Genomic DNA, 57,671 nt, shown 5'->3' on the forward strand with positions numbered 1-57,671 from the left:
TCGGCACCATAGCAAATTGTTCGAAAAAGCACATAGAGGCGCGTATTTGACGGTCGAAATGAGAACCGGATGGTCGTCGCGGAGTCTACCGACCGATATACTCGCAATCCTGCTCCGGTTTGTAGGGGGTTGCTGTGCGAAAACGTTGCTGGCCGCCTTATCGCGTTGAACCAGTCGGTTTCGCAGAGTTTCCCCTTTAGTTGCCTTATGGAAAACGTGACGAACGTAGTATGTTCGGTGCTGAATCGTTTTTCCTGAAGACGGCTACCACCAGCAATACCCAACGAAGAGTCACGGGTCAGAGGCACCCCCGGCATGATAGAGCTCGAACAAGAAGATCCGATCCCGCAAGGCGACCTGGCCCTGCAAATCACCGCGCTTCCTCGCGAAACCAACGGCTTCGGCGATATTTTCGGCGGCTGGCTGGTAGCGCAGATGGACCTGGCCGGCACTGCAATGGCCAGCCGCGTCGCCGGTGGCCGTGTCGCGACCGTCGCCATCGATCGCATGGCGTTCCTGGTGCCGGTGGCGGTCGGCGCGCAATTGTCCTTTTATACCCAGACCCTGGAAATCGGCCGCAGCTCGATCCAGATGATGGTCGAGGTGTGGAGCGACGATCCGCTGTCCAGCGAGTGGCGTAAAGTGACCGAAGCGGTGTTCGTGTTCGTGGCCATCGATGGCAGCGGTCGCACCCGTTCGGTTCCGCCGCGCGCACGTTAAACCTCGCGGCCGTTTCAAGGTCGATAGTCGTCCCAAGTTGCTGATTCGAGAGTTGTCCCATGAACACGCCCAACGTTGAAGCCGTGAAACTGGATGAACTGAACTGCTGGCGCATCCGCCACGGTCAGGCCGAAGTGCTGGTGGCCCAGCAAGGCGCGCACATCCTCAGTTATCAGGTGGACGGCCAGCCGCCGCTGATCTGGCTGAACGACAAGGCCGTGTTCAAGACTGGCAAGAGCATCCGCGCCGGCGTGCCGGTGTGCTGGCCCTGGTTCGGCGTCTTCGCCCGCAACCCGCAGAGCGTGCAGGCGATGCGCGTCAGCGAAGAGCCGGCGGCTGCTCACGGGTTTGTCCGGGCGATGGATTGGGAGCTGGGTGGTATTGAAACCGAGGGTGAAAGCCTGAAGGTCGAGTTTACTCTGCCCTACCCTGAAGGCGGCTTTGCGGGCTGGCCGCATCAGGTCGACCTGACCCTGACCCTGCGCCTCGACGATCAGCTGCACATCAGCCTGACCAGCCACAACCGTGGCACCGACACCGTCAGCATCAGCCAGGCGCTGCACAGCTATTTCGCCGTCAGCGATGTGCGCAACGTACGCGTCGAAGGCGTGGATGGTCTGGACTACATCGAGACTCTGGATGACTGGAAGACGCACACCCAGCAAGGCGACCTGCGTTTTGCCGGGGAAACCGACCGCATCTACCTCGACGCTCCGCCGCAACTGAGCATCGTCGATCCGGCGTGGGAGCGGCGCATCGTGCTGACTGCGACCGGTTCACGCACGGCAGTCATCTGGAACCCGTGGGTCGACCGCGCCGCCGCGTTCAGCGACATGGACAACGACGGCTGGCAGCGGATGCTGTGCATCGAAACGGCGAATGTGATGGATGACATCGTGACCCTCGCGCCGGATGCCAGTCACACCATGGGTGTCAGCGTCGGCGGCAAGCCGCTCTGAAAACAAAAATCGCAGCCCTTGGGCTGCGATTTTTTTGCTGCTCGGGATTACAGATCCTTTTCCTGCACCACCCGCACCTTGTCCGCTTCCAGCGCATAGGCCGCATCGGCCAGGTCATTGCTGACCTTTTCGATCTTCAGCGTGCCGGTCACCCACAGCGGCGTGTAGATGTCGTCCAGCTTCAAACCCTTGGGGTAGCGCACCAGCACCAGTTGATTCGGTGGCGGTGGCGGCACGTGGATGCAGGCGCCCGGGTACGGCACGAGGAAAAACAGCGTGCTGCGGCCCTTGGCGTCCGACTCCAGCGGCACCGGATAACCACCGATGCGGATGTGCTTGTCGTTCATCGACGCCACGGTCTTGGTCGAATACATCACCGCCGGCAAACCCTTGGCCTGCTTCATCCCGCCTTTCTGGGTGAAGGTGCCGGTGGCTTCCGGAGAGTTGTGGTCGATTTCAGGCATGGCCTCGAGGGCTTTCTGATCCGACTTGGGCATCAGTTCCAGCCAGTCGGTTTCCGGCAGTTCGCCGGCGTGGGCCAGACCGCTGCCCAGCAAAAGGAGAGTCAACAGAAGACGGCGCATGTAGATGCTCGTAGGAAAAAGGAAACAGTAAATCGCCGAGCATTCTAGCCCTCTCCACCGGTTTGGCAGAGAGGGCTTTGTCGCTTTGGATCAGTTCTTTTTGATCAGGCCGTAGATCACCAGCAGGATGATCGCGCCCACCAGCGCACCGAAGAAGCCGGCGCCCTGACCCGCGTGATAAATGCCCAGAGCCTGGCCGCCGTAGGTGGCTGCCAGCGAACCGCCGATGCCCAGCAGGATGGTCATGATCCAGCCCATGCTGTCATCGCCCGGCTTGAGGAACCGTGCCAGCAGGCCGACGATCAGGCCGATAAAGATGGTTCCGATAATTCCCATGGCATTTCCCTCTGAATTGGTCGATATGCGAAAGCCTAGTCAGACTTTGGCATCCTGCCATCAGAGAACGGCGGCCCTTAATGGTTCCGCCGCTGCCAGATGAAACTCTCGTTACTCGGCGATCAGCGCCTCAACCTTGAGGATCTGCTGCTCGAGGGTCGCCTTGTCCTTGCAACGCAGGTTGGCGTGACCGACCTTGCGCCCGGCCTTGAAGGCCTTGCCATAGTGATGCAGATGGCAATCGTCGATGGCGATGACCTTCTCGACCGGCGGAACCACACCGATGAAGTTGAGCATCGCGCTCTCGCCGACCTTGGCCGTCGAACCCAGCGGCAGACCGGCAACGGCCCGCAGGTGGTTTTCAAACTGGCTGCACTCGGCGCCTTCGGTGGTCCAGTGCCCGGAGTTGTGCACGCGCGGGGCGATTTCGTTGGCCTTGAGGCCACCGTCGACTTCAAAGAACTCGAACGCCATCACGCCGACATAGTCCAGCTGCTTGAGGACGCGGCTGGAGTAGTCTTCAGCCAGGGCCTGCAACGGGTGATCGGAACTGGCGACCGACAGCTTGAGGATGCCGCTGTCGTGGGTGTTGTGCACCAGCGGATAGAACTTCGTTTCGCCATCGCGGGCACGCACGGCGATCAGCGACACTTCGCCGGTGAACGGCACGAAGCCTTCCAGCAGGCACGGCACACTGCCCAGTTCAGCGAAGGTATCGACCACGTCTTCCGGCTTGCGCAGGACTTTCTGACCCTTGCCGTCGTAACCCAGGGTGCGGGTTTTCAGCACGGCCGGCAGGCCGATCGAGGCGACAGCGGCGTCCAGATCGGCTTGCGACTGGATGTCGGCGAACGCCGGGGTCGGAATCCCCAGGTCCTTGAACATGCTTTTCTCGAACCAGCGGTCGCGAGCGATGCGCAGGGCTTCGGCGCTCGGATAGACCGGCACGAACTGCGAAAGGAACGCCACGGTTTCAGCCGGGACGCTTTCGAACTCGAAGGTCACCAGATCGACCTCATCGGCCAGCTGACGCAGGTGATCCTGATCGCCGTAATCGGCCCGCAGGTGTTCGCCCAGCGCAGCGGCGCAAGCGTCCGGCGCAGGGTCGAGGAAAGCGAAGTTCATGCCCAGCGGGGTACCCGCCAGGGCCAACATGCGACCCAACTGGCCGCCACCGATTACACCGATCTTCATCTCAACAACCTCAGGCAATACGTGGGTCTGGATTGTCCAGGACGCTGTCCGTCTGCTCGGCACGGAAGGTCTTCAGTACCGCGTGGAATTGTGGATGCTTGGCGCCCAGGATGCTCGCCGACAGCAGCGCGGCGTTGATCGCACCGGCCTTGCCGATGGCCAGGGTGGCAACCGGAATGCCGGCCGGCATCTGCACGATCGACAGCAGCGAGTCGACGCCCGAAAGCATGGCCGACTGCACCGGAACGCCCAGCACCGGCAGGTGGGTCTTGGCCGCACACATGCCTGGCAGGTGGGCCGCACCACCGGCACCGGCGATGATCACCTCGATGCCGCGGCCTTCGGCCTCTTCAGCGTACTGGAACAGCAGATCCGGGGTGCGGTGGGCAGAAACCACCTTGACCTCGTACGGGATGCCGAGCTTTTCCAGCATATCGGCGGTGTGGCTAAGGGTGGACCAATCGGACTTGGAGCCCATGATCACGCCAACCAGTGCACTCATCGTCGCGCCTCTTCTCTCTGGGCGCCCGCAGGCGCGTCAAAAACAACAAGCCACGCAGATTGCGTGGCTTGTTGTAGGAAAAATGGCCGGACGAACCGGCCGAAGGCCGCGCAGTATACCGCAAAGAAAGCAATAAACAGCCCCCGTTGCGACCATCTGTCAAATGAGCCAAAGCCCCGGTTTTATTGACTCAAAGGTCAGCGCCAGCGCATTCAGGAAGATTGTGCGGCACCGCCTTCAAGCTTGCGCCACAACAACCGCACGTTGGCCTTGCGCACCAGCGCGCAGCGGTACAGGCGAATCTCCAGCGGTACATGCCATTGCGGGCCGCCGCAGACAACCAGTTCGCCCCGGGCCAGCTCGGCCCGCACGCTCAATTGCGGAACCCAAGCGATACCCAACCCTTCCAGCGCCATGCTTTTAAGGCTGTCGGCCATGGCTGTTTCGTAGATGGTGGTGAAGCGCAGCTGTCGTTGGCGCAGCAAGCCATTCACCGAACGGCCGAGAAATGCCCCGGCGCTATAGGCCAGCAGCGGCACGCTGGCCTCGCCTTCGAGATCGAACAACGGTTTGCCATTGGTATCCGCCGCACACACCGGAAGCATTTCGGTCTGGCCCAGGTGCAGTGACGGGAAGATTTCCGGGTCCATCTGCATCGCTGCGTCCGGGTCGTAGAACGCCAGCATCAGATCGCAGCCACCTTCACGCAGCGCGTGCACCGCGTCGCCGACGTTAGTCGCCACCAGCCGCGTGGCGATGTTCAGGCCTTCGTTGCGCAGTTGCGCGATCCAGCGCGGGAAGAAACCCAGCGCCAGCGAGTGCGCCGCCGCCACTTGAATCACTTCGCCCTGCCCGCCTTCCAGATGATGGAGGTGGCGCAGCACTTCGCCGAGCTGTTCGACCACGGTGCGCGCGGTCACCAGAAACAGTTGCCCCGCTGCCGTCAGCTCGACCGGCGTACGCGAGCGGTTGACCAGCGTCAGCCCGAGCGCCGCTTCCAGGCTGCGGATCCGCCGACTGAAAGCCGGCTGGGTCACGAAGCGCCGTTCGGCTGCCTGCGAGAAGCTGCGGGTGGCGGCCAGGGCACTGAAGTCCTCGAGCCATTTGCTTTCCAGATTCATCACGTCCTCCCGGACACGCACCAAAACAGGTCACACGTCTGCCGCGCACGCGGCGTCACACGGGCATTATGCCGAATGTGCATAGGGCAGTGTTTAACAGCATTGGCCCAAAAATTCCCACAAGCCTAGCATTCGCAGCGTTCCGGCACAGACCGGGTCCATATCGAGATGATTTCTATCATGTCCTCCGCTGCATCATTCCGCACAGAAAACGACCTGCTTGGCTCCCTGGAAGTCCCTGCTCAAGCGTATTACGGCATCCAGACCCTGCGAGCGGTGAACAACTTCCGCCTCTCGGGCGTTCCGATTTCGCACTACCCGAAGCTGGTTGTCGGTCTGGCGATGGTCAAACAGGCCGCCGCTGACGCCAACCGTGAGCTGGGCCACCTGAGCGAAGCCAAGCACGCTGCCATCAGCGAAGCCTGTGCACGTCTGATACGCGGTGATTTCCACGAAGAGTTCGTGGTCGACATGATTCAAGGTGGCGCCGGTACCTCCACCAACATGAACGCCAACGAAGTGATCGCCAACATCGCGCTGGAAGCGATGGGTCACCAGAAAGGCGAGTACCAGTACCTGCACCCGAACGACGACGTGAACATGGCGCAGTCGACCAACGACGCCTACCCGACCGCGATCCGCCTGGGTCTGCTGCTGGGTCACGATGCGTTGCTGGCCAGCCTCGACAGCCTGATTCAGGCGTTCGCGGCCAAGGGTGAAGAATTCAACCACGTCCTGAAGATGGGTCGTACCCAGCTGCAAGACGCCGTGCCGATGACCCTGGGTCAAGAGTTCCGCGCTTTCGCCACCACCATGGGCGAAGACCTGGCCCGCCTGAAGACGCTGGCCCCGGAAGTCCTGACTGAAGTGAACCTGGGCGGCACCGCGATCGGTACCGGCATCAACGCCGACCCGCGCTACCAGGCCCTGGCCGTACAGCGTCTGGCCCTGATCAGCGGTCAACCGCTGGTTCCAGCCGCCGACCTGATCGAAGCCACCTCCGACATGGGCGCCTTCGTGCTGTTCTCCGGCATGCTCAAGCGCACCGCGGTCAAGCTGTCGAAGATCTGCAACGACCTGCGCCTGCTGTCCAGCGGCCCGCGCACCGGCATCAACGAAATCAACCTGCCGGCACGTCAGCCAGGCAGCTCGATCATGCCAGGCAAGGTCAACCCGGTAATCCCGGAAGCCGTGAACCAGGTGGCATTCCAGGTCATCGGTAACGATCTGGCGCTGACCATGGCAGCCGAAGGCGGCCAACTGCAATTGAACGTGATGGAGCCGCTGATCGCTTTCAAGATCCTCGACTCGATCCGCCTGCTGCAACGCGCCATGGACATGCTGCGCGAGCACTGCATCGTCGGCATCACCGCCAACGAAGCGCGCTGCCGCGAACTGGTCGAACACTCGATCGGCCTGGTCACCGCACTGAACCCGTACATCGGCTACAAAAACGCCACCCGCATCGCCCGTATCGCCCTTGAAAGCGGCCGCGGCGTGCTGGAACTGGTGCGCGAAGAAGGTCTGCTCGACGACGCCATGCTCGCCGACATCCTGCGCCCGGAAAACATGATTGCTCCGCGTCTGGTGCCTCTGAAGGCCTGATCCGACGCGTAACTTGTAGCACCGCTCACCAGGTCGAGGGACTAGACACCTCTCACCTTTTGAGGGCTTGGGGATCATTCTCCAAGCCCTTTTTTTTAACTATTTGAAAGGACAATCGTCTTCTGTGGGAGCCATCCCGCAAAAGCCCCGACGCCGGTAACGTCGGGTGTTTCAAAGCTTCGTTTCGTCGCTTGCACCACAACCGTGCAGACGGGCGCCGCACTGATCGGTATAGTGCCGCCCCTCTTCGCGTGAGCGGTCGTCGGTAACGAGGCCATAACCCATGCGAAACCCGAACTAATAACAAACCCGCGATATGGATCCGGGACGAAACCCTCGCCTCGCCCGTTGTGCCGCGCGCACACCGGTGTAACGCGATGTTTCCGACCATCCAGCATTTGCTTACACAATAAACAGCGAGGAAAAATCCATGCTCGAAGTCATCAACGACTTCCTCTCAGGGAAAGTACTGATCGTGCTCATTGTCGGGCTCGGTAGCTACTTCACGATTCGCTCGCGTTTCGTTCAATTGCGCCACTTCTTCCACATGTTCGCGGTGTTCCGCGACAGCCTCAAAGGCAGCGCCGGTCAACTCAGCTCGTTCCAGGCCCTGATGCTCAGCCTTGCCGGCCGCGTCGGTGCAGGCAACATCGCCGGTGTCGGTATCGCCGTGACCCTGGGTGGTCCGGGAGCGGTGTTCTGGATGTGGGTGACCGCACTGGTCGGCATGTCCAGCAGCTTCTTCGAATGTACCCTGGCCCAGGTCTACAAGCGTGCCGATGGCGATGGCCTGTACCGTGGCGGTCCGGCCTATTACATCCAGCACGGCCTGAAGCTCAAGGGCATGGCGGTGGTGTTCTCGATCCTGCTGCTGGTCACCTACGGCTTCGCCTTCATCGGCCTGCAGTCCTACACCGTGACCCACTCGCTGCAGAACGCCTTTGCCTTTGACCCGCAACACACCGGCATCGTCCTGGCGGTGCTGCTGGCCATCACCTTCATCGGTGGCATCAAGCGCATCGCCTCGGTCTCCGACCTGCTGGTTCCGGTCAAGACCCTGGCCTATATCGCCGTGACCCTGTACGTGATCGGCACCCAGATCGAACACGTACCGGCCATGCTGGTCACCATCTTCAAGAGCGCCTTCGGTCTCGACCCGGCCTTCGGTGGCCTGCTCGGCAGCGCGATTGTCATGGGCGTGAAGCGTGGCGTGTTCGCCAACGAAGCGGGCCTGGGCAGTGCGCCGAACGTCGCCGCCGTGGCGGCCGTGAAGCACCCGGGCGCTCAGGGCGTGGTTCAGGCGTTCAGCGTGTTCCTCGACACCTTCGTGATCTGCACCTGCACCGCGCTGCTGATCCTGCTGTCGGGCTTCTACACCCCGGGCTTCGAAGGTGACGGCATCGTCCTGACCCAGAACTCGCTGGCCGCCGTGGTCGGTGACTGGGGCCGCATGTTCGTCAGCGTCGCGCTGTCGCTGTTCGTCTTCACTTGCATCCTCTACAACTACTACCTGGGCGAAAACAGCCTGCAGTTCCTCACCCGCAACCGCGTTGCGCTGATGACGTTCCGCGGTCTGGTGCTGGCGCTGGTGGTCTGGGGTTCGATGCAGGACCTGTCGACCGTGTTCGCCTTCGCTGACATCACCATGACCTGCCTGGCCTTCGTCAACCTGGTGGCCCTGGCCCTGCTGTTCAAGGTCGGCATGCGTGTGATGCGCGACTACGACGAACAGCGCCGCGCCGGTGTCGATCAGCCAGTGTTCGACTCCAGCAAATTTGCCGATCTGGACCTGGACCTGAAGGCCTGGCCAACCAGCCCGTCGGCTGCTGCCAAGGCTGACGCTCAGGCGCAAGGCATCCCTGCAGCGCAACGCTGATGGGTGAATGACGGGCGCATCCCCTGCGCCCGTCAGTTAAAGTGCAATGCATTACCTGTGGGAGCGGGCTTGCTCGCGAAGACGGTGAATCAGTCGAAACATCCTTTAGCTGACACACCGCATTCGCGAGCAAGCCCGCTCCCACATGTCATCTTTTGTGGAGACCTTCAGATGATTGCCAATTCCTACCCTGCCGCCCAGCACGTCATGGTGCTGTACACCGGTGGCACCATCGGCATGCAGGCCAGCGCCAACGGTCTGGCCCCGGCCTCCGGTTTCGAAGCGCGGATGCGCGACTACCTGCACAGCCAGCCTGAACTGGTCGTACCGCAGTGGCGCTTTCGCGAGATGTCGCCACTGATCGACAGCGCCAACATGACCCCGGCCTACTGGCAGCAACTGCGCGAAGCCGTCGTCGACGCCGTCGATGTGCAAGGCTGCGACAGCGTGCTGATCCTGCACGGCACCGACACCCTGGCCTACAGCGCCGCCGCCATGAGCTTCCAGTTGCTCGGCCTGCATGCCCGCGTGTGCTTCACCGGCTCGATGCTGCCGGCCGGCGTCACCGACAGCGACGCCTGGGAAAACCTCAGCGGCGCACTGGTCGCCCTCGGCCACGGCCTGGCGCCGGGTGTGCATCTGTATTTCCACGGCGAGCTGCTCGCCCCGACCCGTTGCGCGAAAGTGCGCAGCTTCGGCCGTCACCCGTTCAAACGCCTGGAGCGTCAGGGCGGCGGCGTGAAAGCCACTTCCCTGCCGGCAGCGCTGAACTACAGCCAGCCCAAGCAACTGGCCAGGGTGGCGGTGTTACCGCTGTTCCCGGGCATCGGCGCCGAGATCATCGACGGCCTGCTCGTCAGCGGCATTCAGGGTCTGGTGCTGGAGTGCTACGGCAGCGGCACCGGGCCGAGCGACAATCCGGAGTTCCTCGCCAGCCTCGGCCGGGCGCAGGACAGCGGCGTGGTCGTGGTTGCAGTCACGCAGTGCCATGAAGGCGGTGTGGAACTGGATATCTACGAGGCGGGCAGCCGCTTGCGTGGCGTCGGCGTGTTGTCCGGTGGCGGCATGACCCGTGAGGCGGCGTTCGGCAAGTTGAATGCTTTGCTGGGTGCAGGCCTTGAGACGGCTGAAGTACGGCGTCTGGTCGAACTCGACCTGTGCGGCGAGCTCAGCTGATCGCAACCGGCCGTGGGAGCTGCTCTGCTCCCACGGCCCGGCATGCAACTTGCTGCCGTTTCCAGCATCCCAAGGCTGGAAGATCCTATGCTCCACTCCCACCTCACCACGCTCAATGCGGTCTCGTTGATCCTCAACACGTTCAAGACCGAAGGTCTTTCCAGCGAAGCACTGCTGGCCGGCAGCGGCATCAGCGCGGCAGATCTGAGCCGGGCCGACACCCGCATCACCACCAATCAGGAGATGCAGGTTTGCGCCAACGCAGTCGCGCTCAAGCATGACATCGGTCTGGAACTGGGCCGGCGCATGCACGTTTCCTGCTACGGCATCCTCGGTTACGCGCTGCTGACCTGTGCCACCTTCGGTGACGCTTTGCGGCTGGCGATCCGTTATCCGGCGCTGCTGGGAACACTTTTCGAGCTGAGCCTGGAAGACGACGGCGAACGTGTCTGGTTCGTCGCCGCCGATTACCGCGAGAGTCCGTCGATGGCAGTGTTCAATGCCGAGTTCTGCCTGGTGTCGCTGAAAGTCATCTGCGACGACCTGCTCGGTCATCCGCTTCCTCTGCTGGCCGCCCGCTTCGAACACACTGCGCCAGACTATCGCGACAGCTACGCCGAACACTTCAAGGCGCCTCTGCATTTCGGCGCCAAGGACAACGCCTTCGCCTTCGACCGGCGCTGGCTCGACCAGCCGCTGCCGCTGGCCGACATCATTACCCACCAGGCCATGGCCGAGCGCTGCCGCAAGCAGAACACCGAGTTCACCGGCCGCCAGGCGTGGCTGGGGCGCATCCGTCAGTTGCTCACGGCGCAACTCAACTCCGCACCGGGGCTGGAAGGTCTGGCGCAGCAGATGAACTGCTCCCCGCGCACGCTGCGTCGGCATCTGAAGGACATGGGCTGCAGCTATCAGGAACTGCTCGACGAACTGCGTTTCGAGCGGGCCAAGCAGATGCTTTGCGAAGATCAACTGCCGATCTACCGCATCGCCGAAACCCTCGGTTTCAGCGAGACCGCGAGCTTCCGCCATGCCTTCGTGCGCTGGAGCGGCGTGGCGCCGAGTCAGTTCCGTCCACACGGTTAAACCGTCGAGGGGCGATATCAGGTCAGTATTTTTGGCCACATCGATCCCCTTTTGGCCTCTCTGGCCGTTCTCCGATTCGCCCCGCGCCGCAACACTGGAGCCAACCGAATCAGCCCCTGCGGAGAACAACAAATGCTGACGATCTACTCTGATGATCACCACCTGCACCACGGCCGCTGCGAATTGATCGACGGGCAACTCAAGCCTTGCTTCGAGATGCCGTCCCGCGCCGACCACGTGCTGCAACGGGTAAAAAATCAAAACCTCGGCCCGGTCGAGGCGCCGAAGGATTTCGGCCTCGGGCCGATCGAGCGCATCCACAGCCGCGACTACCTCGACTTCTTCAAAGGCGCCTGGGCGCGCTGGACCGAATTCAACACCGACGGCGACTTGCTGCCCTACACCTGGCCCGCGCGCACCCTGCGTCAGGTCAAACCCACCAGCCTGCACGGCCAGCTTGGCTATTACAGCTTCGACGGCGGCGCACCGATCACTGCCGGCACTTGGCAAGCGGCGTACAGCGCGGCGCAAGTGGCGTTGACCGCCCAAGCGGAAATCCAGCGCGGCGCCCGTGGCGCTTTCGCCCTGTGCCGTCCACCGGGACACCACGCTGCCGGTGATTTGATGGGCGGTTATTGCTACCTCAACAACGCCGCCATCGCCGCTCAGGCATTTCTCGATCAGGGCCACAAGAAGGTCGCGATCCTCGACGTCGACTACCACCACGGCAACGGCACCCAATCGATTTTCTATGAGCGCAGCGATGTGCTGTTCACCTCGATCCACGGCCACCCGGAAGCGGAATTCCCGTTCTTCCTCGGCTACGAAGACGAGCGCGGCGAAGGGGCCGGCGAAGGCTTCAACTTCAACTATCCGCTGCCGGCCGGTTCCGGCTGGGATATCTGGAGCGCGGCGCTGGATCAGGCCTGCGCGGAGATCGACAACTACGGCGCCGACATCATCGTCGTGTCGCTGGGCGTCGACACCTTCAAGGACGATCCGATCTCGCAGTTCAAGCTCGACAGCCCGGACTACCTGGCCATGGGCAAACGCATCGCCGCCCTCGGCAAGCCGACCCTGTTCGTCATGGAAGGTGGCTACGCGGTGGAAGAAATCGGCATCAACGCGGTGAATGTGCTGGAAGGTTTCGAGTCATGAAAAGTCTCAAGCATTTCATCGCCCCCGCGCTCTGTGCGGCACTGCTGAGCGGCGCCGCACACGCCGAAGAACGCACCTTGCGCGTCTACAACTGGTTCGACTACATCACCCCCAAGGCACTGGAAGATTTCAAGGCGCAGAACAGCCAGACCAAACTGGTCTACGACATCTTCGACACCAACGAAGCGCTGGAAGCCAAGTTGCTGACCGGCAACTCCGGCTACGACGTGGTGGTGCCGTCCAACGTGTTCCTCGCCAAGCAGATCGAGGCCGGGGTGTTCCAGCCGCTGGATCGCAGCCAGTTGCCGAACTGGAACCATCTCGATCCGAAACTGATGAAGCTGATCGAAGCCAACGACCCGGGCAACAAGTTCGCCGTGCCGTACATGTACGGCACCATCCTGATCGGCTTCAACCCGGCCAAGGTCAAGGCGGCATTGGGTGACAACGCGCCGGTGGACAGCTGGGACCTGATCTTCAAGGAAGAGAACATCAGCAAGCTCAAGCAGTGCGGCGTCGCCCTGCTCGACTCGCCGTCGGAGATCCTGCCGCTGGCCCTGCAACACCTCGGCCTGGATCCGAACAGCAAGAACCCGGCGGACTACGCCAGGGCTGAAGCGCTGTTGATGAAGATTCGTCCGTACGTGACCTACTTCCATTCGTCCAAATACATGGCCGATATCGCCAACGGTGACATCTGCGTCGCGGTCGGTTATTCGGGCAGCTTCTCGCAAGCCGCCAACCGCGCCAAAGAGGCGAAGAACGGCGTGGTGGTCGACATGCGCCTGCCGAAGGAAGGTGCGCCGATCTGGTTCGACATGCTCGCCATTCCGAAAGGCGCGAAGAACCCGCAGGACGCCTACACCTTCATCAACTACCTGCTGCAACCGCAGGTGATCGCGCCGGTCAGCGACTTTGTCGGTTACCCGAACCCGAACAAGGACGCCACCGAACATGTTGATCCGGCGATCCGCAACAACCCCAACCTGTACCCGACCGATGCGGCGATGAATACGCTCTACACCCTGCAACCGTTGCCGCGCGATGCGGAGCGGGCACGCACCCGGGCGTGGACCAAGATCAAGTCCGGCACCTGACGTCAGCCACCTGAAAAGACCCGCCTTCGCGGGTCTTTTTTTTGCGGTATCCATGTACCGCACCGTGTCCCCGACAAGCCTTTAACGTGTCCCGATCCCGGCGTTGCAGGAGAGCGCCGCTACCGACAAACAAGGACACGGACATGCCTGAAACTCCCCGCCCCGACATCGCCGATCTGCAAACCCGGCTGCTGTCCGGACCGTCACTCAGGGACGCAGCATCGAATGCCTTACGCCCGGCGCTGAAGGTCCTGTACCCGGATCTCGACATCGACCCGCAACTGGCAATCGTGGTGACCCCCACCTGGAGCATCGAAGAAGATTACGTCGTCGCCGGACTCGAGCAGTTTGAATCACTCACCGACGTCCTGGTGCGTCTGGGCGTCCATGGCACCACAGTGACCTGGCTTGATGGCGAGCACTTTCTGACGCGCCAACCAGGGAGCGAACCGATCATTCATCTACCGGTGAAGATCGAAGCAGTGGGTCGTCTGGTCAACGAACTCGCCACGCTCCTGTTCGTGGCGTACCAGGAGCAGCAACTCGCCTACTGGAACACCGCCACCGCAACGGATGAGCCACGCTGGTATCAGTTGTCGGATGCCTTGCGGGAGCAGTGGAACGTCATCGATTCACAGGGATGGGACGCCGAACGACTGGCCATGGCCAGAACCGTGTACCGGTTTCCCGACAAGCGACAGCGGCTGCACAACGACCCTTACAAGACACGTGCGTGTCTGATCGATATCGACCGGAATGACAACACGGAAGACCGTCACCTGACTGTATTGCCGATCGCTGTTCTGACGGGCACTTCGGGTCAGCGCACGATCATCACCAGCTGTTCCGTCACCCAAGGGTTTCGCCATTTCGACTCATTCGAAGCCCTTGGCGATGCACTGACTGCGCTGCTGACTCCGTTGACCCGCGCGAGCCGCCTGAAGTGGCGACTGTTCGAACCCGATGGCAACTTCTTCGATCATCAGGCCTGCACGCTGCTGGCACTGGATGCGGACGTCATCGGCTCATTCGGCCAGTCACTGCACGCAAGCGATACCTCAGCCCTCCCCGTCGGCGAAAGCCTGACAGCAAACAAACGCACAGCGTCTGACTACGAACAACTGCGGCCGCTGTTGCCAGACTGGCTGGACAGCGCCTCCACTGCCGACCAGACCTGTTTCAGCCGGCACCTGCTGGATCTGGCGATCCTGCAAAACCGCACCCGCGGCAAATCCTTTCAACACGAGATTCCCACGCTCCACGCCTACACCGTGGAGCAGTTGACTGAGCAGATTCGCAAGGATCACCCGGCGGCATCCGACATCCGGGTCGAGAACATCGAGCTCACCATCACCAGCCTGGTCGTGTGGGGTACTTTTGTCGTACCGGGACAGACAGAAACCCTGACGCTGACGCTCATCGAACTGGCGCTGCAGAACCTCGCCGGTTTGCCGATGGGCATCAAAACCGTTCGCCATGTGGACGGCTCGCCGACGCCGGACTGGATGACCCCGCAGTACCTGGAAACCCTGGTGACCACGGTGGACATCGGCAGTGTCTACCCCGCCATGCTCAAGAGCCGGTTGATCGAAGATCCGGTCGAGGCACCTGCCCTGCGCAAGCTGTACACCGATCAGTTACCGATCGAGCTGGCGCTGCTGGCGCTGCAATGCAAGATCCGTGGCGAGAGAGGCCTGGATGAGCAAGGTTATCGCTATGTCGTCGCAGCCCTCGCCACCGCCCACGGCGACCGACTGGTGAACGGACAAAGGATCGTGGTCCGCCCGTTGGCGTTTCGGGCCCATCGCACAAACGGCAGCACCGACACCGTGGCCAACATGTTCATCATCGGTCCGCAGGAAGCCGGCAAGGGTCCGTGCCTGCTTTATCGACCGCTGCTCGACCCGCCGCTGATCCAGTATCCGGGCCAGACCAATTTGTTGTATGCGATCCAGCACTCGCGGACGCTCCGGCAATCGGTACTGGCGTGGCTGCCCGACAACGTACGCTTCAATTATTCCCAGTACGTGTTCCCGGGTGCGCTGATGTCGGTGTGGACCCTCCCGCAATTGCTGGTCGACCCCACCGTCGCACTGGACATGACCGGGCCGGTCTCACTGGCACACGACAATGCCATCGAAGTGGATGTAGCGATGGCGCTGTTCAATACCAATGCTCAGGCCATGATCACCCAGGCCGACCGTCAGTCCGTTTCCAACGCCGAAGCACGCTGGGCAACGCTCAAGCACGGTGGCTGGATGTTGTTCAACGCAGCCTTGCCCTTCCTGGGTCGCAGCATTGGCACTGCCGCATGGATCTGGCAGATCACGGATGACCTGCAAGCCTTGATCAATGCGCAAAACGAAACACCGGGAACCATCGAGTGGTCGGCCCTGACCGATGTGTTGCTCACGCTGGGCATGATCCTCGCCCACCGGGCGGCGTCCAACCGACAGGCACAACATCGAACGGGCACCGTGCCAGAGGAAATGCCCGTGCCGCTCAAGCCCGAGGTCACGCGTCTTGCTGACATTGGCGGAGCGGTTTTTCCATCCGCTCATGAAACGTCACTGGTCACCGTGGGTGCCCTGAGCCGGTCAAAGCCGTCACTCGGCATGCTCCTCGACACACTGAAGGTCGAGAAGCCGGCGTCACTCGTCGGGCCCGAGAGCGCGGGACCGCACCAACACCTCTACAGCCATGGACAGAAGTGGTACGCGCCGGTGGGCGAGCGCTGGTTCGAGGTGTCCATCAACGACGATGATCTGATTCAGATCATCGACTCGCGCCAACAACTCGTTACCACGGGACCGTTACTGACCCACAACGCACAGGGCCAGTGGTTCATCGACCTGCGATTGCGCCTGCAGGGAGGTGGTCTGGGCAGCCGGCGGAAAAAAATGCAGCAGGAGAACAAGCAGCGACTGAACCAGAAAAAAGTCGCGCTGGCCGCCTTCGAAGCCACTCTGGAGGACAAACAGCAAGAGTTGATCAACGTACGCAAGGCGATGCTGGGCGCCACACCACAGACTGCGGCGGCGGCACGCCAGCACTTTCTCGACACCCTGGATACCCAGATCCGGGCATACGCCGCCCATGCCCAGGATCTCAAGGCCCTGAATGCGCTGGAACCGATTCCCAACTACCGCTCCGCGATGGTCGAGCGGCTGTCGTTGCAGTTGTTTCTGATGCAGTCCTGGCTCGACGAGCACACCCGGGATTTTCGCGACGGCTTGCGCACCACGCTGACACTGCTGGACGAAGAGCAGCCCGTGCGTGGCCCTGAGCGCTCGGCCTCCTTTACCCGCATGACCGACATGACTCAGGGCATGATCGAAAAGATCGAGCTCGCCAATTCGCGCTTCCAGGAGCTCAGCCTGCTGGGCAAGGAAGCCTGTGAAGTCACCCGTGTCTACAAGGCCAAACTGCCGCCCTTCACGCTCAGTGATCTCAAACTGTTGCAGATCACCCTGGCGGAACACCTGTGCCTGAAAGAAGAGCCCGTCCCGAGCCTTGACGCGCAGATCGCAGTCGATCGTCTGATAGACGACGCCAGCCTCAACATCCGCAGCGCTCTGGATCTTGGCGGCGATGAAAGCCTGCTCAACCTCGGAGAGCGGATCGAGGCCATGGACACGCTGGCCCAACAGTTTTCCGCCATCGACCAGCGCTTTATCGATCTGGTTGCCGAGTTTCCCGAGCACATCATTGCTGATCGCCTGGAGCATGTACGTACGCGCGTGGCCGAATTCGGCCAGGACACGCTGACCCACCTGACCCGCCTTCTGCGGGAGCGGCGTCTCATCGAACCGACACCCGGCCCATCCCGGCTCGCAACGACGCCCACGAAAAAAATCATCAAGACCCGCTACAAAGGCACAGTGGTCGGTGAGCCGCGCAAAGGCGCAGACGGCCGGGATACGGGGCTGGTAGACGTCAAAGCGCCGCTGACAGGCAAGATCATTGCCACCTTTCATGAAAAAACGCCTGGGGTGTGGCTGCGCAGAGTCACGTCTCGCCCCGTACCGCAAAGACCCGCACCCAGACTGGCGGACAGTCTGGCCAGCGGCCAGGCGTTACTCGACGGGCTCGCGGAATTCGACCGACGCATACAGGCTCAGATCAGACGCGCACCCAGAATTCCGGCCGAGATTCAGGACCTCTACCAGCAGCATGCCGGACGTTTGCGGGAAGTCATCAAACACATCGATCAGTCGCTGCTCGCCAGCAACCGCACCGAGGAGCGAAGCGACGCAGCCGTCACCCTGCGCAATGCTCTCGAGAGCGCAGTCAGCACGCTTCATGAGACAGGCCGCAATACCCGCATCCGGATGATCAAGGAACAACCTCCCACGGCCGCACGGGTGGAGTGGCTCAAAAGCGAGGGCGAAGTGGACATCGCCAAGGTCACCACCCGGCGTCGACTCAAAGGGCCCGGGAAAGACTATCTGGACGAGTACGAGGTGCTCGATCACAGAACCCGCGAGGTACTTTGGTACGCCCATTTCCATTACGCCCGTCCGGCGGATCCCGTCGGATCGTTCACCGCCGCGCATTTGAAGACCGTTGCACAAAGACGACTGGGAGGCGCCATCGAGCAGGACAGTGCAGGTCAGGAACTGATCGCCATTTATCGCAGCGAGATCAGTCACGCGCTGGCTTCGTCGATGTTCTTCAGCTGATGTCCACAGGTCGCGACGGACTGTGGCCTGTCGCGACTAACTGCGCCAGACCTGACGCAAGCGGGCCAGAGCCGACTCGATCGCCGGCTCCGGTACTGCGGCAAATCCCAGCACCAGGCCGGCGCGCTGATCCATCGGCGTCGTCGAGTACCGCAGCCAGTACTTGCTCAAACCGTGGACTTCCACCTCCACGCTCGCCGCCTGCTCGATCAATTGTTGTTCGCGAGCCACGCTGTCGACCGCCACCGTCAGATGCAGTCCGGCGGACACGGCCGGCAGTTCACCAACACCCGCCAAACCCTGGGGCCAACCGTTGATAAGGGCATTACGCCGGCTCAAGGCTGCCCGGCGCATCCGCCGGATGTGCCGCTGGAAGTGCCCGGCCGCCATGAACTCGGCCATCACCGCCTGAGTGCTCACTTCGGAATGCCGGACATCCACCGCGCGTCGTTGCGCAAAGGCTTCCACCAGTCCCGGCGGGAGCACCAGATACCCCAGTCGCAACGCCGGAAACGCGACTTTGCCAAAAGTGCCGACGTAGAGCACACGGCCCTGCCGATCGAGCGCAGCCAACGGAGCCAGCGGCGCGCCGGTGTAGCGATACTCGCCGTCGTAGTCGTCCTCGACGATCCAGCCACCGGTGCGCTCGGCCCAGGCCAGCAATTCCAGGCGCCGGGCCAGGCTCATTACTACCCCGGTCGGGTACTGATGAGACGGCGTAACGTACGCCACCCGGCAATCTTCGGCGGCCGCCAGTGCCGTGCAGTCGATGCCCTCCTCGTCCACGGCTATGCCATGCAATCGGCCACCGGCCAATGCGAAGGCATGACCCGCTGCGCGGTAGCCGGGATTCTCGATGCCCACCCCGGCGCCAGGCTCCACCAGCAACTGTGCACAAAGGCTGATTCCCTGTTGCGCGCCACTGGTGATCACAATTTGCTCAGCCGAGCACTGCATGCCGCGCGAACTGCGCAAATAAGCGGCGATCAGACCACGCAGGCGCGCATCGCCCGCCGGATCGCCGTAACACAGTTGCTGCAAGTCGGGTTTGCGCCAGAACGCCGCGTTCAGCTTGGCCCAGACGTCGAACGGGAACAGGTCGAATGCCGGAACTCCCACCCTGAAAGCCCGCGGCGGACCACTTGGCGGCGTCGGCAGATGGTTCTGTTCAAGCCGCTGCATCGCACCACTGTGGATAAGTTTGCTGGATAAATCCCCAGTGGAATCGGCTGATTTTGTGGATAAGGCTGTGGGTAAGCCTGTTGAAAAGCCTGTGGATACTTTTGTGGATAGTTTTTTCGCCGGTCTCGTCGATTGTGGCAACTGCGCCACATAAGTGCCGTCCCCGACCCGCCCTTCGATGAAGCCTTCGGCATACAGCTGATCGTAGGCACGCACCACGCTGTTGCGGGAAATCGCCAGTGCTGCCGCCAGATCTCGGCTGGCCGGCAGCCGCGTGCCGCTGGCCAGGCGCCCGTCGAGCACCCGCAGGCGCAAGGCCTGATAGAGCTGGCGGCTCAGGCCTTTGCGGCGATCGAGTTCGATACCGGCAGGGTTGAACGGCAGCGACAGCGTGGTCGGATCGGGCATGGCAATGGACCTATGAAATTGGCCATCAATGGCTCTTACAACAGACCAATAGCCTGCCTAGGATGCAGGCATTCGCCAAGGAAAATCTCTCCATGTACACGCCACGCGCCTTTGCCATCGAAGACTTGTCCCAACTGCACGAACTGATCCTCGCCACCCGCCTCGCCATTCTGGTGACTCACGGTGAACAAGGCTTGCAGGCCAGCCACGTGCCGGTGCTGCTGCATCGCGAGCAAGGTCCGAACGGCACGTTGTACGGGCATCTGGCCAAGGCCAATCCGCAGTGGAAGGACCTGCGTGACGGTGCCGAGGCCATGCTGATTTTCCCGGGGCCCGACGCCTACGTCAGCCCGGGCTTTTACCCGAGCAAAGCCGAGCACGGCAAAGTCGTGCCGACCTGGAACTACGTCGCCGTGCACGCCTACGGTCACGCCGAAACCTTCAGCGATGGCGGTCGGCTGCTGGACATCGTCAGCACTCTTACCGATCGCCATGAAGCGGGCCGCGCCCAGCCCTGGTCGGTCGACGATGCCCCGGCCGACTACATCGACGGCATGCTCAAGGCTATCGTCGGGTTCGCCATTCCGATCGACCGCCTCGAAGGAAAACGCAAGCTCAGCCAGAACCGCAGCGCCGAAGATATCGCCGGCGTACGCGAAGGGCTGGCCGCCAGCCCCGACTTCAACGATCAAACCCTCGCTCACTTGATGCGTTAAGGAAATCACCATGAGTCAGATCGACATCCGTCCGGTCAGCGCCGCCGATCACGCGGCCTGGCTGCCGCTGTGGCAGGCCTACCTGCGTTTCTACAACACCGAATTGCCAGACGCCGTCAGCCAAAGCACCTGGCAGCGCTTTCTCGACCCGAACGAACCGACCCACGCCGCCCTCGCCTGGGCTGATGGCAAAGCGGTGGGCATGGTGCACTTCATCTACCATCGTTCGAACTGGAGCATCGAGAACTCCTGCTACCTGCAAGACCTGCTGGTGGAGCCGCAAACCCGTGGCACCGGCGTCGGCCGCCTGCTGATCGAACACGTCTACGCCACCGCCAAGGCCGACGGTTGCTGCAAGGTGCACTGGCTGACCCACGAAACCAACGCCACCGCGATCCAGCTCTACGAGCGCATCGCCGAGCGTCCGGGTTTCATCCAGTTTCGCAAAGCCATTTAAGGAGCCACGCGCATGACGATTTCTCTCGCCGACTGGAAAGACGTGCCGCCGCCCTCCACCACCCTGATCGAAGGCCGCTTCATCCGCCTGGAAAAACTCGACCCGGCGCGCCATGGCGACGACCTGTTCAACGCCCTGCAAGGCCCGGGTGCCGACCCGAAACTCTGGGATTACTTGCCCTACGGCCCGTTTCCGGAGCGCAGCGCCTTCAATGACTGGCTGAACAACCACGCCGCCCACAGCGATCCGTATTTCTTCAGCGTCATCGACCGCGCCAGCGGCCAGGTGCAAGGCATCCTCAGCCTGATGTCGATCGTCCCGGCCCAGGGCCGCATCGAAATCGGCCACGTCACCTTCGGCGCGCCGATGCAGCGCTCGCCGAAAAGCACCGAAGCGGTCTACCTGCTGGCCAAGGAATCCTTCGCCCTCGGCTACCGTCGCCTGGAATGGAAATGCAACAACGGCAACGCCCGCTCCAAATACGCGGCCGAGCGCTTGGGCTTCAGCTTCGAAGGCGTGTTCCGCCAGCACATGGTTGTGAAAGGCCAGAACCGCGATACCGCGTGGTACTCGATCCTGGATTCGGAATGGCCGGCGATTGCGGCGGGGTTCGAGCGCTGGTTGAGCGACGAGAATCAGACGGCTGAGGGGCAGGTGAAAGGGTTGGTGGAGTGCCGCGCTTAACGCTCAATCGCAATCAGGTATGTTGCGGGTTCAGCTGTTATCGCGTCGAACCCGCACCACGCCCATCCTCAGCCCGAACGGGCGAAACACGGCGTTCAGCGATTTAAGCGTCTGATTGCCCTCGCCGTGTTCGATGTGCACCAGCGTACGTACCGAAATCCTGCACATCTTCGCAAACTGGGTCTGATGCAACCCGGTCACCTCCACGCGCAAACGGCGAACGGCTTCACCAATTTCCACTGTTCCTTGAGCCAGTGCTTCTTGAATGCTTTCAATGAGCACTGTGCGCTCGGCAACGGTCATGCTCATTTCAAATCCCACTCTTTCAAACGTTGCTCCAGGTTTTTCAGATGGACGCCCGGATGATTCATTGTCCGCTCAGGCAAACCACCCGCGCTCAATATGTCCGGCAACTCGGCCAGGCACTGCGCATCCTCACGCAAGCGCTCGAAAGATTCCGGTGCATCGGACATCGCTGCCAACGGGTCATCCGGATCGGAAATATCCGCCAATGCGCGGCAAACACCCCGCCAATCGACATCACCCGCCCTCTCCAGCTCTTTTGGCCATTTGGTCGTGCGAGTTACCCCTTCGTCATCCATGACCATGGGGGCCAGATCATAAATGGGGGCCAAACGGTACGAGTCGGCATCACGAATGATTGCGGTGTTGCGACCGTGGTTATCCGAGTTGCCAAGAATCTTGTTGATCAGGTCCCGACGCAAATAGTCTGCGACAAGTGCCGGAATCTCGTCCGCCTGCCCCGCTTCGCGCCAAAGCCTGGCGAGCATGCGAATGACATCCATGTGATTCATCGCGCTCCCTGGCGTCGTCACCTCGGCCAGCGAGTAGATCGACTCCACGGCAAAACGCTCGACACCACGGCCACTCACCTGGCGATCAAAACGCTGCATCCACAAGCTGGGCTTGTTCGCTTCCTCTAACGCCAGACCTTCTGCTGCGACGGTTTCGATACCAAGGGCCTGAAGCGCCTGGTAGTAGTGGAATTCGCTGCGCAGAATGTCTTGATCGGTTTGACTGCCTTTATTCCGGGCGAACTTCACAAACCAGTGCTGACGGACGTTTTCATCGTCGAGCACAGCATCGGGGTACAGATGTCCGACGTGATCCTCCGCCAGAAGAATCTTGGGAGCTTCACCTCCGGCCCCGGTCGCACCACCAATCGCAGCCCCCATTTCATAGGCGTATTCAAGAAACCGGTGGTCACGGCTGACAACATCCTGGCGTTGAAACCCGATGGGTTTGCGCTCGTCGACAGCCTCGGCTGATTCTTTTATCCGCATGTTGCCGATCGGAGCCGGAGTGCAGCGACCGAGCAGATAAAGATCGGCACTGATGTCTGCTGGTTTGTCTTGCCCCATACGTGCGAGGAGAAACCTCCTGGCGGCACCTGCCGGTGCAATGTCGGGCACGAATGCAGGCGTAATGGATCGCCGACCTTCCCAATCCAGGGGATACAACGCACTCACGGCTTTGGAAAATGGAGAGCCAATAGACTCAATGTTTTCGACCAGATACGCCGACTCGTAGCCAAAGCTGCAACGGCTATCGAAGCCTTTCTCGGGCGAGTCGAAACTCAACACCATCGCGTCGTGCCATTTGCCGGCGTCGAATATCTGCAATGTCAGGTTGTGCATGCGGCTCTCACCTGCAATTAAATGCATCTCTGCGATCATTTAGTGAATCATAAGTGCAATATAGTGCATTTCATAAGATCAGGATGATCCTTTATCTGCAATAAAGTGCAGATATGGCAACAAAACTTCGAGATGGATGCAAAACAATGCAGATGTAGCCGAGTTCATCACGGACATCATTCTGTAAACCCCCTTCGCTATACAGAACGCCCTCGCTAATAACTAAAAGGACGTTCCCCCCATGCCGCTCCCGCCTCAGCGCCTGTCGCTCGCCACCGCCCTGTTGATCGCCACCAGTGCCGCCCACGGCAAGAATGTCGTGATCGACACTGCCACCACCGCGTCGCAGACATTGGGCGGCAGCGACACCCTGACGATTTCTGCGCCGGGCAGCATCACCAACAGCGGCAAGGCCGTAAGCCTCAAGGACAGCACCAGCGGTGCCGGTGTGATCATCGACAACGCCGGCAAGATCATCTCCACCGGCGGCCGGGCCATCGACAGCAGCGGCGACCTGACCCAGGCACGCAATTACGCGATCTACAACCGCAGCGGCGGGCAGATTCTCGGTTCCAACGACGCGATTCGCATCGACAGCAACTTCGTCAGCGGTAGCCTGTTGATCGACAACAGCGGCACCATTCGCTCGACCACAGGCCAAGGGCTGGATCTGGATGCGTTGCGCAGCGACGGGGTCAAAACCACCATCATCAACCGCGCCGGCGGACTGATTCGCGGCGACGCCAGCGACGGCATGAAGACCGGCGCCAACGCGACCATCAGCAACTACGGCGAGATCTCCACCGGTGATTCGCACAACGCCGACGAGAAGTTCGACGGCATCGATATCGACACCGCGACCGGCGTCACCGTGACCAACTACGGCGTGATTTCCGGCGGACGCCACGGCATCACCACCGACCTCGGGGCGACGCTGGTGAACTACGGGCAGATCACCGGGCGCAACGGCTCCGGTTTCGGCTCGGACGGCGACGGCACGGTGATCAACCACGGCACCATCACCGGCGCGTATTCAGGTTTGCAGCCCAACGGCGACGGTGACGGCGTGGACATCGACAAGATCGCCCACATCGAAAACTACGGCACCATCCAAGGCGTCGGCGCCGGCGGTGTGGACAAGGGCGGTTTTGCCAACGGCAGTGAAGGCATTGCTTTGGGCGGCGGTTACATCCTCAACGCCAAAAGCGCGCTGATCAGCGGCGCCAACAGCGCGATTCTGGTGGACGACGGCAGCGGCGGTTCGGGGCTGGCAGCCACCACACTGGAGAACTACGGCACCATTCAAGGGCTCGACGGTTTTGGCGTTAAGTTCGTCGGCGAGTTCGCCGACAACGTGATCAACGGCGGCACCATCAGCGGCAGCAACGGACTGGCGCTGGATCTGGGCGGCGGCAACGACAGCCTGACCCTGCGCAGCGGCAGCCGGTTTATAGGTGTGGTCGATGGCGGCACCGGTTATGACCGCGTGGTGATGGACGACGCGGCGGGCGGCAGCTTCGGTGCCAGCCGCAATTTTGAATGGCTGGAAGTCAGGCAAGGCGCCTGGACACTCACCGGCAGCGGCGATTTCAGCGACGGCGGTGCGGTACGCAATGGCGCAACCCTGATCAACCAGGGCGGTATCGCCGGCAACATGACCGTGGACACCGGCGGCGTGTATGCCGGCGGTGGTTCGGTGGGCAACCTCAACGTGAATGGTACGTTGCGCACCGACACCCGACTCGGCACCGCGACCGTCGTGCACGACTTGAACATGGGCAGCGCATCCACCCTCGCCTACGGCGTCAACGCCGATGGCAGCAGCGCTCCCGTGCAGGTCGGCGGCACGGCCAACCTCAATGGCGCAACGCTGGCGGTCAATCCCGGCACCGGCACCTATCCGTGGCAGAGCCAATACACGGTGTTGCAGGCTACGCGGGTCAACGGCACGTTCGGCGCGGTCACCAGCGACTACGCCTTTCTCACCCCGACCCTCGCTTACACTCCGACTCAGGTCGACCTGACCTACACCCGCAATGACGTGGCGTTCAATGAATTCGCCGCCACCGGCAACGGCAGCAACGCCGCCAACAGTCTGGCCTCGATGGGCAAGAACAATGCGCTGTACAACGCCTTGCTCAACACCACTCAAAGCAGTGCAGGCGCGGCCATCGAACAACTGGCCGGCGCCAGCAACGCCAATCTGACCAGCGCCACCCTCGGTGCCAGCAGCCAGGTCGGCAGCAGCATGCTCTCGGCGATGCAGCAGATGGGCGGCAGCCCCGGCTTGATGGTCGGTCTCGATCAGCGTGACACACCGATCCTCGCCGCCAACGGCGTACCCTCCGAAGCGCGAAACCTGAATGATCCAAACGCTCAAGGCCGACTCTGGCTGCAAGCCATCGGCGGCTACGGCAAGCTCGATGGCGAACACGGCAACAGCAGCCTGGAACAACGTACCAAGGGCAGCGTGCTCGGTGCCGATTGGGCGCTGAATTCACAATGGCGACTGGGCGTACTTGGCGGTTATTCGAAGACCGATCTGGACGCCACCGGTGTCGACGGCAATGTTGAAAGCTGGCATGCCGGGGTCTACGCCCAACACCAAAACGGCCCGATCGCCCTGCGCCTGGGCGCGGCTTACAGCGGTCATCAAGGCGAGAGCAAACGCACGGTCGCGTTCAACGGTTTCAGCGATCGGCCCAAAGGCGATTACGACGCCAACAGCCAGCAGGCCTTCGCCGAATTCGGCTACGCCATGGGCAGCGGCCGTTTAAGCGCCGAACCTTACGCCAGCCTCGGTTACCAGCGTTATCACCGCGACCGCTATCAGGAAAAGGGCGGCGCGGCAGCCTTACAGGTCGACAGCCAGACCCAGGACAACTTCAGCAGCACCGTCGGTCTGCGCCTGGCGCACCTGAACGCGCTGGAAAACGGCATGAGCCTGACCCCGCGCATGGCAGCAGGCTGGAAACACACCTACGGCGATGTCAGCAGCTCGACCCGTCAGGCATTCGTCGTTGGTGGTACAGCGTTCAATGTTGATGGCAGCTCGCTGGATCGTGACAGCCTGGTGCTGGAAGCGGGGCTGGATCTGGGTGTTTCGGCGCGGCACACCCTGGGGCTGGGTTACAGCGGCGAGATTGGCAACAACAGTCGCAATCACGGGTTGATCGGGCAGTGGCAGATGAGTTTTTGAGGTTTCGCCAATCGATACTTCAGCGGGTGTTGTAGGCAAAGGCGTCTGATCGATTGAGTAATCGTGGCGGGTTCATGACTCGCCATTGATCGAGCTACAAAAGCAGGCGGCATCACCTGCGTCCGGTTCGGAATTGCCCGGCATCGGTACACCTGCATGCACTTTTACAGTTTGACCTCATTTCACATGAGACGAACTGAATGCCCATTCAATACAAACTCCAACATCTTGTCCTGGCGGTTGCGCTGGCAGTCGGGTACGTAGAATTTTCTCTGGCGGAGCATTCGGAGCCCGATGCGCCCGTCGCGAAAGAGGTGAAGCCCAGGAACCCGCGCACACCTCCCAAGGAGAAACCTGCTCCGCTCAAGCTTGCTGAAGAAACAGCGCGTGAGGAAAAGATCTCTCCACCACCGCAAGCCCTCCCTACCAGCACGAAGACTCCAACCGCGCCACTTCATGCAGCCGATGACCTCCACTCCAAGAGAGTCGCCACTACAGAGAGCGGCAGCGCGCTCGAAGAAAGCATTGGAAAACCCACGCCTCCATCGCAGCCCGTCCTGAGCGAAGCGCCAGCAACCTCCGGATCCAAAGAGGTGCCTACTTCAGGCAACGCAGCCATCGACGCCCTGCTCGCTGCCGACGAAACCACCGCCACCCTCGCCTACTATCAACTGGCGGGCGGCAGCAATGCCAACCTCGCCAATGCAACCCTGAGCAGTGTCACGCCAGTCAGCGCCAGCCTGCTGTCAGCCATGCACCAACTCGACAATGCCCAAGACTCATCGGGAAACTCACCACGCCATGCGGCCGGCAACGCAGACACCGGCAGGGTCTGGCTGCAAGCCCTTGGCCACAGCGGAAAACTGGCTCGCAAATTTGAACCGATGCAACATTCCACCAAAGGATTGGTGTTGGGTACCGACTGGCGCGTTGCCGAAGAATGGCATCTGGGTTTGATGGGAGGCACTTCGGACACGCGCATCGACAGCCAGGAACTGGACGGCGACCTCGACAGTTGGCACCTCGGCGCCTACGCCTTGCGCCAGACCGGTCCGTTGTCACTTCGGCTCGGCGCAACCTGGAGCAGTCACGAAGGCAGCACCCGTCGCGAAGTCGCGTTCGATCGCTTCCATGACCGGCTCAAGGGCAGCTACCGCGCCAGCACCCAGCAAGCATTCATCGAATCGGGATACAACCTGGGTCGGGCCAACGTCAGCATCGAGCCGTTTGCCGGCCTCGGCTTCCAGCGTTACCGGCGAGACGGCTACACCGAGAAAGGCGGCGCGGCGGCGCTCAAGGTTCACGCTCAATCCCAGGACAACTTCAACACCACCATCGGCCTGCGTATGGCGAAAGTCAGCACGCTGGATAACGGCATGCGCCTCACGCCAAGATTCAGTGCGGGGTGGAAACACGTTTACGGCGAGACCTATACCAGCACCCGCCAACGCTTGGTCACCGAAACCGAAGACTTCACCGTTTACGGCGCCGAACTGGATCGCGACAGCTTGAAACTCGACACCGGGCTGGATCTTGCGGTCACGGATAGCCACACATTGGGAGTCGGCATGTCCGGAGAAATCGGCACCGACAGCCGAAGCCATGGCGTATCGGGTCAGTGGCGGATGGCGTTCTGAGTCCAGACTGGTCACTGCCGTACGTGCGGCAGCGACTTGAAAGCAAAAAAAAGGGGAGCACATGCCCCCCCGAGGTTTAAAGCGTTGTATCGAGGCCGTTATCTCAGCCTTCGATTTCGATCAGGATTTCGCCCGGGTTCACCCGGTCGCCCTTGGCAACGTGGATGGCGGTGACCTTGCCGGCAACGGCAGCCTGGACTTCGGTTTCCATCTTCATCGCTTCGGTGATCAGCACAGCCTGGCCGGCCTTGACGGTGTCGCCCTCCTTGACCAGCACATCGACGATATTGCCCGGCATGGTGGTGCTGACATGGCCCGGAGCCGAAGCTTGCTTGCGCTTGCTGCTGCCGCCGCCGACGAATTCGTTGAGTGGCTCGAACACCACTTCTTCCGGCATGCCGTCGATGGACAGGTAGAAGTGGCGCTTGCCTTCAGCCTTGACGCCGACACCGGTGATGTCCACGCGGTAGGTTTCGCCGTGGACGTCGATGACGAACTCGGTCGGTACGCCTTCGCCGCCGGCCGAAGCCACCTTGCCCGCTTCCGGGATCGGCAGCAGCACTTCCGGGGTAAGGGTGCCGGCAGCACGCTCTTCGAGGAACTTGCGACCGATGTCCGGGAACATGGCGAAGGTCAGCACGTCTTCTTCGGATTTGGCCAAGGCGCCGATGTCGGCACGCAGCTTGGTCATTTCCGGCTTGAGCAGGTCGGCCGGACGGACGTCGATCACTTCTTCGCTACCGATGGCCTGGCGACGCAGCTTCTCGTTCACGGTGCCCGGTGCCTTGCCGTAGCCACCTTGCAGGTAGAGCTTCACCTCGTTGGTGATGGTCTTATAACGCTCACCGGCCAGCACGTTGAAGAACGCCTGGGTGCCGACGATCTGCGAAGTCGGAGTCACCAGCGGCGGGAAGCCAAGGTCTTCACGTACACGCGGGATCTCCGCCAGCACTTCGTTCATGCGGTTCAGAGCGCCCTGCTCTTTCAACTGGTTGGCCAGGTTGGAAATCATCCCGCCCGGCACCTGATTGACTTGAACGCGAGTGTCGACAGCGGTGAACTCGCTTTCGAACTGGTGGTACTTCTTGCGCACGGCATAGAAGTACAGACCGATTTCCTGCAGCAGCTCCAGGTTCAGACCGGTGTCGAACTCACTGCCCTTGAGGGCGGCGACCATCGACTCGGTGCCCGGGTGGCTGGTGCCCCAGGCGAAGCTGGAAATGGCGGTGTCGATGTGGTCGGCACCGTTTTCGATGGCCTTCAACTGACACATCGCGGCCAGACCGGCGGTGTCGTGGGAGTGGATGAACACCGGCAGCGACTGCTCGGCCTTGAGGGCCTTGACCAGCTCACCGGTGGCATACGGAGTCAGCAGGCCGGCCATGTCCTTGATCGCCACCGAGTCGCAACCCATGGCTTCCATTTGTTTGGCCTGGGCCACGAAAGCGTCGATGGTGTGCACCGGGCTGGTGGTGTAAGCGATAGTGCCCTGGGCGTGCTTGCCGGCAGCCTTCACCGCTTCGATGGCCACCCGCAGGTTACGCACGTCGTTCATCGCGTCGAAGATGCGGAACACGTCGATGCCGTTGACCGCTGCCTTGGCGACGAACGCCTTGACCACGTCATCGCTGTAGTGACGGTAGCCCAGCAGGTTCTGCCCACGCAGGAGCATTTGCAGACGGGTGTTGGGCAGCGCAGCGCGCAGTTGGCGCAGGCGCTCCCACGGATCTTCTTTCAGGAAGCGTACGCAGGCGTCGAACGTCGCGCCGCCCCAGACTTCCAGCGACCAGTAGCCGACCTTGTCCAGCTTGTCGCAGATCGGCAGCATGTCTTCGGTGCGCATGCGAGTGGCGAGCAGCGATTGGTGGGCGTCGCGCAGGATGGTGTCGGTTACGAAAATCTTTTTAGTCATTGTTCTATTCCTCACAGGCCTGCGTGGGCGGCGATGGCGGCGGCGATGGCCAGGGCCAGCTCTTCGGGTTTGCGCTTGATCGAGTAGTTGGTCAGTTCAGGGTGGCTTTCAACGAAGCTGGTATTGAACTGGCCGCTACGGAATTCCGGGTTGCGCAGGATTTCCTGGTAATACGCGGCGGTGGTCTTCACGCCTTGCAGACGCATGTCGTCGAGGGCGCGCAGGCCACGGTCCATCGCCTCTTCCCAGGTCAGTGCCCACACAACCAGTTTCAGGCACATCGAGTCGTAGAACGGCGGAATGGTGTAGCCGGTGTAGATCGCCGTGTCGGTCCGTACGCCCGGGCCGCCGGGGGCGTAGTAACGGGTGATCTTGCCGAAGCTCGGCAGGAAGTTGTTTTTCGGGTCTTCGGCGTTGATCCGGAATTGCAGGGCAAAACCGCGATGCTGGATGTCTTCCTGTTTCACCGACAGCGGCAGGCCGGAGGCGATGCGGATCTGTTCGCGGACGATGTCGATCCCGGTGATTTCTTCGGTGATGGTGTGTTCCACCTGCACCCGGGTGTTCATCTCCATGAAGTACACCTCGCCCTCGGCGAGCAGGAACTCCACGGTGCCGGCGTTCTCATAGCCCACAGCCTTGGCCGCGCGCACCGACAGGTCGCCGATGTAGGCGCGCTGTTCCGGGGTCAGCTGCGGGCTCGGGGCGATTTCGATCAGCTTCTGGTTGCGGCGCTGGATCGAGCAGTCACGTTCGAACAGATGCACGACGTTGCCGAAGCTGTCGCCGAGGATCTGCGCTTCGATGTGCTTCGGATTGACGATGCATTTTTCCAGGAACACTTCCGCCGAACCGAAAGCCTTGGTGGCTTCGGAAATGACCCGAGGGAAATTCTGTTCGAGTTCTTCGCGACTGTTGCAGCGACGGATACCGCGACCGCCACCACCGGAGGTGGCCTTGAGCATCACCGGGTAACCGATGCGGTCGCCCTCGCTCAACGCTTCTTCAATGCCCGAGACGTTGCCTTCGGTGCCCGGCGTGACCGGCACACCGGCCTTGATCATGCTGCGGCGCGCCTCGGTCTTGTCGCCCATGCGGCGGATGACTTCCGCCGACGGGCCGATGAATTTGATCCCGCGTTCGGCGCAGATCTCTGCCAGTTCGGCGTTTTCCGAAAGGAAACCGTAGCCGGGGTGCAGTGCATCGCAGCCGGTTTCCACGGCCAGGTTCACCAGCTTGCGCGGGTTGAGGTAACCGGCCAGCGGCTCGGCACCAATGCTGTGGGCCTCGTCCGCACGCTTCACATGCAAGGCATGGCGGTCGGCGTCGGAAAAAATCGCAACCGAGCGAATGCCCATCTCGGCGCACGCACGCACGATTCGTACGGCAATCTCACCACGGTTGGCGATCAGGATCTTTGTTATCACTTGGAGGTTCCCTTGAGCCGGTGGTACCCACGACCTGCTAGACCCAGGTCGACGCGTGACCAAATGTTTCAATCTGGTCGCGGCTTCACACTAGCGCTCACAAGGGATTAACAAAAATGAATAAAAATTGGGTCAGGCATAAGTAAAGACTTATAGTCATTGCACCAGCCAGCGGCCAGAGTCGGTAGAAAATGCGTAAGTCCTTGATGCGTATGACATTGCGTCAATTGCAGATCTTCAACGAAGTGTGTGATTTACGTTCCTACAGCCGCGCAGCCGAGGAAATGTCTCTCACACAACCGGCCGTCAGCCTACAGATTCGTCAGCTCGAAGAGCTGATCGGGCAGCCGCTGTTCGATTACGTCGGCAAAAAACTCTACATGACCGAGGCCGCCGAAGCACTCCAGCGCGCCAGCCGTGACATTTTCGGTCGGCTGGAAAACCTCGACATGCAGCTGTCGGACATGCAGGGCTCGCTACAGGGCCAGTTGAAACTGGCGGTGGAGTCCAGCGCCAAATACTTCGTGCCGCACTTGTTTGCAGCCTTCAAGCGCCAGCATCCGGAGGTGAACCTGCAACTGACGGTGGTCAACCGCGGCCAGGTGATTCGCCGGCTCTCGGACAACCGCGACGACCTGGTGATCATGTCGATGGTGCCGCAGGACATGGGCCTGGAGTTCCTGCCCTTCCTCAACAACCCGATCGTGGCAACCGCCCGACCGGACCATCCGCTGGCACACATGGGACCGCTGCGCCTGCAGGATCTTGAGCCCTACACCCTGCTGATTCGCGAACCCGGTTCGGGAACGCGGCTGGCCTGCGAGGAGTACTTCAAGGAAAAACGCGTGCACTTCACCCAGACCCAGGAAGTGGCGTCGGCTGAAGCTCAGCGCGAGTGCGTTTTGGCGGGTCTGGGCGTGGCACTGTTGACGCGCCACGCCCTGAACCTGGAGCTGGCGACCGGCGGACTGGTGGAACTGCCGGTCGAAGAGTTGCCGCTGTTTCGCAGCTGGTGCCTGGTGCAAGCCAAGGCTAAACGGCTGTCACCGGTGGCGCACGCCTTCCTGGCGTTTATCCGCAGCGAACGGGTGCAGATCAGCGCGCTGGTTGAGCGCTTCGACGGGAAGCTGCGGGAGCTGCCTGCCAGTAGTTGAGTTCGATGTCCTCGGGAAAATCGCTGATTTCGGTCTGAAGCTGACGAAGTTCGAAGCGATCTTCGATGGCGCGGCGAAACTCCATGCGGCGCTGGTCTTCCTGCTGACGACGGGTTTTCGCGGCGCTGTTGCGTTCTTCGTAAGGCTGAGCCATTTCGAGTCTCCCAAGGCGATTACGGGAGTTTCACGATAGGCGCGAGGGATGACGGTTTGGCTTCGCCGGGGTTACAGGCAGATGAAGATTGCCTTCACCCCATGACTACTCAGTCATCCAGCGCTTTCACCGACTTTGGCGACAGCCGCAAGCTGCGCAGACTGCGTTTGACGCTCTTGAGGTGGTTGACCAGGCTCGGCCCGCGCGCCATGGCCACGCCCATGGCCAGCACGTCGATCACTACCAGGTGGGCGATGCGCGAGGTCAGCGGCGTGTAGATTTCGGTGTCTTCGTGCACGTCGATCGCCAGGTTGACGGTCGACAACTCAGCCAGCGGTGTCTGGCTCGGGCACAAGGTGATCAGCGACGCACCGCTCTCGCGCACGAGGTTGGCGGTGATCAGCAAGTCCTTGGAGCGACCGGACTGGGAAATGCAGATCGCCACGTCGGTCGGCTTCAGGGTCACCGCCGACATCGCCTGCATGTGCGGGTCGGAATAGGCCGCCGCCGTCAGCAGCAAGCGAAAGAACTTGTGCTGTGCATCCGCCGCCACCGCGCCCGACGCACCGAAACCGTAGAACTCGACACGCTGGGCCTGGGACATCAGCGTCACTGCTCGCTGCAACTCCAGCGGATCGAGTTTCTCGCGAACCTCCATCAGGGTGTGCAGGGTGGTGTCGAAAATCTTCAGGCTGTAGTCGGCGACTGAGTCGTCTTCATGGATCGCGAACTGACCGAAACTGGCGCCGGCCGCGAGGCTCTGCGCGAGTTTGAGTTTCAGATCCTGAAAACCGGAACAGCCGATGGCACGACAGAAGCGCACGATGGTCGGCTCGCTGATGCCGACGCTGTGGGCCAGGTCGGCCATGGAACTGTGCATCACTGCCGCAGGGTCAAGCAGCACGTGGTCGGCGACCTTGAGCTCCGACTTGCGTAACAGGTGACGTGACTGGGCGATGTGTTGCAGCAGATTCAAGGGGCTGGACTCTTGTTATGGAAAGATGTGCTTTGGCCAGATGCCAAGGATGTAGCAAGCTTGTAGTTATACTACATGAATCCGCATTTTGCCTGCTCAATGCGTAACTGGATCGCCCCGGATCAGGCGACATGCGCTGCATGTAGCCCTTTACCGAGGATTTTCCTGCCGGCCCAACAAGCCAGCCAGACCGGCAGCCTCCACCGGACGGCTGATCAGATACCCCTGCACTTCGTCGCAACCCTCGGCCTTCAAGAACTCAAGCTGCTCCGGCCGCTCGACGCCCTCTGCCACTACTTTCAGCGACAATCCATGAGCCATCGCAATGATCGCGCGGGTGATCGCCGCGTCCTCGCTGCCCTCGCCCAACCCGCGAATGAACGCCTGATCGATCTTCACGTAATCCACCGGAATCCGCTTCAGATAGCTCAGTGACGAATAACCGGTGCCGAAATCGTCGATCGCCAGTTTCACGCCCAAGTCCCGCAGTTGCTGGAAGGTGGCGATGATGTGTTCGACGCTGTCGAGCAACTGGCTTTCGGTCAGTTCCAGTTCGAGGTAGTGCGGCGCCAGCCCGGTTTCCTCCAGCACCTGGCGTACCAGACTGACCAGCTTGCCCTGACGCAACTGATGCACCGACAGGTTCACCGAAACCCGGATCGGCTCCAGCCCCTGCCGCTGCCATTCGCAGGCCTGCCAACAGGCCTGGCGCAGGACGAATTCGCCGATCGGTCCGATCAGTCCCGTCTCCTCTGCCAGACCGATGAAGTCCCCCGGCGGCACCCGACCCATTGTCGGGTGATCCCAGCGCACCAGCGCTTCCGCCGCGTTGAGACGGCCGGTCGCCAAACACAGTTTCGGTTGATAGAAGACGTTGAGCTGCTTGTCCTCGATGGCTTTGCGCAGCTGGTTTTCCAGCTGCAGACGTTCCAGTGTGCTGGCCTGCAGGCTGTCGGTGTAGAACTGGAAATTGTTGCCGCCCAGGTGTTTGGCATGTTGCATCGCCATGTTCGACTGGCTGACCAGCGCAGCAACCTCCCGGGCGTTGTCCGGCAACATGCTGATGCCCATCGAGGCGCTGACCACCAGCTCATGCCCTTCCACCGTCAGCGGCAGGCGCAGCTTGGCCGACAGCCGCGTGGCAACCCGCGCCAGACTCGACAGGTTGCCGTAGGCATCGAACAGCACCGCGAATTCGTCGCCGGATAACCGGGCGATGGTGTCGGCTTCCGGCAGGGCACTGACCAGACGCCGCGACATTTTCTGCAGCAACTGGTCGGCGATCTCATGACCGAGGCTGTCGTTAAGCAACTTGAAGCGATCCAGATTGATGTGCAGCAGCGCCAGACTCCGCCGCCCGCCCTGCCGTACACGCTGATGGGCTTCGTGCAGGCGTTCGCGGAACAGCGAACGGTTGGCCAGACCGGTGAGTTCGTCGTAGTGCGTCAAATAACGCATACGCTCTTCGGATTCACGTCTTGCCGACAAATCGGCGAAGAAGCCGACGATATGACTTACATTTCCCCGACTGTCGCGTACCGCATTCAATTGCAGCCACTGCGGATAGAGCTCGCCGTTCTTGCGGGTCTCCACCAGTTCGCCCTGCCAACTGCCGTGTTGCTCCAGCGCGTGGCGGATCGCGACGTAATGCCGCCGGGCGTCACGACTGCACGGCAGTTCGACGACATTGCGCCCGAGCATGTCATCGATGTCATACCCGGTAACCCGGCTGAAGGCCTGATTGATGGCGATCAGCGAATAGTTCGGGTCGAGGATCACAATGCCTTCGCTGGCGGCTTCAAATACCGTGGCCGCCAATTGCTGCTGGGCCTCGAGGCTTTTGCTGACGCTGATATCGCGCCGGGTGCCCACCATGCGAATAACCCGCCCGCTGTCGTCGCGCTCCACCGCGCGCCCCCGGTCTTCGATCCAGACCCAGTGGCCGTCGCCATGGCGCACGCGGTACTCGATCTGATAATCCTCGGTGCGCCCCTTCAAGTGCTCGATCAACGCCCGCTTAAGCGGTGGCACATCTTCCGGGTGCAGCCGGGGCCGCAGATGCCTCAGCAACCCGGTGACGTATTCCGGATCAAGTCCGAACAGTTCCTGAATCTGCGTGTGGTGAACTTCGTCGGTCTGCAGGTTCCAGTCCCACAGCCCCAGTTCACTGGCCTTCAACGCCAGGGCCAGGCGCGCTTCGCTTTTGCTCAGGGCCTGGTTGGCGGCATCCAGTTCGCGGCTGCGCTGGGCCACCCGGTCCTCCAGTTCGACCTGGGCTTCGCGTAACTTCGCTTCGGCACAGCGGCGCTGTTCGATTTCCTTCGCCAACGCCTGGTTGAGCAGTTCGCTGCGAGATTGGGCTTGTTGCAAGTGTTCGATCAGGTGCTGGTTCTGGAAGCGCCGCAGCAAACCACGGTCGATCAGCCGATTGACCTGCCACGCCACCACGCTCAGGGAGCCGAGCAGAATCAGCCCGAGCCAGCCCCAGCCCCGCGCCAGCTCGTCACCGCCCCAGAACAGATAGCCGATGGCCGGCAGCAGGCACGGCAAGGTAAAAGAAAGAAACGCAGGAATGCTCACGGCGTAAGCCACGCTGGCCGACAGGGTCGCGGCACCGATCAGGCCGAATACCCAGGCTTGTTGCATGAAATTGTCGGCCGGGACCAGAGCGATGCCAGCGCCGGCCAGGGTCAGGCCGGTCATGGTCGATCCGAGCAGGAACATCCGGCCCCAAATCGGCTGGGCCTGGCGGTCGGGGATCGCCGAATCGAACGCTGCAACCTGAATCACCCGCAATGCCACCAGCGACAGCAGCCACACCAGCCAGACGCTGACCACGAAATAACGCTGCGGGCTCCAGAGCAGACCGGCGCAGACCAGACCATTGATCAACATGAACAGGGTGGGCAACAACGAACCCTGATATAGAAGGCGCGTGCGCTCGACCGCCATCTGGGTGGCGTAATGCTTGCGGATCACCCGGGGTTCCACAGAGGGGCCCGACAGGTCGAAGCTGAGGGTCATAGGCAACGTTCTTGTTCTTATAAGTGTGAGCATGCGCCCGGAAACGTGGACGGAGCATACACAAGCCCAACCACTTGCCAAACTGCTCCAGATCATAATTTCGCCGAAACTTTTCGACCTCCCGTCACCCGCAAAAGCCCCGACGCCAGGCGGGCCAACGCCTGTAGCCGGTGACCGACCGGTCGTCATCGGCAGCACTTTCATCGGCTAATGCAAAGCTCGGTTTGCCCGGGCCTGCGGCGCACCCTAGAATGCCCCGATGCGCGATGATCTCTCCCTTCTGCTGAACTCCCTCAACGATGCCCAACGCCAGGCCGTAGCGGCTCCCGTTGGTCGTCAATTGGTCCTGGCCGGTGCCGGCTCAGGCAAGACCCGAGTGCTGGTGCACCGTATCGCCTGGTTGATCCAGGTCGAAAACGCCTCGCCCCACTCGATCCTGTCGGTGACCTTCACCAACAAGGCCGCTGCCGAGATGCGTCACCGCATCGAGCAATTGCTGGGGATCAACCCGGCCGGCATGTGGGTCGGCACCTTCCACGGTCTGGCGCACCGCCTGTTGCGGGCGCACTGGCAGGAAGCCGGGCTGAGCCAGACCTTCCAGATCCTCGACAGCGATGACCAGCAGCGCCTGGTCAAGCGGGTAATCCGCGAGCTGGGGCTGGACGAACAGCGCTGGCCGGCCCGTCAGGCCCAGTGGTTCATCAACGGGCAGAAAGACGAAGGCCTGCGTCCGCAGCACATTCAGGCCAGCGGCGATCTGTACCTGGCCACCATGCGCGGCATCTATGAGGCCTACGAGGCTGCCTGCCAGCGCGCCGGCGTCATCGACTTCTCCGAACTGCTGCTGCGCGCCCTTGACCTGTGGCGCGACCATCCGGGCCTGCTGGCGCATTATCAGAAGCGTTTCCGCCACATTCTGGTGGACGAGTTCCAGGACACCAACGCCGTGCAGTACGCCTGGCTGCGTCTGCTGGGCAAGGGTGGCGACAGCCTGATGGTGGTCGGCGACGACGACCAGTCGATCTACGGCTGGCGTGGCGCGAAAATCGAGAACATCCACCAATACTCCTCCGACTTCCCGGATTCCGAGACCATTCGTCTGGAGCAGAACTACCGCTCCACCGCCGGCATCCTGAAAGCGGCCAACGCCCTGATCGCCAACAACACCGGGCGGCTGGGCAAAGAGCTGTGGACCGACGGCGGCGACGGCGAAGCGATCAACCTGTACGCCGCGTTCAACGAACACGATGAAGCACGCTACGTTGTCGAAACCATCGAAAGCGCGCTGAAAACCGGCCTGGCTCGCAGCGATATCGCGATTCTCTACCGCTCCAACGCCCAATCCCGCGTTCTGGAAGAAGCCTTGCTGCGCGAGCGCATTCCGTACCGCATCTATGGTGGCCAACGATTCTTCGAGCGGGCTGAAATCAAGAACGCCATGGCCTACCTGCGTTTGCTGGAAGGTCGCGGCAACGATGCGGCGCTGGAGCGGGTCATCAACGTCCCGGCTCGCGGCATCGGCGAGAAGACCGTCGAAGCCATCCGTGAACATGCGCGCCACAGCGATGTGTCGATGTGGGAAGCCATGCGCCAGCTCGTGGCCAACAAAGGCTTGACCGGTCGTGCGGCCGGCGCCCTCGGCGCGTTTATCGAGCTGATCGAGAACCTCGCCGCCAAGTGCGCCGAGATGCCGTTGCACCTGATGACCCAGACCGTCATCGAGCAATCCGGCCTGATCGCCTACCACGAAGCGGAAAAAGGCGAGAAAGGCCAGGCCCGGGTGGAAAACCTTGAGGAACTGGTCAGCGCCGCGCGCAACTTCGAGAACACCGAAGAAGACGAAGACCTGACACCGCTGGCGGCGTTCCTCGGCCACGCGTCGCTGGAGGCCGGCGACACTCAGGCCGACGAGCACGAAGACAGCATTCAGTTGATGACCCTGCACAGCGCCAAGGGTCTGGAATTCCCTTACGTGTTCCTGGTGGGCATGGAAGAAGGCTTGTTCCCGCACAAGATGAGCCTGGAAGAACCGGGACGTCTTGAAGAAGAGCGTCGTCTCGCCTATGTCGGCATCACCCGGGCCATGCAGAACCTGGTGATGACCTACGCTGAAACCCGACGCCTGTACGGCAGCGAAACCTACAACAAGGTGTCGCGATTCGTACGGGAAGTACCGAAAGGCCTGATTCAGGAAGTGCGCCTGTCGAACAGCGTCAGCCGACCGTTCGGCGGCAATCAGTCGATGAGCGGCAGCAACCTGTTCAGCGGCAGCGAGATCCCGGATACCGGCCTGAGTCTCGGCCAGGCTGTGCGGCACTCGATCTTTGGCGACGGCGTGATCCTCAACTTCGAGGGCGCCGGGGCTCAGGCACGGGTGCAGGTGAACTTCAGCGAAGGCAGCAAGTGGCTGATGCTGGGTTACGCGAAGCTGGAAGCCATTTAAGGCCGCCAGCTGTTGCTCATCGTTCCCTCGCTCTGCCGGGGAACGATCAAACCTCCTGAAAGGTACGAGACATGGGCTCTGGCTTCTTTTCCTCCTGGACATTCTGGGCCCTGCTCTCGGCCACCTTCGCCGCGCTGACAGCGATCTTCGCCAAGGTCGGCATCGAAAACGTCAACTCCGACTTTGCCACCCTGCTGCGCACCATCGTGGTACTCGTCAGCCTGGCCTTGATTTTGTACGCCACGGGCCAATATCAGTCACTGGGATCGATCTCTGCCAAAAGCTATCTGTTCCTGCTGTTGTCGGGTCTGGGTACCGGGGCTTCGTGGCTGTGCTATTTCCGTGCCTTGAAAGTCGGGCCGGCCTCGCTGGTCGCTCCGGTGGACAAGCTCAGCGTGGTGCTGGTGGCGGTGCTCGGCGTGATCCTGCTGGGCGAGAAACTCGACCTGCGCCAATGGGGCGGCATCGGTCTGATCACCGCGGGTGTGGTGATGTTGGCGTTTCGGCGCTGATCCATTTCCCACTGAACCTACATCCTTTTCCTACAGACAAAAGCACATAGCCTTATTGCCTGGATCGAGCTGAACGTAACCTGTCAGGCAAAAGCCCGAAACACTCTCTCGCTAGCCAGTGACACTTCAGCTGTGCAACATGGCGCGCGTGTCTCCACAAACGGGAATTCCCTTTATGAAACGTTTTCTTAGCATCGCCATGGCGTTGTGCATCGGCCTGACGATGAGCCTCGACGCCAACGCCAAGCGCTTTGGTGGTGGCAAAAGCGCCGGCGCTGCGCCGACGCACCAGACCAGCCAGATGGCTCCTTCTTCCCCAGGCATGGGCGGCGCGGCTGCGACCGCTGGTGCTGCCGGTGCCGCAAGCGCTGCTGCCAAGGCTGGCGGCGCTTCGAAATGGCTCGGCCCTCTGGCCGGCATCGCTGCCGGTGGCCTGCTCGCCTCCATGTTCATGGGCGGCGGCTTCCAGGGCATGCAAATCTTCGACATCCTGATCATGGCCGTGATCGCGTTCGTGATCTTCCGACTCATCGCCGCTCGTCGCCGCAAGCAGCAGGAGCAGTTCGCTCCGGCCGGCGCGCCGATGCAGCGTGAAGTGTTCGAGCAGAAGCCAGCTGCCATGGGTTCGATCTTCGGTGGTTCGGCCGCTCCGGCTGCCGCCCGTCCGGTGATCAACGCACCGGCCTGGTTCAACGAGCAGCGCTTCCTCGAAGCCGCCCGCAGCCACTTCCAGGCGCTGCAGCAGCACTGGGATGCCAACGAAATGGACAAGATCGCCGAGTTCGTGACCCCGCAAATGTTCGAGTTCCTCAAGCGCGAGCGCGCGGAACTGGGCGATGCGTTCCAGTCTACCTTCATCGAAAACCTCCAGGTACAACTGGATGGCGTTGATGACCGTGCGGACAAGACCATTGCCACCCTGACCTTCAACGGTGTGTCGAAGACCTCGCGTTTCGACCAGCAGGGCGAAGTGTTCAGCGAAAGCTGGAACATGGAACGTCCACAGGGCGACAACCAGCCTTGGCTGGTCGCCGGTATCCGCCAGAACGGCTGATCACCTCCGACGTTTTACCCGCAGCAATAAAAACCCCGGCCTCGGCCGGGGTTTTCTATTTCGCGGTTGCATCTATAGCGAGCTACTGTATAAACCGGCCCATATAAACCGCGCCATTCAAGCAAGAGGATCCCGGACGTGGAAGAAATCATCGAACAACTGCGCGAAGCCAACGAACCCGTGCCGGTTCCCCTGGAGTTGCCCGACGAAGACCAGTTGGTGGAAGTCGAAGAAGAACTCTTCATCAACATCCCGTTCGTCTTCAAAGAATTTCTGCTGACCGTCAGCGACGTGGTTTACGGCAGCCTGGAGCCGGTGACCGTCACCGACCCGCAGTCCCACACCTACCTGCCGGATGTAGCCGCCAACGCCTGGGACGCCGGCGTGCCGCGCGACCTGATCCCGATCTGCCAGGACGGCGACAACTACTACTGCGTCGAAGAAGACGGCACCGTGGTGCTGTGGTCCGGCGAAGAAGAGCTGATCACCGAAGAGTCCTGGGAATCGGTCTGGCACTGGGCACGGGACGTCTGGCTGGAAAGCTGATCCGCCGGACGCCCAGCCAGTTCAATGCCCCGACGACTCCTTGTGGTTGTCGAGGGTTTCCAGCAGGGCCACCTGCATCCGCGTGTGCACCCGGATGAACCAGCGCCAGAGCAGCGCCGCCACGGCGGCCGCGACCACGGCGACCAGCACCAGCAACTTGTTGGTCGGCAGGATACTGGCCGACAAGGCTGCCAGCAGCAGGAAAATCACCAGCAGCGAGAGGATCGGGATCACTTCGGCGATCACCCGGCGCACTCGCTGTGTGTGACGTCCCGCCATCTCCGGCTTCACGCCCATCTCCGCCAGCAGCATCGACAGCGCCTTGAGCTTGCGATAGGCCGCAATCAGGAACGGCAGCGACAACAGCAACGCCCCACCCCAGATCAACGCCTTCTGCCAGCTCGGATCGCTGATCCAGTCCTGCAGCCAGGTCGAGAGACGCCCGGCAAAGAACGCGCCGGCAAAGAAGATCGCAATCACCAGCGCCAGGTTGACCCCGACCTGCAGCAGAATCCGCCGGATCATCGACGCCAGCATCGCGCCCTCACCCTGCGGCTGAATACTGCGCAGCCATTCGCCATACATCCCGAACACCCGACCAAGACGCTGCGGCATGGCGGCGGACAGCTTGATCGACAGCGGATCGGCGGCGCGGATCAGGTACGGCGTCAGCAACGTGGTGATGACCGAGACGGCCACGGCCACCGGATAGAGGAAGTTGCTGGTCACCTGCAGCGTCATGCCCAACGCGGCGATGATGAAGGAGAACTCACCAATCTGCGAAAGACCCATCCCGACCCGCAGTGAGGTGCGTCCGTCATTGCCGGCGATAAATGCCCCGAGGCCGCAGGACAACATCTTGCCCAGCACCACGGCGACGGTGATCACCGCAATCGGCCACGCGTATTGCAGAAGGATCATCGGATCGAGCATCAGGCCGATGGCAACGAAGAAGATCGCGCTGAACAGGTCGCGAACCGGCTCGATCAGACGCTCGATCTTCAGCAATTGCCGCGACTCGGCCATGATCGCGCCGATCAGAAACGCGCCGAGCACCATGCTGTACTCAAGCTTGACCACCAGCAGGCAGAAGCCGAAGCACAGCCCGAGCACGGTGATCAGCAGCATCTCGTTGCTTTCGAACTTCGCCACATAGGCCAGCAATCGCGGTACCAGCAGAATGCCGATGACCAGCGCGACGATCATGAACAACGAGAGCTTGCCGACCGTGGAGAACACTTCACCGGAACTCACCGTGCCACTGACTGCGATGCTCGACAGCAGGGCAATGATGCCGATGCCGAGAATGTCCTCGACGATCAACACGCCGAAGATCAACTGGGCGAAGCGCTCGTTCTTCATCTTCAGATCGTTGAGCGCCTTGACGATGATGGTGGTCGAGGAAATCGCCAGGATTGCGCCGAGAAACAGCGAATCCATGGTGTTCCAGTCGAACCAGCGGCCGATTTCGTAGCCGATCCAGATCATCAGGATGATTTCCAGGAACGCCGCGATGAACGCCGTGGCGCCGACCTTGAACAGTTTGCGCAGGCTGAACTCCAGGCCCAGACAGAACATCAGGAAAATCACCCCCAGCTCGGCGAGGGTCTTGATGGTTTCTTCGTCGTGGATCAGACCGAACGGCGGGGTGTGCGGGCCGATGATGAAGCCGGCGACGATGTAGCCGAGCACCACTGGCTGCTTGAAACGGTGGAACAGCACGGTCACCACGCCTGCGACCAACATGATCACTGCCAGATCCTGAATAAAGCTGATGGCATGCATGGCGTGGGCTCCTTGAATGACGATGCTCGCGGCAGGCGTCTGAAAACGTCTGGGCGAGCTGAGTAAAAATCCGCTTTAGGTGTAGGAATCGCCCTTGGGGTGGGCTTTTGCAGGGTAACACCGCGACTTACGGCTGAAAGGCGGTGCAATATATGGAAACAGATCGATCCGGGCGTGACGGCGGCCAGTTGCCCGGCGTCCCGATAACGGTGGTTTTGAAAAGCGACCAGGCACCCGCAGAGGTGCTTCTTCCAGCAACCCTGCCTTGACCCGTGAGAACGTTATGGAACCCGGAAACGCCCAGCTGTCGATGACGGTACTGATGACCCCCGACATGGCCAACTTCTCTGGCAATGTCCATGGCGGCACCCTGCTCAAATACCTCGACGAAGTGGCCTACGCCTGCGCGAGCCGCTACGCCGGCCGCTACGTGGTGACCCTGTCGGTGGATCAGGTGATTTTCCGCGAGCCGATCCATGTCGGCGAACTGGTGACCTTCCTGGCGTCGGTCAACTACACCGGCAACACCTCGATGGAAGTCGGCATCAAAGTGGTGACCGAGAACATCCGCGAGCGCTCGGTACGCCACACCAACAGCTGCTTCTTCACCATGGTTGCCGTGGACGATCAGCGCAAACCGGCCGCCGTGCCGCCGCTGCAACCGCAGAACAGCGAAGACAAACGCCGCTACATGCAGGCCCAGCAGCGCCGGCAGATTCGCCAGGAGCTGGAAAAGCGCTATCAGGAAATCAAGGGCGACGCCTGATCAGTCCTTCGATCTATGGCGCACTGTAGATAGCTTTCGCGAGCAAGCCCGCTCCCACAGGAGGAACGCATTCCAAATGTGGGAGCGGGCTTGCTCGCGAATGGGGGCAACGCGGTCTTACAGGCTGATCGACGTGGCCTCGAACTTCACTCGCGGATGCGCAATCCGGTCCTGCGCCCGCACCAGCTGCAGCTCGTAGCTGGCACAGGCCTGGGTTTCCAGCAGCACCTCATGCACCGCCGCTGCGGTGAATTCAAATGCCGCCACCAGACTGTCGCCGAGCAGCACCCTAGCCAGGAACAGGCCGGACGTCAGATCACCTACACCTACCGGCTGCCGCGGGAACGCCAGCAGCGGACGCCGCAAGTGCCAACTGCCCTCGGCCGTCACCAGCAGCATCTCGAAGCCATCCGCCGGTTTCCCCGGGTAATCCAGATGCTTTACCAGCACCGCTTTCGGCCCGCGCGCCAGCAGTGCCCGCGCCATCGCCAGGCAATCGAACAACGACTGCGGCTTGCGCCCGGAGAAGCTGTCCAGTTCCAGTTGATTCGGGCACATGAAGTCCGCCACCGCCGCCGCTTCGTCGAGCAGGAAGTCGCTGACTTCGGCCGGCACGCTGCAACCTTTCTCCGGATGGCCCATCACCGGGTCGCACAGGTACAGGGCTTTCGGATTGACCGCCTTGATCCGCTCGATGCCACTGAGAATGGCCCGGCCCTGGGCCGCACTGCCGAGATAGCCAGACAGCACCGCGTCGCAATTGCCCAACTCACCGATGGCGGCGATACCTTCAACCAGCTCCGGGATTCGCTGCGGCGCCAGCACTTCTCCGGCCCATTGGCCGTACTGGGTATGGTTGGAGAACTGCACGGTGTTGAGCGGCCAGACGTTGACCCCGACCCGCTGCATCGGAAAAACCGCAGCGCTGTTGCCGGCATGGCCGAAGACCACGTGGGACTGGATGGCGAGCAGATGAGGCGTACGTTTCATTCGGGTTTTTCCGTAAAACGATTGAAATTCAAGCCGCGCAGTATGCGACGAAACGCAGTCTGTACGACAGACCGGCGACGCAGTTAAGCTGATGCCAACTTTTGGAGTTTCTTGTTGATGCTGACCCTGGAAAACATTTTCGTGCTGATGCTGTTCGCCGTTGCCGGCGCGTGGCTTTGGCACAACCATGGCCTGCGCGAGCGGGCGCTGGAACGGGTCAAGCAGCATTGCGTGAATGTCGGCGTCGAACTGCTTGACGGCAACGTAGCGCTAAAGAAGATCGGTCTCATCAAGGATGCCAGCGGGCGTCGACGTCTGGCCCGGGTCTACAACTTCGAATTCACCGTGACCGGTGAAACCCGTCACAACGGCACCATCACCCAGTTCGGCCCCCATAGCGCGCAGATCGAACTGGCGCCCTACCCGGCACCGTTCGACGACACCCCGCCTGTGGTGGAAGTGGCCAGACCGAGCGCGCAAGTCATCGAACTGAGCCAGTGGCGCCAGGAACATACCAAGTGGAAGCCTTGAGTCAGGTCGCTTGAATCCGACAACCGGCCAATCCTGCCTGCAACTCATCGATCGCCTGCGGCTGGTCGAAAATCAGCTCGATCCGCGAATCCTTGCGCCATTCGCTGGGCTGCCAGTCCGGTTTGGCGTTATCCAGCGCATTGGCTGATTCCCAGCCAGTCTGACTGTGGATAACCAGCTTCGCCCGGCGCCAGTTCAGGGATTCCAGCCACTGAGTGATGCGAATCACGTCAAACGTCTGGCTTGGGTGCCAGCGCCAGCCGATGCTCCAACCGCCCTCCTGCGCCTGACTCAGGCAAATCGACGAAGCCGGATCGCTCCAGATGGCCGGCATCTGCGCCAGCCCTTTGGGCACGATCAACTTATCCACACCCGCTTGCGCTTGAGCCGCCACACCCGGCAACTCGCTTAAGGACAGCGACGCCTGCTGCGTCCAGATCAGTCTCACGGACGGCAACTGGCGGGCAATCTGCTCTCGCAGGGATTCATCGAGGTTTTCCGCCTTGTTCAATACCAGCAAACCGGCATTCGGGATTGCCTCCCGCTGCGCTGGCGGCAGTGTCTTGCCCGCCGCCAGTGCCTGGGCGTCCAGCACCAGAACACAGGGTTGAACGGCGAGAACACCTTGCCATGGCGCTTCGCTCAGTTGTTGCAGCAACTGCGCCGGATGTCCCAATCCGGAAGGCTCGATGAACAGGCGATCCGGCTGAGCCTTGCGCAATAGACGTCCCAACCCGATCTGAAACGGCGCACCGTTCACGCAACACAAACAGCCCCCGGCCACTTCGCCCAGTGCGATACCATCGGCGTCCTGGGTCAACAGTGCAGCGTCGAGGCCGATCTGGCCGAACTCGTTGATCAGCACTGCCCAGCGCTCACCGGCCGGTCGCTGCGCCATGAGCTGACGGATCAGGCTGGTCTTGCCGGCGCCCAAGGGGCCTGCGATGACGTGGGTAGGAATGTTCTGCAACATGATCAAGGTTTTCTGGAGGTCGGGAATGCGGTGGATGGGATGGACGTTGCTGTTGGCGCTGATGTCGGGCGAGGCGCTGGCCCAGGCCTGCGTGGTGCACAGCCAGGCAGAACGCCTCGACGTGAAGGTCTGCCAGCAGAACCGCAACATCCCGGAGAAGCTGTTCAATGACGGCTTCTGCCAACCCACGCTGGCGGGGCAAAAAGTCGACGTACAGTACGTCGATCAGTGCCCTGCCGGAGCGTTTGGCGTGTGCAGCAACGCGCAAGTCGCCAATATGCCTTATCGCCAGGATATCCACTATTACGGCGTGGCCACCGATGCGGCGTATTTGAAGCCGTACTGCGAGAGTCAAAACCAAGGCAACTGGCTCAAGCCTTGAGGCGTCAGCCCAGCCAGTCCAGGGTCAGCATCAGACGCCGCTCGCCCGGCGCCGGTTGTGGAGAGCGATGGATCAGCCCGAAACCTTCGTTGCCGTGCCACTTCTCCCCTTTGAGCAGCGCCACTTCACCGCTGACCAGTTGCTGAATCCGCGATTTTTCCTGCGGCTCGGCCAGCGCTTTTCCCAGTTGCTGGCGATCCATTTCCCCTTCCTTCAGCCACTCGCTGCCAGCGCCGGCGTAGGTGGTGATCAGCCGTATTGGCACATGATCGACGTGAAAACGCGGGCACATCGCCTTGTCCAGCACCCGCAGGCGCAGGCCGATCCGCCGTGCTCCGAGCAGGCAGGCGAAGGCGCCGACCAGCCATTTCAGGTCGGCGATAAAACCTTCGTAGCCTTCCAGGTCACGGAATCCGCTGGCCAGGCCGGTCAGGTCTGGTTCTGCGTCTTCGTCGTGCAATTCGAGGCTCAGCGCTTCGGCATAAGGCTCGTTGAGTGACAGCAATAACTTCGCAAAATCGGCGACATGCAGCGGTAGTTGCCGCTGCCAGACAGCGAGGTTTATTTCATCTTCCAAGATGCTCACCAGCGCTTGCGGGGTCGGGCCGAGCACTTGATGACGTGTTTTGCTTTGCAACGGTTTGAGGGCAAGCATCATGCGGCCTCGTCATGCCAGGGGCCGAACGGATCGGCCAGCAAGCGCCAGCCTTCTACACCAAGTGCCATCTCCGCATCGGTGAGCAGGCAATCGTCGAGGGCTGATTTGAGTTGTGCGAAATCGATGTTCTGGCCGATAAACACCAGCTCCTGACGACAGTCTCCTACGCTCGCGGTCCAGTTTTCCATGATCGCAGCGGTGCTTTCCTGATCCTGTGGCCACTGATTCTTCGGCACGAAACGCCACCAGCGCCCAGCGAAACCATGGCGCATCAAACCGCCGGCCTGCGACCAACTACCGGCATCCGTGGGTTTGCTCGCGAGCCAGAAGAAACCTTTCGAGCGCAGCAGCTTACCGTTCAGCCAGGGCCGATCGATGAAGTCGAAAAAACGCTGAGGGTGAAAGGGTCGGCGCGCGCGGTAAGCCGTGGACGCGATGCCGTATTCCTCGGTTTCCGGCACATGTTCGCCACGCAACTCCTGAAGCCAGCCCGGGGCGGTTGCGGCCCTGTCGAAGTCGAAGCGGTGGGTGTTGAGAATCTTCTCCAGCGGCACCTCGCCCATCACCATCGGGATGATTTCGGCGTTCGCGTTCAGCCGCTTGAGGATCGCCATCAGCTCTTCCCGTTCGCTGCTGCTGATCAGATCGATCTTGCTGATCAACAGAATGTCGGCGAATTCGATCTGTTCGATCAACAGATCGGTGATCGAACGCTCATCTTCTTCACCAAGGATTTCGCCACGGGAGGCCAGGCTTTCGGCGACCTGGAAATCGGGCAGGAAATTCAGGCCGTCGACTACAGTGACCATGGTGTCGAGGCGAGCGATGTCAGCGAGGCTTTGGCCCTGATCGTCGCGGAAGGTGAAGGTCTCGGCAATCGGCAGTGGCTCGGAAATGCCGGTGGATTCGATGAGCAGATAATCGAATCGGCCTTCCCGGGCCAGTTTGGCGACTTCTTCCAGAAGGTCTTCGCGTAACGTACAGCAGATACAGCCGTTACTCATCTCCACGAGTTTTTCTTCTGCGCGGTTCAGGTCGACATCACGCTGAACTTCGCTGCCATCAATGTTGATTTCACTCATATCGTTGACGATTACCGCCACACGCAGATCGTCTCTGTTACGTAGTACGTAATTCAAAAGTGTACTTTTTCCGGCGCCGAGAAAGCCGGATAAAACGGTCACGGGAAGCGGGGAAGACATGGGGTAAACCTCATCAAACGGTAGCTAAACGCAAGAAACGCTCTCGGCGGCAGGCGTTCTTGTGCTTCTACGAGATAGTCAGAGAAGCAGACGCTTGAAAACAGGAGCCACGGAAAGCCAGATCGAATTTATGTTATAGTATAACAATATTAAAGATCCACTTTCTTCTTGCCGGAAACGGCAAAGGGCCGGAAGCTGGAAACACTTCACCGTCGAGTGATCTCATGAAAACTGCGCTGAAATGCTCACTCTTTGGTCTCGCCTTGCTGACCTTCGATGCATGGGCACAAGTCCCGGGGCTCGCCAACTGCACGCGCAGCGCTAACCTGCTGGCGTGTGTCGATGCCAATGGCAACGCCTACAGCGTCAACACTGCCGGTAAAACGATTTATCTGCGGGGTTTCGAGAAGATCGGCCAACGTTATTGGGCGCAAACCAACAGCATTTACGGACAGCTGACGTTCTTCACCGGAATCGCCTCCGACGGCGAGACTTGGGTCGGTTACAACCGCCGGGTGGGCTGGACGACGATCAACCGCTTCTCCAGCTCCGGCGGAAGCACCGGAAAGTTCACTTGCAGCCGACTCACGGGCTGCTAGACACGCGCTTGTTGCTGCTCCTGCTGCCAGGCGATGTAGCTGTCGGCCGGTGGATTTTTCTGGAAATAGCGCTGCAATCCTTCAAACAATCCGTCAGCAACCGCTTGCTGATGGCGTGCAGTGACCAGCCGCTGACTGTCCCGCGCGTTGGAGATGAACCCGGTTTCCACCAGAATCGAAGGCACATCGGGTGACTTCAGCACCGCAAACCCTGCTTGTTCCACACGCTTTTGATGCAGCGTGGTGATGCCCGCCAGACTTCCCAGGACCGTGCTGCCCAACTGCAAACTGGCGGCGATGGTGGCATTCATCGACATATCGAGGATCACTCCGGCGAGCATCGGGTCCTTATCCTTCAGATTCAGCAGGCTGGTTGCACCGAGCAGATCTGCACCGTTTTCCCGTTGCGCCATGAAGCGTGCAGTAGCCGACGTCGCGCCACCTTCAGACAGGCAATACACCGAAGCGCCCGAAGCGGTAAGACGCGGTGCGGCATCTGCGTGCACCGAAATGAACATGTCGGCCTTGTGCTGGCGGGCAATATCGACCCGTTTTCGGAGCGGAACGAAGAAATCGTCATTGCGCACAAGCTTCACATCGAAACCCTTTTCCCGCTTCAGACGACGCGCAAGCAGCTGTGAAATGGAGAGCACAACGTCTTTCTCACGCTCGCCTTTTGCACCCACTGCGCCAGGATCTTTACCGCCATGACCGGGGTCGACCACGACAATAATGTCTCGTTTTGGATGATTGGTTTTCCCCGGTGTTTCACGTGGAACGCTTGGCGTTGCCACTTTTGAATCGCTTAAAAGATCCAGAACCAGACGATGTCCTTGTCCATCCTGAGGCGCAAGCAGGAAGGTATTGAGCTGAACCGGGCGATTCAAATCCAGAACGATTCGGGTATCACCCTTCCCAAAATGTCCGGAGCGGATGCTGCGAATGACCGTTTCGCTGAGCGCCAATTGACTGAAATCGCCACTCAAGCTGGCACCACTCAGATCAATGATCAGACGATCCGGCGCACTCAACGTGAATGTCTTGTAGCTCACTGGTCCGCTCAAATCGAAGACCAGCCGAAGCTTGTCATCCGACCGCCAGAGGCGTGCATTGCGAATTTGTGTAGCGCTGACACTGAATGGAAAAGCCAGGGCGGCGCTGGCTAACATCAGGTTAAGCAAATGGCGTCTGTGCATATGAAAGCCCGTTCATGAAAAAGGCATCGTGATTTGAATTGTTATAATGTAACATCAAATTCAATCAACACGATGGTACTGAACATGAATGCGCTGACGCTGCCGGATATCGCCGCGCAAGCCGCCCGCCAAGCCTTGCCGCTTGATTGGGTGGGGATGCGTGGCATCGCTTTACCTGTATTTATCGAGGGCCAACGCCTGGCAGCAAAAGCCGATGCGGGTGTCAGCCTCGATGACGGCGAAGCCCGTGGCATTCACATGTCACGGTTGTATCTGGCGCTGGAAATGCTCGAACAGCAAAACCTCACTCCCGCACTTTTGCAGCAGGTTTTGCAGCGTTTTATCGACAGCCATGAAGGCCTGGCTAACTCCGCCTATTTGAATATCCATACTGATTTGCTGCTCAGAAGACCCGCTTTGGTAAGCCCGTTGGCAGGATGGAAAACCTATCCGGTGACCATTGCAGCCACTCTGAAAAACGCAGTGTTCCACGTGGAACTCAACATTGAAGTGGCGTACTCCTCGACTTGCCCCTGCTCTGCTGCTCTGGCAAGGCAATTGATCCAGCAGCAATTCGTTGACGATTTCGCCAACAAGCCGTTGCAACATGCCGAGGTTCTGGCCTGGCTGGGCTCGACTCAAGGGATCATCGCAACTCCCCACAGCCAGCGCAGCACTGCACAACTGCATCTGCACCTGGATGAATTCGTCGATGGCTTACCGCTGACCTCGACCATCAACGATGCCGAAGCGGCCCTCGGCACCGCCGTGCAAACCGCCGTAAAGCGCGCCGACGAACAAGCCTTCGCCCTCGCCAATGGCCAGAACCTGATGTTCTGCGAGGACGCCGCACGACGTCTGAATCTGGCATTGCGTCGTTCACCCGGCATCCGCGAGTTCCACCTGCGAGTGATCCATGCAGAAAGCCTCCACGCCCACGATGCAGTCGCTGAAAGTCACTGGCGCCGGGAGACCGCATGATCCGCCTGCAGTCTTTGAGTTGGGGCGCACCCGGCCAACCGCTCACGCCACCGCTGAGTCTTCAATTGGAACGCGGCAGCCTGACCGCCATCATCGGCGTGAACGGCAGCGGCAAAAGTAGCCTGCTGAAAGTCATCGCCGGACTACAGAGGCCTTTGGCCGGCGCTGTTGCGTTAGGCGTCCCTCGTCAAAGTGGTTTGTCATTCCTCCCCCAGCAACAGCACCTGGACCGCCAATTCCCGATCAGCCTTCAAGAACTGGTCGCCGCCGGTTTCTGGGGACGCCGACTATCAACCCAGCTGCGCGCACAACGGCTGACTCAGGCGCTTGACGACTGGCACTTGAGCGGCCTGGAACAGCGCCCATTAATGGCCCTCTCCGGCGGCGAACTGCAACGCGCCCTGCTCGCTCGATTGAGTCTGGCCGACACGCCTTTGCTGCTGCTAGACGAACCCCATGCCGCCCTCGATGAATTGGGCCAGGCGTTGCTCTGGCAACACCTGCACACCTGGCATGCGCAAGGGCGGACGCTGGTCATGGTTTGCCACGACCTCGCCGCCGTCCGCCAACATATTCCACAAACGCTGCTGATCAAAAACAGCGGCTGCGTGTTCGGCCCCAGTGTCGAACTGATCCAGCAAACACCCAACGTGCAGGTGGCCTGATGCTCAGCGCCGCGCATTTCTGGCAACCGTTCCTGGAGTTCGTGTTCATGCGCCGGGCACTGCTCGGCGGTTTGCTGCTGGCATGCAGCACCGCTCCATTGGGCGTGTTCCTTATCCTGCGACGCATGAGCCTGATCGGTGACGCCGTCGCCCACGGCATCCTTCCCGGAGCGGCACTCGGCTTCTGGTTTGCCGGCCTGAGTCTTCCCGCGCTGACCCTTGGCGGCCTCGGAGCCGGCCTGAGCATGGCCGGACTCGCCGCCTGGATCACCCGCCGAACCGGCCTGCGTGAGGATGCCAGCCTCGCCGCGATCTACCCGATCTCCCTGGCCAGTGGCGTGCTGATTCTGGGCATCGCCGGCAAACGTCTCGACCTGCTGCACTTACTGTTCGGTTCGGCACTGGCAGTCGACGGTCCCACCCTGAATGGAATGTTGGGCGTGTCGCTGCTAAGCCTGATGGCCATGGCACTGATCTACCGCCCACTCCTGCTCGACACCCTCGATCCACTCTTCCTGCGCACCGTCAGCCGACTCGGCCCGATCGCCCACGGCGTTTTCCTGACGCTGGTGGTACTCAACCTGGTCATCGGATTCCAGGCCATCGGCGCACTGATGGTGGTCGGCCTGATGATGCTGCCCGCCGCCGCTTCTCGATTCTGGAGCCGGCGCCTGCCGATCCTGATCGCCATCGCCGCCGTGATCGGTTGCCTGTCGGTATGGCTCGGTCTGTTGCTGTCGTTTTACTACTCGCTGCCCAGCGGTCCGGCCATCGTGCTGGTCGCGGGCATCGGTTACCTGTTGTCCGTGGTGCTCGGGCCGGTTCATGGCCTGCTGCGCCGCCCGCCTTTGCTCACATCCCAATGAGGTGTTTCCCGATGCGCGCTCTACTTGTGTTGTTCAGCCTGATGCTGTCGATGTCATTGTCGGCGGCGGAGAAACTGCCGGTGGTCACCAGTTTCAGCATCCTAGCCGATATGGTGCATCAGGTCGGCGGCGAGCATATCCAGATCACCAACATGGTCGGCCCGGACGCTGACGCCCACACCTACGAGCCGACGCCGGACGATGCCAAGGCACTTCTGAAAGCGAAACTGATCGTGAAAAACGGACTGGGTTTCGAGCCATGGCTGGATCGACTGGTGACCAGCACCGACACAAAAGCCACAGTCATCAGCGCCAGCCACGGCGTAATCCCCCGCTCTCTGGATGAAGACGGCGAGGCCGTTCCCGACCCTCACGCCTGGCACAACCTGGCCAACACCGAGTTGTATGTCGCCAACATCACCAAGGCTCTGATCGCCGCCGACCCGGCGAACAAAGCTGACTACGAACGCAACAGCAAGGCCTATCTGAAACAGATCTACGCCCTCCTCGCCGAAGCCAAGGCCAAGCTCGGTTCCCTGCCGCCGGGCAATCGCAAGATCGTCACCAGCCACGACGCCTTCGGTTATCTCGGCCAAGCCTATGGAATCGATTTCATGGCACCGCAAGGTCTGTCCACCGAACGCGAACCTTCCGCCGCCGAAGTCGCCGCGCTGATCACCCAGATCCGTCAGGCCAAGGTCAAAGCGGTGTTCATGGAAAACATCAAGGACGCACGCCTGCTCAAACAGATCGCCGACGAAAGCGGCGCGCACATCGGTGGCACGCTGTACTCCGATGCCCTCGCCGCATCGGGTCCGGCCAGCACCTTCACCGGCCTGTTCGAATACAACCTCAACACCCTTTACGACGCCCTGAGCCAACCATGATCCGCAAAAATCCTTCCGGCGATCTGCCGCAAATTGCCGAGTCTGCCTACGTCGACAAAACCGCGATCATCTGCGGCAAAGTGGTGATCGGCGAAAATGTGTTCGTCGGCCCCTACGCGGTCATTCGCGCCGATGAAGTGGACGCCTCGGGCGAGATGGAGCCGATCACCATCGGCGCCAACTCGAACATCCAGGACGGTGTGGTGATTCACTCCAAGTCCGGCGCAGCGGTGACCATCGGCCAGTTCAGCTCCATCGCCCACCGCTCGATCGTGCATGGGCCATGCAAGGTCGGCGACCGGGTGTTCATCGGCTTCAACAGCGTGCTGTTCAATTGCGTGGTGGGCAACGGTTGCGTGGTGCGGCACAACTCGGTGGTCGATGGCCGGGATCTGCCGGATGCGTTTTATGTGCCCTCCACCACCCGCATCGGGCCGAATACCGACCTCTCGCAATTCCCGCCGGTGAGCGTCAGCGCCTCGGAGTTTTCCGAAGACGTGGCGCGCACCAACGTCGATCTGGTGCGCGGCTACAAAGCCCTGCAGAACGAGTTCTGAACCATGAACAGTGTGCTGATTCGCAATGCGCGCCTGGTTGATGACGGGCATGAGTTCTACGCCGATCTGCTGGTCAGCCACGGTCGCATCGTCAAGATCGGCCGCAGCATCTTCGGAGAAAACGCCACACTGGAAATCGACGCCAACGGCCAATGGCTGCTGCCGGGAATGATCGACGACCAGGTGCATTTCCGTGAGCCGGGCTCGCCAACCAAAGGCAGCATCTACACCGAATCCCGCGCGGCCGTGGCCGGTGGCATCACCAGCTTCATGGACATGCCCAACACCAATCCGGCCACCCTCACCCTCGAAGCGCTGGCTGACAAAAAGCGTCGGGCGGCGATCAACTCGGTGGCCAACTACGGCTTTCACTTCGGCGTCAGTCACGACAACCTGGACACCGTCGCGGCACTCAACCCGAGTGAGGTGGCCGGGGTCAAAGTGTTCATGGGCGCGTCGACCGGCAACATGCTGGTGGATGACCCCAGGACGCTGGAGCGATTGTTCGCCGAGGTGCCAACGATTCTGCTGGCCCATTGCGAACACACGCCGAGCATCGAGGCCAACACCGCCAGGCTGCGCGAGCAGTTCGGCGAACATCTCCCTCCCGACGCCCATGCGCTGATCCGCAATGCCGAGGCCTGCTATCGCTCCTCTTCGCTGGCGGTAGATCTCGCCAAACGCCATGGCACTCGCCTGCACGTGCTGCACCTGACCACCGCCCGGGAGCTGGAGCTGTTCGAGGACAAACCGCTGGCGCACAAACGCATCACGGCGGAAGTCTGCCTGCATCACCTGCTGTTCGATGATCGCGACTACCCGAACTTCGGCAACCAGATCAAATGCAACCCGGCGATCAAAAGCCAGGCTGATCGCGATGCCCTGCGGCTGGCCTTGTTGAGCAATCGTCTGGACGTGATCGGCAGCGATCACGCCCCGCATACCTGGGCGGAGAAACAGCTGTCGTATGCCCAGGCACCGTCCGGCCTGCCGCTGGTGCAACATGCGTTGCCGGCGTTGCTGGAACTGGTAGCGGATGGCGTGCTGCCGATCACCACGCTGGTGGCGAAGACCAGTCACCGGGTAGCGGATCTGTTTGCCATTCCGGATCGTGGTTATCTGAGGGAGGGTTATTGGGCGGATCTGGTATTGATTCAGCCAGAACCGGAGGGTGTCGCGGTATCACGTCAACCGGTCCTGTCGCAGTGCGGATGGACGCCGTTTGCCCGTCACAGCTTTCGCCATCGGGTGAGTACGACGATTGTGTCGGGACAGGTCGCGTGGCACGGCAATCGCCTGCATGACGGGTGTCAGGGATTGCCGTTGCGCTTCATGCGCTAGAAAAAAACCGCCCCACATTGTTGTGGGGCGGTTTCGGTTTTCAGGCTCTTGGTTTGACAGTGCCGCAATCCTGACCCAGCCACACGGCACGGGTTTCCAGGCTGCCCTTCTGGTTGATCCCGATGGCATTGAACGTGCCGTTGGCGATGGTGGTGAATTCACGATCGCTGACGAACGTAGCCACACCGGTACCCGAGGCTCGCGGGCAGCTGAAACGGAATTTCCACTGGTTGCCGTTACGCTCGGTGATCTGCTGCTTGCAACCCGACTGAGGGTCCGCCAGCGGAATATCGTTGGTCGCCACTTGCTGCGGGGTGAGACAGGCACGAATGCCCTTGCCGCCAATGTTGATCCCCTGCTTCTCCAGCTCTGCCCTCTGTTGCGGGGTGATCTGGCCCTGAATCTGGCCGAGGATCGATTGCACGTCCATGGCCTGATCATCGACCTTCACATTGCTCGATGTCATTTCCCACAACCCCGGCTGCAGCATTTGTGCCTGAGCCACCAACGGCAAGGCCAACCCCAGACCCAGCGCCAAACCCAGCAGACGAACGTTCATTGCAAAACTCCTGATCAGTAGTGGCCGTTAGACGCCGGCCGCTTGTTTCGGTTCATGGCCTGCTTTCATGGCTAAAAAGAAAATAGCGACAACCGCAAAGGAACATGGTCTGTTAAGCATTGAATCTTCAGGAGCAAGGTTGCCCCATGGATTATTTTGGACCGCACATCTTCGGTTATCTGATCGCGCTGATACATAGCCTGGGCACAATTGCCGCCATCCATGCGGTGCTGACCGTCCGCACGGCGCAAGGCGCGATCGCCTGGGCGCTGTCGCTGATCTTCATTCCCTATCTCACCCTGATCCCCTATCTAGTGTTCGGTCGCAGCACCTTCGACGGTTATATCAAGGCCCGACGTCAGGCCAACGAACAAATGCGCCAGGCCGTTTCCGAACTCAACTGGCGCCCCTGGGTAGAAGAAGCCCTGACCGCTCGCGCCTCGAATGCCTACGACTCGCTGCGGGCGATGCCGAAGCTGGGTCGCATGCCATGCCTGGCCAACAATGAAGTGCAATTGCTGATCAACGGCACTGCCACCTTCGAAGGGATTTTCCACGCAATCAGCCAGGCTCGGGAAGCCGTGCTGATTCAGTTTTTCATCATTCACGACGATCGCCTGGGCCAGCGCCTGCGCGAACTGCTGCTGAAGAAAGCCGCCGAAGGTGTCGCGATACATCTGCTGTACGACCGCATCGGCAGCCACGCCCTGCCCCACAGCTACGTGCAGGAATTGCGTGACGGCGGTGTCGAGGTCAAGGCGTTCGCCACCCGTAGCGGCTGGCTCAATCGCTTCCAGGTGAATTTTCGCAACCACCGCAAGATCGTCGTGGTCGACGGGTTGATCGGCTTTGTTGGCGGACATAACGTCGGCGACGAGTACATGGGCGAAAAACCACCATTGGCGCCATGGCGCGATACTCATGTGCAAGTGCGAGGGCCGGTGGTTGCCTGCATGCAGGAGTCATTTGCCGAGGACTGGTTCTGGGCTGCCCGTACGCTGCCCCCACTGATCCTGCCGGAGGTTTACCCGGAAGACGGCGTGCTCTGCCAACTGCTGGCCAGCGGCCCGGCGGATGCCTACGAGACCTGCTCGCTGTTCTTCGTCGAAGCCATCCATGCCGCCACCGAACGCGTATGGATCACCAGCCCCTACTTCATCCCCGACGAAGCCGTTTTCGCGGCACTGCGCCTCGCGGTCCTGCGCGGTGTCGATGTTCGATTGCTGCTGCCGTCGCGCCCCGATCACCGCATCGTTTACGCCGCATCGAGCCTTTACGCGTTCGAAGCGGTGCGCGCCGGGGTGCGGGTGTTCCGCTACGAACCGGGTTTCCTGCATCAGAAAGTGGTGTTGGTCGACAGCGAAATCAGCGCCATCGGCAGCGCCAATCTGGACAACCGTTCGTTCCGGCTGAATTTCGAAGTGATGTTGCTGACGGTCGACAGTGAATTCGCCGGCCACGTGGAACAGATGCTCAACGACGACTTTGCCCAGG

The 57,671-nt window shown here is 61.1% G+C and carries 50 protein-coding genes (1 of these 50 cut by a window edge); 30 read left to right on the forward strand and 20 right to left on the reverse strand.

The features are described from left to right. Window positions 1-315 precede the first annotated feature (315 nt). Together IF189_RS28270 and IF189_RS28275 are read left to right on the forward strand one after the other, a co-directional pair. Window positions 316-720, forward strand: coding sequence for an acyl-CoA thioesterase (locus IF189_RS28270; RefSeq protein ID WP_003229628.1), 405 nt, complete (start codon window positions 316-318; stop codon window positions 718-720). A gap of 59 nt (window positions 721-779) precedes the next feature. Then, window positions 780-1,679, forward strand: a complete 900-nt coding sequence (locus IF189_RS28275; protein WP_192552597.1) for a D-hexose-6-phosphate mutarotase — start codon at window positions 780-782, stop codon at window positions 1,677-1,679. 47 nt (window positions 1,680-1,726) lie between these two features. On the opposite strand, the gene IF189_RS28280 is transcribed toward IF189_RS28275, so the two are convergent. From IF189_RS28280 to IF189_RS28300, 5 genes are all read right to left on the reverse strand, one after another. Further along, complete coding sequence (locus IF189_RS28280) at window positions 1,727-2,263, reverse strand: DUF3299 domain-containing protein (protein ID WP_085708811.1); 537 nt, start codon at window positions 2,261-2,263, stop codon at window positions 1,727-1,729. 90 nt (window positions 2,264-2,353) lie between these two features. Beyond that, the gene (locus IF189_RS28285) at window positions 2,354-2,599 is read right to left on the reverse strand and encodes a GlsB/YeaQ/YmgE family stress response membrane protein (RefSeq protein ID WP_114886415.1); all 246 of its coding nucleotides are present in this window, start codon (window positions 2,597-2,599) and stop codon (window positions 2,354-2,356) included. Window positions 2,600-2,710: 111 nt separating this feature from the next. Further along, window positions 2,711-3,793: a 5-(carboxyamino)imidazole ribonucleotide synthase gene (locus IF189_RS28290; protein WP_114886417.1), complete on the reverse strand. Its 1,083-nt coding sequence runs from the start codon at window positions 3,791-3,793 to the stop codon at window positions 2,711-2,713. A gap of 10 nt (window positions 3,794-3,803) precedes the next feature. Further along, window positions 3,804-4,295 carry a 5-(carboxyamino)imidazole ribonucleotide mutase gene (gene purE, locus IF189_RS28295; protein ID WP_007954291.1) on the reverse strand — a complete coding sequence of 164 codons (492 nt, stop codon included), beginning with the start codon at window positions 4,293-4,295 and terminating at the stop codon, window positions 3,804-3,806. A 212-nt stretch (window positions 4,296-4,507) separates the two neighbouring features. After that, complete coding sequence (locus IF189_RS28300; RefSeq protein ID WP_134828542.1) at window positions 4,508-5,416, reverse strand: LysR substrate-binding domain-containing protein; 909 nt, start codon at window positions 5,414-5,416, stop codon at window positions 4,508-4,510. A 180-nt stretch (window positions 5,417-5,596) separates the two neighbouring features. Here IF189_RS28300 and aspA point away from each other — a divergent pair, with 180 nt between their 5' ends. The 7 genes from aspA to IF189_RS28335 all read left to right on the forward strand — a co-directional run bounded on the left by aspA (window position 5,597) and on the right by IF189_RS28335 (window position 18,096). Then, entirely contained in the window at window positions 5,597-7,021 is a 1,425-nt protein-coding gene (aspA, locus tag IF189_RS28305) for an aspartate ammonia-lyase (RefSeq protein WP_085708808.1), read from the forward strand. A gap of 430 nt (window positions 7,022-7,451) precedes the next feature. Then, a complete protein-coding gene (locus IF189_RS28310; RefSeq protein ID WP_085708807.1) occupies window positions 7,452-8,897 on the forward strand; it encodes an alanine/glycine:cation symporter family protein in 1,446 nt (481 codons plus the stop codon). Between the two features lie 171 nt (window positions 8,898-9,068). Beyond that, entirely contained in the window at window positions 9,069-10,073 is a 1,005-nt protein-coding gene (locus IF189_RS28315; RefSeq protein WP_192552598.1) for an asparaginase, read from the forward strand. 87 nt (window positions 10,074-10,160) lie between these two features. Beyond that, window positions 10,161-11,159, forward strand: coding sequence for an AraC family transcriptional regulator (locus IF189_RS28320; RefSeq protein WP_192552599.1), 999 nt, complete (start codon window positions 10,161-10,163; stop codon window positions 11,157-11,159). A gap of 132 nt (window positions 11,160-11,291) precedes the next feature. Further along, window positions 11,292-12,317 (forward strand): histone deacetylase family protein, encoded by a 1,026-nt coding sequence (locus IF189_RS28325; RefSeq protein WP_134828545.1) that lies wholly within the window; start codon window positions 11,292-11,294, stop codon window positions 12,315-12,317. Continuing rightward, window positions 12,314-13,414 carry a polyamine ABC transporter substrate-binding protein gene (locus tag IF189_RS28330; RefSeq protein ID WP_192552600.1) on the forward strand — a complete coding sequence of 367 codons (1,101 nt, stop codon included), beginning with the start codon at window positions 12,314-12,316 and terminating at the stop codon, window positions 13,412-13,414. The genes IF189_RS28325 and IF189_RS28330 overlap by 4 nt, the downstream gene beginning before the upstream one ends. Window positions 13,415-13,557: 143 nt before the next feature. Then, on the forward strand, window positions 13,558-18,096 hold the full coding sequence (locus IF189_RS28335) for a dermonecrotic toxin domain-containing protein (RefSeq protein WP_192552601.1): 4,539 nt from the start codon (window positions 13,558-13,560) through the stop codon (window positions 18,094-18,096). Window positions 18,097-18,132: 36 nt separating this feature from the next. Here IF189_RS28335 and IF189_RS28340 read toward each other — a convergent pair whose 3' ends face one another. After that, window positions 18,133-19,686, reverse strand: coding sequence for a PLP-dependent aminotransferase family protein (locus tag IF189_RS28340; RefSeq protein ID WP_192552602.1), 1,554 nt, complete (start codon window positions 19,684-19,686; stop codon window positions 18,133-18,135). A gap of 92 nt (window positions 19,687-19,778) precedes the next feature. Between IF189_RS28340 and IF189_RS28345 the strand changes: the two genes are divergently transcribed. Genes IF189_RS28345 through IF189_RS28355 form a run of 3 tightly spaced genes read left to right on the forward strand, consistent with a single transcriptional unit; the run spans window position 19,779 to window position 21,543 of the window. Continuing rightward, window positions 19,779-20,402: an FMN-binding negative transcriptional regulator gene (locus tag IF189_RS28345; RefSeq protein WP_192552603.1), complete on the forward strand. Its 624-nt coding sequence runs from the start codon at window positions 19,779-19,781 to the stop codon at window positions 20,400-20,402. A 10-nt stretch (window positions 20,403-20,412) separates the two neighbouring features. Further along, window positions 20,413-20,859: a GNAT family N-acetyltransferase gene (locus IF189_RS28350; RefSeq protein ID WP_011336633.1), complete on the forward strand. Its 447-nt coding sequence runs from the start codon at window positions 20,413-20,415 to the stop codon at window positions 20,857-20,859. 12 nt (window positions 20,860-20,871) lie between these two features. Then, on the forward strand, window positions 20,872-21,543 hold the full coding sequence (locus IF189_RS28355) for a GNAT family N-acetyltransferase (RefSeq protein WP_134828550.1): 672 nt from the start codon (window positions 20,872-20,874) through the stop codon (window positions 21,541-21,543). A gap of 30 nt (window positions 21,544-21,573) precedes the next feature. On the opposite strand, the gene IF189_RS28360 is transcribed toward IF189_RS28355, so the two are convergent. Then, entirely contained in the window at window positions 21,574-21,852 is a 279-nt protein-coding gene (locus IF189_RS28360; RefSeq protein WP_134828551.1) for a helix-turn-helix domain-containing protein, read from the reverse strand. Further along, complete coding sequence (locus IF189_RS28365; protein WP_134828681.1) at window positions 21,849-23,201, reverse strand: HipA domain-containing protein; 1,353 nt, start codon at window positions 23,199-23,201, stop codon at window positions 21,849-21,851. The genes IF189_RS28360 and IF189_RS28365 overlap by 4 nt, the downstream gene beginning before the upstream one ends. A 241-nt stretch (window positions 23,202-23,442) precedes the next feature. Here IF189_RS28365 and IF189_RS28370 point away from each other — a divergent pair, with 241 nt between their 5' ends. Continuing rightward, the gene (locus tag IF189_RS28370) at window positions 23,443-26,400 is read left to right on the forward strand and encodes an autotransporter domain-containing protein (RefSeq protein ID WP_134828552.1); all 2,958 of its coding nucleotides are present in this window, start codon (window positions 23,443-23,445) and stop codon (window positions 26,398-26,400) included. 593 nt (window positions 26,401-26,993) lie between these two features. Further along, window positions 26,994-28,037, forward strand: a complete 1,044-nt coding sequence (locus tag IF189_RS28375; RefSeq protein WP_318780486.1) for an autotransporter outer membrane beta-barrel domain-containing protein — start codon at window positions 26,994-26,996, stop codon at window positions 28,035-28,037. Window positions 28,038-28,140: 103 nt separating this feature from the next. Here the strand turns inward: IF189_RS28375 and oadA are convergent, their stop codons facing one another. Together oadA and IF189_RS28385 are read right to left on the reverse strand one after the other, a co-directional pair. Next, entirely contained in the window at window positions 28,141-29,949 is a 1,809-nt protein-coding gene (oadA, locus tag IF189_RS28380; RefSeq protein WP_085708795.1) for a sodium-extruding oxaloacetate decarboxylase subunit alpha, read from the reverse strand. A gap of 11 nt (window positions 29,950-29,960) precedes the next feature. Further along, complete coding sequence (locus IF189_RS28385; protein ID WP_085708794.1) at window positions 29,961-31,376, reverse strand: acetyl-CoA carboxylase biotin carboxylase subunit; 1,416 nt, start codon at window positions 31,374-31,376, stop codon at window positions 29,961-29,963. A 191-nt stretch (window positions 31,377-31,567) separates the two neighbouring features. Here IF189_RS28385 and IF189_RS28390 point away from each other — a divergent pair, with 191 nt between their 5' ends. After that, window positions 31,568-32,530, forward strand: a complete 963-nt coding sequence (locus IF189_RS28390; protein WP_085708793.1) for a LysR family transcriptional regulator — start codon at window positions 31,568-31,570, stop codon at window positions 32,528-32,530. Here IF189_RS28390 and IF189_RS28395 read toward each other — a convergent pair. The 3 genes from IF189_RS28395 to IF189_RS28405 all read right to left on the reverse strand — a co-directional run bounded on the left by IF189_RS28395 (window position 32,472) and on the right by IF189_RS28405 (window position 36,684). Beyond that, window positions 32,472-32,684 (reverse strand): PA3496 family putative envelope integrity protein, encoded by a 213-nt coding sequence (locus IF189_RS28395; protein WP_085708792.1) that lies wholly within the window; start codon window positions 32,682-32,684, stop codon window positions 32,472-32,474. The two genes, IF189_RS28390 and IF189_RS28395, sit on opposite strands and share 59 nt — an antisense overlap. A gap of 109 nt (window positions 32,685-32,793) precedes the next feature. Beyond that, a complete protein-coding gene (gene hexR, locus IF189_RS28400; protein WP_007954250.1) occupies window positions 32,794-33,660 on the reverse strand; it encodes a transcriptional regulator HexR in 867 nt (288 codons plus the stop codon). Between the two features lie 150 nt (window positions 33,661-33,810). Then, the gene (locus tag IF189_RS28405; protein ID WP_192552605.1) at window positions 33,811-36,684 is read right to left on the reverse strand and encodes a GGDEF domain-containing phosphodiesterase; all 2,874 of its coding nucleotides are present in this window, start codon (window positions 36,682-36,684) and stop codon (window positions 33,811-33,813) included. Between the two features lie 259 nt (window positions 36,685-36,943). On the opposite strand from IF189_RS28405, the gene uvrD reads away from it, so the two are divergent. From uvrD to IF189_RS28425, 4 genes are all read left to right on the forward strand, one after another. Beyond that, complete coding sequence (gene uvrD / locus IF189_RS28410) at window positions 36,944-39,127, forward strand: DNA helicase II (protein ID WP_114886442.1); 2,184 nt, start codon at window positions 36,944-36,946, stop codon at window positions 39,125-39,127. Window positions 39,128-39,198: 71 nt separating this feature from the next. After that, window positions 39,199-39,639 carry an EamA family transporter gene (locus tag IF189_RS28415; RefSeq protein ID WP_016984014.1) on the forward strand — a complete coding sequence of 147 codons (441 nt, stop codon included), beginning with the start codon at window positions 39,199-39,201 and terminating at the stop codon, window positions 39,637-39,639. Window positions 39,640-39,814: 175 nt separating this feature from the next. After that, entirely contained in the window at window positions 39,815-40,693 is an 879-nt protein-coding gene (locus tag IF189_RS28420; protein WP_192552606.1) for a Tim44 domain-containing protein, read from the forward strand. Window positions 40,694-40,831: 138 nt separating this feature from the next. Next, on the forward strand, window positions 40,832-41,239 hold the full coding sequence (locus IF189_RS28425) for an SMI1/KNR4 family protein (RefSeq protein ID WP_007995855.1): 408 nt from the start codon (window positions 40,832-40,834) through the stop codon (window positions 41,237-41,239). 21 nt (window positions 41,240-41,260) lie between these two features. On the opposite strand, the gene IF189_RS28430 is transcribed toward IF189_RS28425, so the two are convergent. Beyond that, window positions 41,261-43,024 (reverse strand): cation:proton antiporter, encoded by a 1,764-nt coding sequence (locus tag IF189_RS28430; RefSeq protein WP_085708788.1) that lies wholly within the window; start codon window positions 43,022-43,024, stop codon window positions 41,261-41,263. A gap of 283 nt (window positions 43,025-43,307) precedes the next feature. Between IF189_RS28430 and IF189_RS28435 the strand changes: the two genes are divergently transcribed. Continuing rightward, window positions 43,308-43,790: an acyl-CoA thioesterase gene (locus tag IF189_RS28435; RefSeq protein WP_003229693.1), complete on the forward strand. Its 483-nt coding sequence runs from the start codon at window positions 43,308-43,310 to the stop codon at window positions 43,788-43,790. 117 nt (window positions 43,791-43,907) lie between these two features. On the opposite strand, the gene pdxY is transcribed toward IF189_RS28435, so the two are convergent. Continuing rightward, window positions 43,908-44,780, reverse strand: a complete 873-nt coding sequence (pdxY, locus tag IF189_RS28440) for a pyridoxal kinase PdxY (protein WP_134828555.1) — start codon at window positions 44,778-44,780, stop codon at window positions 43,908-43,910. A gap of 117 nt (window positions 44,781-44,897) precedes the next feature. Between pdxY and IF189_RS28445 the strand changes: the two genes are divergently transcribed. Beyond that, a complete protein-coding gene (locus tag IF189_RS28445) occupies window positions 44,898-45,311 on the forward strand; it encodes a DUF3301 domain-containing protein (protein ID WP_085708786.1) in 414 nt (137 codons plus the stop codon). 1 nt (window position 45,312) lies between these two features. Here IF189_RS28445 and IF189_RS28450 read toward each other — a convergent pair whose 3' ends face one another. Continuing rightward, entirely contained in the window at window positions 45,313-46,284 is a 972-nt protein-coding gene (locus IF189_RS28450; protein WP_134828556.1) for a CobW family GTP-binding protein, read from the reverse strand. 25 nt (window positions 46,285-46,309) lie between these two features. On the opposite strand from IF189_RS28450, the gene IF189_RS28455 reads away from it, so the two are divergent. Next, entirely contained in the window at window positions 46,310-46,666 is a 357-nt protein-coding gene (locus tag IF189_RS28455; RefSeq protein WP_134828557.1) for an NADH:ubiquinone oxidoreductase, read from the forward strand. Between the two features lie 4 nt (window positions 46,667-46,670). On the opposite strand, the gene IF189_RS28460 is transcribed toward IF189_RS28455, so the two are convergent. Together IF189_RS28460 and zigA are read right to left on the reverse strand one after the other, a co-directional pair. Next, complete coding sequence (locus tag IF189_RS28460) at window positions 46,671-47,321, reverse strand: DUF1826 domain-containing protein (protein ID WP_134828558.1); 651 nt, start codon at window positions 47,319-47,321, stop codon at window positions 46,671-46,673. Continuing rightward, window positions 47,321-48,526, reverse strand: coding sequence for a zinc metallochaperone GTPase ZigA (zigA, locus tag IF189_RS28465; RefSeq protein WP_192552607.1), 1,206 nt, complete (start codon window positions 48,524-48,526; stop codon window positions 47,321-47,323). Before zigA ends, IF189_RS28460 begins: the two co-directional genes overlap by 1 nt. A gap of 224 nt (window positions 48,527-48,750) precedes the next feature. Here zigA and IF189_RS28470 point away from each other — a divergent pair, with 224 nt between their 5' ends. Further along, window positions 48,751-49,125, forward strand: coding sequence for a glutamine synthetase (locus IF189_RS28470; protein ID WP_134828559.1), 375 nt, complete (start codon window positions 48,751-48,753; stop codon window positions 49,123-49,125). Here the strand turns inward: IF189_RS28470 and IF189_RS28475 are convergent. After that, window positions 49,122-50,321, reverse strand: coding sequence for an N-acetylmuramoyl-L-alanine amidase (locus IF189_RS28475; RefSeq protein ID WP_192552608.1), 1,200 nt, complete (start codon window positions 50,319-50,321; stop codon window positions 49,122-49,124). The two genes, IF189_RS28470 and IF189_RS28475, sit on opposite strands and share 4 nt — an antisense overlap. 84 nt (window positions 50,322-50,405) lie before the next feature. On the opposite strand from IF189_RS28475, the gene folE2 reads away from it, so the two are divergent. The 6 genes from folE2 to IF189_RS28505 are packed head-to-tail and all read left to right on the forward strand — an operon-like array spanning window position 50,406 to window position 55,618. Beyond that, the gene (folE2, locus tag IF189_RS28480; RefSeq protein WP_192552609.1) at window positions 50,406-51,302 is read left to right on the forward strand and encodes a GTP cyclohydrolase FolE2; all 897 of its coding nucleotides are present in this window, start codon (window positions 50,406-50,408) and stop codon (window positions 51,300-51,302) included. Further along, on the forward strand, window positions 51,299-51,967 hold the full coding sequence (locus IF189_RS28485) for a metal ABC transporter ATP-binding protein (RefSeq protein WP_134828561.1): 669 nt from the start codon (window positions 51,299-51,301) through the stop codon (window positions 51,965-51,967). The genes folE2 and IF189_RS28485 overlap by 4 nt, the downstream gene beginning before the upstream one ends. Continuing rightward, window positions 51,967-52,833, forward strand: a complete 867-nt coding sequence (locus tag IF189_RS28490) for a metal ABC transporter permease (protein ID WP_134828562.1) — start codon at window positions 51,967-51,969, stop codon at window positions 52,831-52,833. Before IF189_RS28485 ends, IF189_RS28490 begins: the two co-directional genes overlap by 1 nt. A gap of 11 nt (window positions 52,834-52,844) precedes the next feature. Then, window positions 52,845-53,720, forward strand: a complete 876-nt coding sequence (locus IF189_RS28495) for a metal ABC transporter substrate-binding protein (protein ID WP_134828563.1) — start codon at window positions 52,845-52,847, stop codon at window positions 53,718-53,720. Continuing rightward, window positions 53,717-54,277 (forward strand): carbonate dehydratase, encoded by a 561-nt coding sequence (locus IF189_RS28500; RefSeq protein ID WP_134828564.1) that lies wholly within the window; start codon window positions 53,717-53,719, stop codon window positions 54,275-54,277. Before IF189_RS28495 ends, IF189_RS28500 begins: the two co-directional genes overlap by 4 nt. Before the next feature lie 3 nt (window positions 54,278-54,280). Next, the gene (locus IF189_RS28505) at window positions 54,281-55,618 is read left to right on the forward strand and encodes a dihydroorotase (RefSeq protein ID WP_134828565.1); all 1,338 of its coding nucleotides are present in this window, start codon (window positions 54,281-54,283) and stop codon (window positions 55,616-55,618) included. 40 nt (window positions 55,619-55,658) lie between these two features. Here the strand turns inward: IF189_RS28505 and IF189_RS28510 are convergent, their stop codons facing one another. Next, window positions 55,659-56,177: a DUF3617 domain-containing protein gene (locus tag IF189_RS28510; RefSeq protein ID WP_085708773.1), complete on the reverse strand. Its 519-nt coding sequence runs from the start codon at window positions 56,175-56,177 to the stop codon at window positions 55,659-55,661. Between the two features lie 146 nt (window positions 56,178-56,323). Here IF189_RS28510 and cls point away from each other — a divergent pair, with 146 nt between their 5' ends. Next, window positions 56,324-57,671, forward strand: the 5' portion of a protein-coding gene (cls, locus tag IF189_RS28515; RefSeq protein WP_192552610.1) for a cardiolipin synthase. The gene runs 92 nt beyond the window's last position; 1,348 of the gene's 1,440 nt are visible here — the first part of the coding sequence; its start codon is at window positions 56,324-56,326; the stop codon falls past the right edge of the window.

This window comes from Pseudomonas sp. IzPS59 (assembly GCF_014863505.1).
In the GTDB taxonomy this organism is placed as follows: domain Bacteria; phylum Pseudomonadota; class Gammaproteobacteria; order Pseudomonadales; family Pseudomonadaceae; genus Aquipseudomonas; species Aquipseudomonas kribbensis.

What these genes read in the sequence shown, in the direction of transcription:
- IF189_RS28270 (WP_003229628.1), top strand. Translation starts at nt 316, where the DNA reads ATGATAGAGCTCGAACAAGAAGATCCGATCCCGCAAGGCGACCTGGCC.
- IF189_RS28275 (WP_192552597.1), top strand. Translation starts at nt 780, where the DNA reads ATGAACACGCCCAACGTTGAAGCCGTGAAACTGGATGAACTGAACTGC.
- IF189_RS28280 (WP_085708811.1), bottom strand. Translation starts at nt 2,263, where the DNA reads ATGCGCCGTCTTCTGTTGACTCTCCTTTTGCTGGGCAGCGGTCTGGCC.
- IF189_RS28285 (WP_114886415.1), bottom strand. Translation starts at nt 2,599, where the DNA reads ATGGGAATTATCGGAACCATCTTTATCGGCCTGATCGTCGGCCTGCTG.
- IF189_RS28290 (WP_114886417.1), bottom strand. Translation starts at nt 3,793, where the DNA reads ATGAAGATCGGTGTAATCGGTGGCGGCCAGTTGGGTCGCATGTTGGCC.
- purE (WP_007954291.1), bottom strand. Translation starts at nt 4,295, where the DNA reads ATGAGTGCACTGGTTGGCGTGATCATGGGCTCCAAGTCCGATTGGTCC.
- IF189_RS28300 (WP_134828542.1), bottom strand. Translation starts at nt 5,416, where the DNA reads ATGAATCTGGAAAGCAAATGGCTCGAGGACTTCAGTGCCCTGGCCGCC.
- aspA (WP_085708808.1), top strand. Translation starts at nt 5,597, where the DNA reads ATGTCCTCCGCTGCATCATTCCGCACAGAAAACGACCTGCTTGGCTCC.
- IF189_RS28310 (WP_085708807.1), top strand. Translation starts at nt 7,452, where the DNA reads ATGCTCGAAGTCATCAACGACTTCCTCTCAGGGAAAGTACTGATCGTG.
- IF189_RS28315 (WP_192552598.1), top strand. Translation starts at nt 9,069, where the DNA reads ATGATTGCCAATTCCTACCCTGCCGCCCAGCACGTCATGGTGCTGTAC.
- IF189_RS28320 (WP_192552599.1), top strand. Translation starts at nt 10,161, where the DNA reads ATGCTCCACTCCCACCTCACCACGCTCAATGCGGTCTCGTTGATCCTC.
- IF189_RS28325 (WP_134828545.1), top strand. Translation starts at nt 11,292, where the DNA reads ATGCTGACGATCTACTCTGATGATCACCACCTGCACCACGGCCGCTGC.
- IF189_RS28330 (WP_192552600.1), top strand. Translation starts at nt 12,314, where the DNA reads ATGAAAAGTCTCAAGCATTTCATCGCCCCCGCGCTCTGTGCGGCACTG.
- IF189_RS28335 (WP_192552601.1), top strand. Translation starts at nt 13,558, where the DNA reads ATGCCTGAAACTCCCCGCCCCGACATCGCCGATCTGCAAACCCGGCTG.
- IF189_RS28340 (WP_192552602.1), bottom strand. Translation starts at nt 19,686, where the DNA reads ATGCCCGATCCGACCACGCTGTCGCTGCCGTTCAACCCTGCCGGTATC.
- IF189_RS28345 (WP_192552603.1), top strand. Translation starts at nt 19,779, where the DNA reads ATGTACACGCCACGCGCCTTTGCCATCGAAGACTTGTCCCAACTGCAC.
- IF189_RS28350 (WP_011336633.1), top strand. Translation starts at nt 20,413, where the DNA reads ATGAGTCAGATCGACATCCGTCCGGTCAGCGCCGCCGATCACGCGGCC.
- IF189_RS28355 (WP_134828550.1), top strand. Translation starts at nt 20,872, where the DNA reads ATGACGATTTCTCTCGCCGACTGGAAAGACGTGCCGCCGCCCTCCACC.
- IF189_RS28360 (WP_134828551.1), bottom strand. Translation starts at nt 21,852, where the DNA reads ATGAGCATGACCGTTGCCGAGCGCACAGTGCTCATTGAAAGCATTCAA.
- IF189_RS28365 (WP_134828681.1), bottom strand. Translation starts at nt 23,201, where the DNA reads ATGCACAACCTGACATTGCAGATATTCGACGCCGGCAAATGGCACGAC.
- IF189_RS28370 (WP_134828552.1), top strand. Translation starts at nt 23,443, where the DNA reads ATGCCGCTCCCGCCTCAGCGCCTGTCGCTCGCCACCGCCCTGTTGATC.
- oadA (WP_085708795.1), bottom strand. Translation starts at nt 29,949, where the DNA reads ATGACTAAAAAGATTTTCGTAACCGACACCATCCTGCGCGACGCCCAC.
- IF189_RS28390 (WP_085708793.1), top strand. Translation starts at nt 31,568, where the DNA reads ATGCGTAAGTCCTTGATGCGTATGACATTGCGTCAATTGCAGATCTTC.
- IF189_RS28395 (WP_085708792.1), bottom strand. Translation starts at nt 32,684, where the DNA reads ATGGCTCAGCCTTACGAAGAACGCAACAGCGCCGCGAAAACCCGTCGT.
- IF189_RS28405 (WP_192552605.1), bottom strand. Translation starts at nt 36,684, where the DNA reads ATGACCCTCAGCTTCGACCTGTCGGGCCCCTCTGTGGAACCCCGGGTG.
- uvrD (WP_114886442.1), top strand. Translation starts at nt 36,944, where the DNA reads ATGCGCGATGATCTCTCCCTTCTGCTGAACTCCCTCAACGATGCCCAA.
- IF189_RS28415 (WP_016984014.1), top strand. Translation starts at nt 39,199, where the DNA reads ATGGGCTCTGGCTTCTTTTCCTCCTGGACATTCTGGGCCCTGCTCTCG.
- IF189_RS28420 (WP_192552606.1), top strand. Translation starts at nt 39,815, where the DNA reads ATGAAACGTTTTCTTAGCATCGCCATGGCGTTGTGCATCGGCCTGACG.
- IF189_RS28430 (WP_085708788.1), bottom strand. Translation starts at nt 43,024, where the DNA reads ATGCATGCCATCAGCTTTATTCAGGATCTGGCAGTGATCATGTTGGTC.
- IF189_RS28435 (WP_003229693.1), top strand. Translation starts at nt 43,308, where the DNA reads ATGGAACCCGGAAACGCCCAGCTGTCGATGACGGTACTGATGACCCCC.
- pdxY (WP_134828555.1), bottom strand. Translation starts at nt 44,780, where the DNA reads ATGAAACGTACGCCTCATCTGCTCGCCATCCAGTCCCACGTGGTCTTC.
- IF189_RS28445 (WP_085708786.1), top strand. Translation starts at nt 44,898, where the DNA reads ATGCTGACCCTGGAAAACATTTTCGTGCTGATGCTGTTCGCCGTTGCC.
- IF189_RS28450 (WP_134828556.1), bottom strand. Translation starts at nt 46,284, where the DNA reads ATGTTGCAGAACATTCCTACCCACGTCATCGCAGGCCCCTTGGGCGCC.
- IF189_RS28455 (WP_134828557.1), top strand. Translation starts at nt 46,310, where the DNA reads ATGCGGTGGATGGGATGGACGTTGCTGTTGGCGCTGATGTCGGGCGAG.
- IF189_RS28460 (WP_134828558.1), bottom strand. Translation starts at nt 47,321, where the DNA reads ATGCTTGCCCTCAAACCGTTGCAAAGCAAAACACGTCATCAAGTGCTC.
- zigA (WP_192552607.1), bottom strand. Translation starts at nt 48,526, where the DNA reads ATGTCTTCCCCGCTTCCCGTGACCGTTTTATCCGGCTTTCTCGGCGCC.
- IF189_RS28470 (WP_134828559.1), top strand. Translation starts at nt 48,751, where the DNA reads ATGAAAACTGCGCTGAAATGCTCACTCTTTGGTCTCGCCTTGCTGACC.
- IF189_RS28475 (WP_192552608.1), bottom strand. Translation starts at nt 50,321, where the DNA reads ATGCACAGACGCCATTTGCTTAACCTGATGTTAGCCAGCGCCGCCCTG.
- folE2 (WP_192552609.1), top strand. Translation starts at nt 50,406, where the DNA reads ATGAATGCGCTGACGCTGCCGGATATCGCCGCGCAAGCCGCCCGCCAA.
- IF189_RS28485 (WP_134828561.1), top strand. Translation starts at nt 51,299, where the DNA reads ATGATCCGCCTGCAGTCTTTGAGTTGGGGCGCACCCGGCCAACCGCTC.
- IF189_RS28490 (WP_134828562.1), top strand. Translation starts at nt 51,967, where the DNA reads ATGCTCAGCGCCGCGCATTTCTGGCAACCGTTCCTGGAGTTCGTGTTC.
- IF189_RS28495 (WP_134828563.1), top strand. Translation starts at nt 52,845, where the DNA reads ATGCGCGCTCTACTTGTGTTGTTCAGCCTGATGCTGTCGATGTCATTG.
- IF189_RS28500 (WP_134828564.1), top strand. Translation starts at nt 53,717, where the DNA reads ATGATCCGCAAAAATCCTTCCGGCGATCTGCCGCAAATTGCCGAGTCT.
- IF189_RS28505 (WP_134828565.1), top strand. Translation starts at nt 54,281, where the DNA reads ATGAACAGTGTGCTGATTCGCAATGCGCGCCTGGTTGATGACGGGCAT.
- IF189_RS28510 (WP_085708773.1), bottom strand. Translation starts at nt 56,177, where the DNA reads ATGAACGTTCGTCTGCTGGGTTTGGCGCTGGGTCTGGGGTTGGCCTTG.